Source organism: Shewanella sp. BJSY2023SW007, from assembly GCF_047314525.1.
Lineage (GTDB): Bacteria > Pseudomonadota > Gammaproteobacteria > Enterobacterales > Shewanellaceae > Shewanella > Shewanella chilikensis.
The window spans coordinates 1-57052 of record NZ_JBKORL010000066.1; the positions used below are offsets into that span (position 1 = coordinate 1).

Consider the following 57052-nt stretch of genomic DNA (forward strand, 5'->3'; position numbering starts at 1 on the left):
AATAGACATAAAAAATCGGAAACCTACAAACAGGTTTCCGATTGTCTCTCATCAGAAGGATCGGTCAACCGATCCTTATCTGATCTACATTGCGGCAACTGCCGGCGTTTTTATTGGGCTACAATCAGCTCTGCAGCCTTAAAGCGTGAAGGAAATCTTTGACCACGTCTTGGCGCTAACGGGCTTACCATCGACAAACTTGGGTGCATAGCGCCACTTTGACACGGCTTTGACGGTTTCAGTTTCAAACTGCTTGCCCCCCTTGGAATCCAGCACTTCCACATGGCTGACAAAGCCCTGTTCGTTTACAGTCACTTCCACGTTGACCCAACCTTCTCGACTCATCCTGGCATACTGAATTGGATAACCGGGCACGGCACGAAACAAGGGCCGCTGCTCCTGATCCACACTCCAGGGGCGCATATTGCCTATCGCCTGACAGTGTTGAGTCGCTTTGTCTTCTTCTCCATTGCGGGAATAGAGTTCGACCAGATAGGCATGAGCCGACAGCGCGACAGGCGCATCAAAGGGTAATACCTTGAGCTGCTCTATCACTTCCAGCAACAGAGGTTCGGCCTTGGCGTACTTTTGCTCCGCCAGATAGATGGCGGCTACAGCTGTATCGGCATTGACCCTCTGCAATGAATCCTTTGGTGCAAGTTCGTGGTAAATCTTCTGGGCATCGAGGGCATAGGCCCGAGCCTCGCGGTCATAAACCTCAGTCACAACGAGATCGTTAAAAGCTTCGAGACGCACTGCGGCGGACAGCAGCCGGTCATTTTTGCCATCAGCCAAGGCTATGGCCTGCTGGTAAAGCTTAGCCGCCTCTTTGGGATTGCTGCTGTGCGCAAGCCCCATCATAGGGTCGAGCACTTCCAAAGCCTGTTCGCCATACAGCGCTTGATAGCTTTGCAACGCTTGCTGATATAAGACTTTGCTCCTTTGCTGATTGGCAATTCCCTGCTCATCCAACATCAGATTACGCGGCTGTTGCAGCGCCTTGGCCAGATTCATCGACAACGCCAAAGTCGTCCTATCGGTTGCACCCAATTTGGCTTTACCGTCGGCATAGGCCTGCTCGGCAGCACTAATTATCTGAGCCTTGTCACCCTTTTCCAACGCTTGTTGATAGGCCTGATAACTTTCATCTAACCCGGCTTGGGCAGTACCGAATATAAGAGGCAGGAGCAACAGCGACAGCTTGGATACTGAAACAGGGATAGATTTAGTAGATTGCGAGAAGTTGAACATGGCGCGTCTTCCTTAACACTGAGTTTCTAGCACTTTTATGGATAATCGGCGCTTGGTGACTTCAAGTCACTGACTCGGCGGGCCTACTGCCGAGCAAATCACAAAGGCCAATAACGGCTCAAAGTAACAATATATAAACCTATTGTAAATAGCTGGTATTTTAAACAGCTCTCGGGCTAGTTTTTTGATTTTTCGGTTAAATCTTTAAATGCACCATTTAATTTGCTCAGTAACTCAAGCGGCAGCGGAAACAGGATGGTCGAATTGTTTTCTGCCGCCACTTCCGTCAGGGTATGCAGATAGCGCAGCATGATGGCATTGGGTTCTTTCCCCAGCGTCTGCGCCGCTTCCACCAGTTTTTCCGAGGCTTCCATCTCCCCCAGAGCATGGATCACCTTGGCCCGCCGCTCCCGCTCGGCCTCGGCCTGACGGGCAATAGCGCGGATCATACTTTCATTGAGATCCACGTGCTTGATTTCCACATTGGCCACCTTGATGCCCCAGGCATCTGTGTGGGAGTCGAGGATCCTTTGAATGTCGGCATTGAGCATCTCTCTGTTGGCCAACATCTCGTCCAGCTCATGCTGACCGAGCACGGATCTCAGGGTGGTCTGTGCCAACTGACTGGTGGCGGCGAGGAAGTTCTCCACATTGATAATCGCCTTTTGCGGATCGACTACCCGAAAATAGAGCACGGCATTAACCCGCACCGAGACATTATCACGGCTGATCACATCCTGGGAGGGCACATCCATCACTATGGTTCGAAGATCCACCCGCACCATCTGCTGCACCACAGGGATCAGTATGATAAGCCCAGGCCCCTTGACCCGGTAAAAACGCCCGAGAAAGAAAATCACCCCACGTTCATACTCCCTGAGGATGCGGAACATGCTGATAAGCAAGGCTGCAAACAGCACCAATAACACCCCAAAGGAAATATTTAAACTACCGCTGATAGCTTCGCCCATGTCAGTCTCCTCTGCGTTGATTTTCAGTCGGCTCGATATCACCGCTTTTCACCTCGGCCAGCTTGAGTACCAGCCCCTTAAGGCCCAAAACCCGCACCCGTTGCCCTGGGCTCAAGGCCTGTTCGCTGTCACCTTGCCAATCTTCCCCCATAAAATGCACCCGGCCGCGCCCGGGAAAACCCTCTATCACTCTGGCATATTCTCCTACCATCCCCTCGGCGCCGGCCACTCCGGACAATTTGCGGGTCTTGAACACAAAGCTGATTAACAGCAGGAAAAACAGCAGGCTCACGACACTAACCAGAGCTATCACAGGCCAGGCGATACGAAAGGCTTCCACTTCACTGTCCACCAAAAATACCGACCCCAGCACGAAGGCTGCCAGGCCGCCGAATCCCAAAATCCCAAAGCTTGGCAACATGGCCTCGGCGAGCAGCAAAATAATTCCCAAGAGCAATAAACCGCCACCGGCATAGCTGATGGGGAGCAACTGGAAGGCATACAAGGCCAACAGCAGACAGATCCCCCCTATTACCCCGGGCAACATGGCGCCAGGACTGTAAAATTCCAGCAGCAAACCGTAGATCCCCAATAACATCAGGATGTAAGCGATATTAGGGTTGGTGAGCAGATTAATAAATCGGGCACGCCAATCCGGGCTGCGATCCAGCACTACGGCGTTTTCGGTATTGAGTATCCGAGCACCACCAGGCATGGCTACCGACTTGCCATCAAGTATGGCCAGGAGTTGCTGCGGCGTATCGGCGATATAGTCGATAACATTAGCCTCCAGCGCTTCCGAGGCCGTCAGGGTTGCCGCGTCACGTACCGCCTTCTCGGCCCACTCGACATTACGCTGACGCAGCTCCGCCAGTGCCCGAATATAAGCAATGGCATCATTAAGCTGCTTGCGCTCAAGTTTTTGACTGTTGCTGTCGCCCACTGGTTTTTCGGCTTCATTCTCTGACGGCTTGGGCTCCGGAGGTTCATTTCCCATGGGTCCCAGTTGCACAGGAGTCGCCGCCCCAAGACTGGTGGCACTCGCCATGGCGGCGATATGACAGGCATATAAGATGTAAGTCCCGGCGCTGGCTGCACGAGCTCCGGATGGATAGACTAGGCAGGCAACCGGCACCCTGGAACCGAGAATCGCTTGATTGATATCCCGTAGGCTGGATACCAGGCCTCCCGGGGTATCCAGAGTGATCAACACCAACTGACTGTCTGGGGTTGCAGCAGCACTCTCTATCCCCCGGATCAAATAGTCGCTGACCCCAGGGCCTATAGCCCCTTTGACACTGAGCAGGGTAATGGTCGGCGCTACGGCCGGTGAGTAAGATTCTGGCCGGACGTGGTCTGCACCTAAGCCAGGCAAGATCCACAACAGAGCCAAGAGTCCTACACAGCCGCAGCGCCGGAACAAGGCGTTGGCCAGCCAACCTATCATACTGCCCCCATGAGGGTTCCCTTAGCTTAAGGATAGTCGGCTTTGGGGATTAGGCATAAAGCACTCAAATAACGGGCTTAACCCAAGCCGGTAAATATGAGTAGAAGGGGATAACAGGGGGAAAGGCACCGAATCGATGGCGTCAGTTATTTTCTGGAGTAACGGGCTAGCTTGCTTCAAAGCTAGAGAGCAAGCGCTGGGAACCCACTCTCAAGGCTTATACATTTCGGCTCAAGGCTTATACATTTGGGCTCAAGGCTTATACATTTCGGCTCAAGGCTGTTTCAGCCTATCGCCCAGACAATCGCCTGCAGTGACAACATTGAGAAGATACCGGCCAGGATATCATCGGCCATGATGCCAAGGCCGCCATGCACCTTGGCATCCAGCACCCGAATGGGCCAGGGCTTGAAGATGTCGAAAATGCGGAACAACACAAAGCCCAGCAGCAACCAGAGCCCTCCGGCCGGTGCGGCAATCATGGTGATCAGTAACCCCGCCACTTCGTCCCAAACGATAGCGCCGTGGTCATGCACCCCCATATCTTTGGAAGTCTTGTCGCATAGATAGATGCCGCCGATACAGGCCAGCAGTGTCACGGCAAGATACACACCCAAACTAAACTGAGACAGCAATAGATACACTGGCACAGCTGCCAAGGTTCCAAAAGTCCCCGGCGCCTTGGCCGCGAGGCCGGAGCCAAAACCAAGTGCCAGAAAGTGCACCGGATTCTTGAGGCTGACCCTTGCGAGCGCCTCGTCATGAGCAAACCACTTCATTTAAAAATGCTCAAATCCTGTCTGTTGCGGCTCGAATACTTCACCATGATATTGCAGCCTGAGTTGATTGCCGGCGAGTATCTGGCCGACTTGATAAAACTTGACTCCGGCATGGCCCAAGGCGGTTTCCAGCGCGCCGCGCTGCGCTTCCGGCACAGTGAACAGCAGCTCATAGTCTTCGCCGCCACAGAGGGCATAGTCGAGTGCCGCATCCGCTGTGACTGTATCTTTCATCGCCTGGGACAGCGGCAGCTTATCCACTTCGATAACCGCACCGACGGCCGATGCCTTGAGGATATGCTTGATATCCGACAACAAGCCATCAGAGAGATCTATGGCGCTCGACGCCAAGCCTCTCAGCGACTGACCGGCCAGTACTCTGGGGCTGGGATGATAGTGACGGTTGACCAGGTATTCCTTGTGTTCCGCCCTCGCCTTCAATTCACCGCGGATGATATCCAGCCCAAGGGCAGAATCACCCAGGGAACCTGTGACATAAATCCAATCACCGGCGCGGGCGCCGCTACGAATGAGTGCTTTGCCTTCCGGCACCTGGCCATGAACCGTGATATTGATGGCCTTAGGACCGCGAGTGGTATCGCCTCCAACCAGAGAAATACCATAGTAATCAGCCGCTTCAAATAAACCTGCACTAAATTGCTCCAGCCAGGTTTCATCGACACTAGGCATGGTCAACGCCAAGGTCATCCATGCGGGCTCGGCCCCCATGGCGGCAAGATCGGACAGGTTGACCGCCAAGGCTTTGTAACCCAGCGCCTGAGCCGGCATATCCGGCAAAAAGTGGACATTTTCCACCAGGGTATCGCAGGAGATGGCAATGGATTTGTGTTCGGCGGGTTGCACCAGGGCACAATCATCACCTATGCCCAGGCGGACATCTTTGCGCGCTTGGCCGCGGCCGTGAAAATAGCGCTCGATAAGTTGAAATTCTTTCACTGTTGACTTGGCCACAGGTTCGCAGCCTCCCGGTTTTCCAATGAAAAAACGGTATCTGACGATACCGTTTGTCTAATTTCTTTCTGGTTCAGCGACGAGCTACCAGCTTGTCCAATATGCCATTGACAAACTTGTGGCTGTCCTCAGCGCCGAACGCCTTGGCCAACTCGATAGCCTCGTTGATCACCACTTTGTATGGCGTATCCTTGCGGAAAGTCAGCTCGTAAGCCGCCAAACGCAAAATGGCCTTCTCCACGGGATCCACCTCCTCTATGGGACGTTGATCCAGATGGGGGGCAATTAACTCGTCCAGTTGAGCCTTTTTGGTTGTCGCTCCGGTGAACAGTTCACGGAAGTAGGCGACATCCACGCCGTCTATGTTTTGCTCGGTCAGAAACTCGTGCTCCACATCGGCAATATTGTTCCCGCTCAGTTGCCATGAATAGATGGCTTGAACCGCTAAACGGCGGGCTCTGCGGCGCTCTGAAGGCTTCATGCTTTTTCCTGTATTACAGCTGTTGCTCAAGTTGTTGCAGCACGTTCACCATTTCCAGCAGACCCAGGGCAGCTTCGCCGCCTTTGTTGCCAGCCTTGGTGCCGGAACGCTCAATGGCCTGTTCGATAGTGTCTGTAGTCAATACCCCGAAAGATACCGGGATGTCGAATTCCAGACCCACTTGAGCCAGACCCTTGTTGCATTCACCTGCAACGAAATCAAAGTGTGGTGTACCACCACGGATCACTGCCCCCAGGGCGATGATACCGTCGAACTTGCCACTGGCGGCAACACGACGGGCGGCCAAAGGCAGCTCGAAAGCACCAGGTACGCGTACCACAGTGATGTTGTCTTCACTTACCTGACCGAAACGCTTAAGAGTGTCTACGGCACCCTCCAGCAGACTTTCAACCACAAAGCTGTTGAAACGGGATACAACGATCGCGACTTTGGCGTTTTTTGCTTCGATATTACCTTGAACTATGTTCATTATCTTACCTAACTTGGCTAAAGCACCCGGCCGGGGGCAAAAAGTGGCGCTATGATAGCACGCAATTTACCCCTCCGCCCTATGCAATTATTCGGAAATGGTTAATTAATTCTGTCGGCTCATTCGCCGGGAATATACTCAGTGACTTCCAGACCAAAGCCCCCCAAAGAGTGATAACGCTTGGGCGAGCTGAGCAGGCGCATTTTGTTGACACCAAGCGTCGCCAGAATCTGTGAGCCTACCCCAACCCTTTGGGAGGTTCCCTGCCATTTGGCGGTCACCGGCACTTCGCCCTTGTCTTCGGCTTCAAATGCCTTGACCTTGGCGATAATGCTCTCGTTAGGCTCCTGGTTACCCAGCAGCAACAGCACGCCACCATCGGCGGCAATCCTCGCCATGGCTTGCTCAAGCGGCCAGCTGCGCACTTCATCACGCTCAGAGAACAGCAGGTCATTAATGGTGTTTTGCAGGTGTACCCGCACCAGAATATTGTCGACAATCTCGCCCTTGACCATGGCAAAGTGCAGCTGATTGTCTATGGTGTCGCGGAAGGTGTGCAGCTCAAACTCGCCGAAACGGGTAGGCAGCTTGCACTTGGCCTCACGTACCACTGTGGTTTCTGTGTTATTACGGTAGTTGATCAGATCGGCAATGGTGCCCATCTTAACGCCGTGCTCCTTGGCGAACACTTCCAGATCCGGACGGCGCGCCATGGTGCCATCCTCATTGAGGATCTCCACGATCACAGCCGAAGGTTCCAAACCGGCCAAACGCGCCAGATCGCAACCGGCTTCGGTATGACCGGCGCGCACCAGCACCCCGCCATCCTGTGCCATCAAAGGGAAAATATGCCCGGGCTGAACTATGTCGGACGGCTTGGCATTTTTAGCCACAGCCGCCTGCACTGTCACGGCGCGGTCATGGGCGCTAATACCTGTGGTAACCCCTTCAGCGGCCTCAATGGAGACGGTGAAGTTGGTCGAAAACTGGGCGTTGTTATTGCTGACCATCAGCGGCAGATTCAGCTGCTGGCAGCGAGCCTTGGTCATGGTTTGGCAGATAAGACCACGGCCGAAGCGAGCCATGAAGTTGATCGCTTCCGGGGTAACTTTCTCCGCCGCCATGATGAGGTCGCCCTCATTTTCCCTGTCCTCATCGTCCATCAGGATAACCATTTTGCCCTGACGAATATCCTCGATGATCTCTTCGATACTGTGTAGCGCCATTGTAAGACCTTTATCTCTTGTTCTGTGTAATCAATGAATTCTAACCTGTTAGCGCGCGATAACCAGTGTGCTTGCGCACATCTAGCGCATGAAACCGGCCTTGGCGAGCATGGCAAGAGTCACGCCTTCGCTGGGCTGCCCTTCCTCTTCGTGCTGCATCAGACGTTCAAGATAGCGGGCTATCTGATCCACCTCCAGATTCACCTGAACTCCGGGACGTAGATCAAGCAAAGTAGTTTCGCTGGCGGTGTGCGGCACTATGGTGAGACGGAAATTGCGGCCATCCACTTCGTTGACCGTAAGGCTGACGCCATCGACGGTAATGGAGCCTTTATGGGCAATGTAACGGGCAAGCTCAGCAGGCGCCTCAAGCCAAAACTCCAGCGCCTTGCCCCTTGGGGTCACGCTGATGACCCGCGCCATACCATCCACATGGCCACTGACCAGATGCCCGCCCAAGCGGGTGTTTGGCGTGACCGCCTTTTCCAGGTTGACTTTGGTGCCGACACTGTAGCGGTCAAAGCCGGTGAGGCTAACGGTTTCAGCCGAAATATCGGCCACATAACCATCCGCCAGGCGTTCAACCACGGTCAGACACACGCCGTTGGTGGCAATGCTGTCACCCAATTGGACATCGCCAAGATCCAGCTTGCCGCTGGCCACAGTCAGACGAATATCATCACCACGGCGCTCCAGGGCTCGTATTGTACCGACAGCTTCAATTATTCCGGTAAACATTCAATCACCTATCTTGAGAGTAAGCCGGGTATCATTGCCAAGCTTACGTTGATCTGTTACCCGTATCGCCGGGGTATCGGCTATCTGCTGATAGTTTGGCAAGGCCAGCAGGTTTCGGCCAGCGGCGCCAAGCAGTTTCGGGGCTTGGTAGAGCAACAGCTCATCGGCCAACCCGGCACTAATAAAGGCGCCGCAAAGCGTTGCCCCGGCCTCGACCAACACCGCATTGCAGCTCTGGTTCAGGTGTTGCAGCAGCGCCGCGATATCGACTCTGTTGTCTTCACCGGCCAACACCAAAGTGGTGACATAAGGCGGCAAAGCGGCCAGGAACTCATCCTCATAGGGGCGGCAGCTGACCAAGAGCACTGGGCTGACAATCTTCAATAACCTGGCATCGAGCGGCATACGGCAGTTACTGTCGAGTATCACTCGCAGCGGTTGAATGAGTTCCTGCTCACTCAAGGTTTCACCCAGGCTGCCAAGCTCAGCGTGCCGGACATTCAAGGAAGGGTCATCGGCCAATACGGTTTCAATGCCGGTGAGCAGAGCGCAGCTGCGGGCCCTGAGCCTTTGCACGTCGCGGCGCGCCTCGGGGCCGGTTATCCACTTGGACTCGCCGTTGGCCAACGCCGTCTTGCCATCGAGACTCGCCGCCAGCTTGAGAGTGACCCAGGGGCGATTTCGCTCCATCCGCGATAAAAAGCCTGGATTCAACGCTCTGGCCTGCTCGGCCAAGAGACCGCTCTGCACCTGGATCCCGGCTGCCTGCAGCATGCCGATACCTCGGCCGGCCACCTGAGGGTTGGGATCTGTCATTGCCACCACCACCCGCTTGAGGCCATGTTTAATTAAGGCTTCGGCACAGGGCGGCGTGCGACCATAGTGACTGCAGGGTTCGAGGGTGACATAGGCAGTAGCGCCGCGGGCCTTGTCAGCGGCCATTTTCAGGGCATGTACTTCGGCATGGGGCTCACCGGCACGCTGATGCCAGCCTTCGCCGACAATCTTGCCATCGGCATCTATGATAACGCAGCCGACATTGGGGTTGGGACGGGTTGTATAACGGCCACGGCGAGCCAGCATTATGGCGCGGCTCATCATGGCGATATCAGTATTGGACCACATGGGGGTTTCCGTTACTTAACAGTTGGCTGTGACTGACAGCCTATTTTTTCTCCAGCTTGGCAATCGCTTCACCAAACTCTGACACATCTTCAAAGGCACGATACACGGAGGCAAAGCGAATATAGGCCACCTTATCCAGCTCGATAAGATGATCCATCATCAGGTTGCCGATCATTTCCGAAGTCACTTCCCGCTCGCCTGTGGCTCTGAGGGTGGACTTGATCTTGCTGATCGCCTCTTCAATCTTATCCATGGAAACCGGACGTTTCTCGGCGGCGCGCAGCATACCGCCGCGCAGCTTGTCCTCATCGAACGGTTGCCTGCTGCCATCGCGCTTGATCACTCTGGGCATGACGAGCTCGGCACCTTCAAAGGTGGTAAAGCGTTCATGACACAGAGTACATTCCCGGCGACGGCGCACCTGATGACCGTCTGCCACCAGCCTGGAATCTATCACCTTGGTATCCGTCGCACTGCAAAATGGACAATGCATTATGCCTCCTGGTGCTCAGTTGCCGGCAGCGGCTGCTGCTAAATGGCAGAAACAAAAATGGCCGCTGAATTCAGCGGCCATCGAAGTTTATCCTATTCCCTTGAAAAGGTTAACCGTAAACAGGGAAGCGAGCGCACAGTTCCAGCACCTGGCCCTTCACGCGCTCGATAACGGCGTCATCGTGAGCATTGTCGAGCACATCACAGATCCAGCCGGTCAGTTCACGGGCTTCAGCTTCCTTGAAACCGCGGCGAGTGATGGCCGGAGTACCGATACGCACCCCGGAGGTCACAAAGGGTGAGCGGGGGTCGTTAGGCACTGAGTTCTTGTTGACTGTGATGTTGGCACGGCCCAGAGCGGCGTCGGCTTCTTTACCGGTCAGCTCACGGCCAATCAGGTCCACCAGCATCAGATGGTTGCTGGTACCGCCGGAAACTATCTTGTAACCGCGCTCGAGGAACACCTCAACCATGGCCTTGGCGTTATTGACCACCTGCTGCTGATAGGTTTTGAATTCCGGCTCCAGTGCTTCTTTGAAGGCCACGGCTTTACCGGCGATAACGTGCATCAGAGGACCACCCTGACCGCCCGGGAATACCGCGGAATTCAGCTTCTTGTACAGATCTTCATCGTCAGCAGCCGACAGAATCACACCACCGCGGGGACCGGCCAGTGTCTTGTGAGTGGTCGAAGTCACCACGTGGGCGTGCGGCACAGGGTTAGGATAAACACCGGCAGCGATAAGACCGGCCACGTGTGCCATATCGACAAACAGGTAAGCGCCAATCTTGTCGGCGATTTCACGCAGCTTGGCCCAGTCAACTATGCCTGAGTAGGCCGAGAAGCCGCCGATGATCATCTTGGGCTTGTGTTCCAGCGCCAGCGCTTCGAGTTCGCTGTAGTCAATCTTGCCAGACTCATCGATACCGTAAGGGATGATGTTGTACAGCTTGCCGGAAAAGTTAACCGGAGAGCCGTGGGTCAGGTGACCACCGTGAGCCAGGTTCATCCCCAGTACGGTATCGCCGGGTTGCAGCAACGCCATATAAACCGCGCTGTTGGCCTGTGAACCTGAGTGTGGCTGAACGTTGGCGTAAGTAGCGCCAAACAGCTGCTTGGCACGCTCAATTGCCAGAGTCTCCACCACATCGACATACTCACAACCACCGTAGTAACGCTTGCCGGGATAACCTTCGGCATACTTGTTGGTCAGTTGTGAGCCCTGGGCTTCCATGACTCTGGGACTGGTGTAGTTTTCGGAGGCGATCAGCTCAATGTGCTCTTCCTGACGACGGGTTTCATCCTCAATCGCCTTGAACAGCTCAGGATCATAGTCGGCAATGTTCATACTTTTCTTCAGCATCTGTCACTCCAGCTGGCAAATCTTATTGGTAGGGTTGCGCGGTATTCTACTCTGAGTGTGACAAATATCCCAGTCGCAGGATGATGAAAATCCTTGTGTCAGCAGATGACTATGTTTCATTTGCTGAACAATGGTGCCGCTATCCGGCCGCATCTGGCAGGAGCCCTGGCAAATTGGTAAACTGCCGCCAGTTTAGGAAAACTCAGTTCAGGACAACAGAGAAACAATATGGCTCAGTTTGTATACAGCATGCTGAGGGTCGGCAAAATAGTGCCGCCCAAAAAGCAGATCCTCAAAGATATTTCATTGAGTTTCTTCCCCGGCGCCAAAATTGGTGTCCTGGGTCTCAACGGCTCGGGTAAATCCACCCTGTTGAAAATCATGGCAGGTCTGGACACCGAAATTGAAGGTGAAGCCCGTCCCATGCCGGGACTCAAGATAGGTTACCTGCCCCAGGAGCCCCAGCTTGATCCCAACAAGACAGTACGGGAAACCATAGAAGAAGCCGTCAGCGAAGCCAAAAACGCCCTCAAGCGTCTGGATGAAGTCTATGCGGCCTATGCCGAGCCGGATGCCGACTTCGACGCCCTGGCCAAGGAGCAAGGCGAGCTGGAAGCCATCATTCAAGCGCAGGATGCCCATAATCTGGACAACATTCTCGAGCGCGCCGCCAACGCCCTGCGTCTGCCGGAATGGGACGCCAAGGTGGAGGTGCTCTCCGGGGGTGAACGTCGCCGGGTGGCCATCTGTCGTCTGCTGCTGGAAAAGCCGGAGATGCTGCTGCTGGACGAACCGACCAACCACCTGGATGCCGAATCCGTTGCCTGGCTGGAGCACTTCCTGCAGGAATACTCAGGCACTGTAGTCGCCATTACCCACGACCGTTACTTCCTCGACAATGCCGCCGGCTGGATCCTGGAACTGGACCGGGGTGAAGGTATCCCATGGCAGGGCAACTACTCCTCCTGGCTGGAGCAGAAAGATGCCCGTCTGAAGCAGGAAGCCGCCAGCGAAAGCGCCCGCCAGAAGACGATCGCCAAGGAATTGGAGTGGGTGCGTCAGGGTGCCAAGGGACGTCAGTCCAAGGGCAAGGCCCGTATGGCCCGCTTCGAAGAGCTGAACAGCTCAGATTATCAGCGCCGCAACGAGACCAATGAGCTGTTTATTCCGCCCGGTCCTCGTCTGGGTGACAAGGTGATTGAGGTGCGTAATCTCACCAAGAGCTATGGTGACCGCATTCTGATAGACAACTTAAGCTTCAGTGTTCCCAAGGGCGCCATCGTCGGTATTATCGGTGCCAACGGTGCCGGTAAGTCGACCCTGTTCAGAATGCTCAGTGGCGCCGAACAACCGGACAGCGGTGAAATCGAGATAGGTGATACGGTACAAATCGCCTCTGTGGAACAGTTCCGTGACTCGATGAACGACAAGAACACGGTTTGGGAAGAGATTTCCGGCGGTCAGGACATAATGCGGATCAACAATCTGGAGATCCCGAGCCGCGCCTATGTCGGTCGCTTCAACTTCCGTGGTGGCGATCAGCAGAAGATCATCGGCTCACTTTCCGGTGGTGAACGTAACCGGGTGCATCTGGCCAAGCTGCTGCAAGCCGGCGGCAACGTGTTGCTGCTCGACGAACCGACCAACGATCTGGACGTGGAAACTCTGCGGGCACTGGAAGAAGCGCTGTTGGAATTCCCGGGCTGCGCCATGGTGATCTCGCACGACCGTTGGTTCCTCGACCGTATCTGTACTCACATCCTCGACTACCGTGACGAGGGTCAGGTTAACTTCTACGAAGGTAACTACACAGAATACTCGGCCTGGCTGAAAAACCAATTCGGTGCCGATGTGATTGAGCCGCACAGACTCAAGTACAAGCGGATGACCAAGTAGGGCCTCAAGGGCAATACCCACAGTCATACATAAAAAAACGGAGGTAGCTGCCTCCGTTTTTTATTCCCTGAACATCACGTCATTCAAATAGCATAGGCCAGAGGCGGTTACGTAAATCGATTTTCCAGTCACATTTTCGTACTGGAATTTGCGCTTTTTTACACTCATTTACCAGCTTTATGCATAAGGCTAACGTAAAATAGGTGCCCTCAAGATCCGCAATGGACCTCTACCGGAATCAGATAAGACACCATGAAGAAAAGCTACATAGGACTAGTGGTCCTTGGCCTTTGTGTGGCCACCTATCTCCTATTGACGCCAACGGCAGAAAATACCGTCAAAAAGCCCGGCTCAGGCATGGGGATGGGGATGGGCAAAGCCGCCGTTCCCGTAATTACCGCCACAGTCACAGAGCAATCCCTGGCGCAATCCCTGACTCTGATAGGCAAGCTGGAAGCAGAACGCTCGGTCACCATAGCGCCTCAAGTCGCCGGCAAGATAGACGCTATCGCAGTGCGCTCCAATCAAGAGGTGAAGGCAGGTGAACTCTTGCTGGTTTTGGAAGAATCCAAGGCCAAGGCGGCAGTGATGGAAGCCGAATCTTATCTGGCCGATGAGCGGCGTAAGTTGGGCGAATATGAAAAACTGATCGGCCGCAACGCCATTACCCAGACAGAAATTGATGCCCAACGCGCCAGCGTCAGTATCGCCGAAGCCAGGCTGGCCTCGGCCAGGGCCGAACTATCCTACCATCATCTGCGGGCTCCCTTTTCCGGTACAGTGGGCCTGGTGGATTTCAGCAAGGGTAAGCTGGTGAGCCAAGGAACCGAACTCTTGAGTCTCGATGATCTGAGCTTGTTGCGGCTCGATCTGCAGGTGCCCGAGTCTTATCTGTCGCAACTGAGTGTCGGCATGCAGGTACAAGGCAGCAGCAGTGCCTGGAACGGCCAACTATTTCAGGGCAAGGTGGTTGCCATAGATCCCAGAGTCAACCCGGATACACTCAATGTCAGGGTAAGGGTAGAGTTCAACAACCCAAACAAACACTTGAGGCCTGGCATGATGTTGTCGGCCACCCTGACCTTCCCACCACTGCATCAGGCGGTAGTGCCGGTGCAGGCGTTGGAGTATTCCGGCACCAAGCGTTATGTCTATCGCATCGATGAAAGCAGCATAGCCCACCGCACCGAAGTGCATCTGGGCGCCCGGGTCGACAATCTGGTGCTGATCACAGATGGCGTCAGCCAAGGGGATCGCATTGTTGTTCAGGGGCTGGTGAATATTCGTGATGGCGCCAGTGTCAAGCCCTTGACCGCCGAAGCAGTACAGCAGACCGGGGAGCTTCACTGATGTTGTTATCCGATGTATCGGTCAAACGGCCAATCAGTGCCATAGTGCTGAGCCTGCTTTTGTGTGTCTTTGGTCTGGTGTCTTTCAGCAAGCTGTCGGTGCGGGAAATGCCGGATGTGGAGAGCCCGGTCGTCACTGTGATGACCACCTATGAAGGGGCCAGCGCCTCTATCATGGAGAGTCAGGTCACCAAAAACCTTGAGGATGAGCTGACAGGCATCAGCGGTATCGATGAAATCACCTCGGTGAGCCGCAACGGCATGTCGCGGATCACTGTGACCTTCAAATTGGGCTGGAATCTCACCGAAGGGGTGAGCGATGTCCGTGATGCGGTGGCCAGGGCGCAGCGCAGGCTGCCGGAAGAGGCCAACGACCCGGTAGTCTCCAAAGACAACGGCTCGGGCGAGCCCTCCATCTATGTCAACTTGAGCTCCAGCGAGATGGATCGTACCCAGCTCACTGACTATTCCCGCCGGGTACTGGAAGATAAGTTCAACCTGATCACAGGGGTCAGCTCGGTGGATATCTCAGGTGGTCTCTACAAGGTGATGTATGTGCGCCTCAAGCCTGAGCAGATGGCCGGTCGCAATGTCACTGTGCAGGATATCCTTACAGCCCTCAAGGCGGAGAATATGGAATCCCCCGGCGGCGAGCTGCGTAACGACACCACTGTGATGACAGTGCGCACCGCCCGCCTCTATCTGAGCCCTGAGCAATTCGACTATCTGCAGGTCAGCAGCGCAAACGGCTCGCCGGTTTATCTCAAGGATGTGGCCGAGGTGTTTGTCGGCGCCGAGAATGAAAACTCCACTTTCAAGAGCAATGGCATAGTCAACCTCAGCCTGGGGATAGTGCCGCAATCGGATGCCAATCCGCTGGATGTCGCCAAAGATGTTTACAAGCAGGTGGACGCACTGCAAAAGTTTCTGCCGGCCGGTACCCAGCTATATGTGGACTACGACTCGACCGTGTTTATCGATCAGGCCATAGACGAGGTGTATTACACCCTCTATATCACGGCGGCGCTGGTACTGCTGGTACTGTATATTTTTATCGGCCAGCTGCGGGCAACGCTTATTCCTGCTGTGACTGTGCCGGTATCGCTGATCTCGGCCTTTATGGCCGCCTACTTCTTGGGCTTTTCCATCAACCTGCTGACCCTGATGGCACTGATCCTGGCCATAGGCCTGGTGGTGGATGACGCCATTGTGGTGGTAGAGAATATCTTTCACCACATAGAGCGCGGGGAAGATCCGCTGCTGGCCGCCTACAAGGGCACCCGCGAAGTGGGCTTTGCCGTTATTGCCACCACGGCGGTATTGGTGATGGTATTTCTGCCCATCTCCTTTATGGAAGGCATGGTCGGCTTGCTGTTCACCGAGTTTTCCGTGCTGCTGGCGGTGTCTGTACTGTTCTCATCCCTGGTCGCGCTAACACTGACACCTGTGCTCAGCAGCCAGTTGCTCAAGGCCAATGTCAAACCCAACGCCTTCAACCGCGCCTTGAATCGATTCTTTGCCGCGCTCGAGCTTAAGTATCGCGCCATGGTGGCCATTGCCATACGTCACAAGGTTGCGGCGCCCCTGGTGATCCTCGCCTGTATCGGCGGCAGCGCCTTGCTGGTAAACCATATTCCTGCACAGCTGGCGCCGCAGGAAGACCGCGGAGTGATCTTCGCCTTTATCAAGGGCGCCGAAGGCACCAGCTATAACCGCATGACAGCCAACATGGATATAGTACAGGATAGGCTGATGCCGCTGCTGGGCCAGGGCGTGCTCAAGTCCTTCAGTGTGCAGGCGCCGGCCTTTGGTGGCCGCGCCGGTGATCAAACAGGTTTTGTGATCATGCAGCTCGAGGATTGGGAGGACAGGGATATCAACGCCGATCAGGCGCTGGTGATGATAGCCCAAGTATTGAAAGATATTCCCGATGTGATGGTGCGTCCCATGTTACCCGGCTTCCGTGGCCGCTCCAGTGAGCCGGTGCAGTTTGTTATCGGCGGATCCGACTATAAAGAGCTGTTCAAATGGGCACAGCTGCTGCAACAGGAGGCCAACAGCAGTGGCCTGATGCGCGGCGCCGATCTGGATTATGCCGAAACCACCCCTGAGCTTCTGGTCACGGTTGACCGACAAAGGGCGGCAGAGCTTGGTGTCAGTGTTGCCGATGTTTCGGAAACCCTGGAGGTGATGCTCGGCGGCCGCAAGCAAACCACTTATGTGGACAGGGGTGAAGAGTATGATGTCTACGTGCGCGGGGATGAAAAACAGTTCAGCAGCATGAGCGACCTCAGCCAGATCTATATGCGGACCACCAAGGGCGAGCTGGTTACCCTCGACAGCCTGACGCATATCGAAGAAGTGGCCTCGCCGCAGCGACTGAGCCATACCAATAAACAAAAATCCATCACCATCAAGGCTAACCTCATGGATGGCGCCACTCTGGGGGAAGCACTGGATTTCCTCGACGCCAAGGCGATTGAATCCCTGCCCGGTGATATCAGTATCAGCTACACAGGTGAGTCGAAAGACTTCAAGGAAAACCAGAGCAGCATGCTGCTGGTATTCGGTTTGGCCCTCTTGGTGGTTTATCTGGTGCTGGCGGCTCAGTTCGAAAGCTTTATCAACCCACTGGTGGTGATGTTGACCGTCCCTATGGGGGTTTTCGGCGGCTTCCTTGGTCTGTGGCTGACACAACAAGGACTCAACCTCTACAGCCAGATAGGGATGATCATGTTGATAGGCATGGTAACCAAGAACGGGATTCTGATCGTCGAATTTGCCAACCAACTGCGAGACAAGGGGCTGGCCTTCGAACAGGCGGTTATCGATGCCTCAGCGCGGCGTTTGCGGCCTATCCTGATGACCTCCTTCACCGCGATTGTCGGCGCGATTCCGCTTATCTTCTCCACTGGTGCCGGCTCTGAGAGCCGTATTGCCGTGGGTACTGTGGTGTTCTTCGGTATGGCGTTTGCGACCTTTGTCACCCTGTTGGTGATCCCGGCCATGTATCGACTCTTGTCCTATAACACCAAGTCGCCCGGCCATGTCAAAGACAGGCTCAATGCCGCTATCGCCCGGCAGCAGGCGCAGATAAACATAGGCTCAGGTTCAGATTGATTCTGTCTGGGTCAATAAGGAGCCTCAATAAAACAAGGGATGCCAAGCGGCATCCCTTGTTTTATTGAGGAGTCAAAGAAAAGCTATTCCTTGAACAGCATCTCAAAGCCGCCCCAGATCATTCTCTTGCCATCGAACGGCATATCGCCGAGAGTCTCGGGAACGGAAGGATCTGTCATGATAAACTGCATGCCTTTATCACGCGTGGCCTTGTCCGGCCAAAGGATCCAGGAAACCACCACAGTCTCGTCGTCTTGGCGCTTTACCGCCATAGGCATGGAAGTAAGCTTACCTTCCGGGACATCATCCCCCCAGCATTCTACCAGCTCCAAAGCGCCCTGAGACTTGAACAGACCCGCCGCCCGGCGTGCATGCTCAAGATATTGCTGTTTCTTGGCGCTGGGAACCGGAGCGACCACCACATCGATATAACTCATTTTCGCCTCCTTTGCTCTGTTATCCCTGAACTTGCATCTTCCCTTGCAAGTGTAGGAGGCGAAACGGCATTTTGCCGTCTGAGTCAGTGGTTATCTGTCAGCCTGCCAGTATTCACAGCAGCAAGCCTGGATCAGCGCTTTATTTTATTTAGCCCGGGTTTGGCCAGGATTGGCTGTGCTCAAGCCAAGCGCATTTGAAGCTTCAGGCCTCAGATACTTTGATGCTCTACTCTTGAGGCACTCAGCAGGTTGTCATGCACGGGACAACGATGGCAGACAGTATCGAGAAACTGCTGCTTCTGCTCTGCCGTCAAGTCGGCATCGATATCGGCATCCAAGGTGATACGGCGAAATCCGACAGGATCCTCGCTGACTTTCCCCAGCAAACCGTCGGAATTCATCTCGCCACGCACCTTGATATTCATCCCCCGGAGATCGATTTTCTGCTCTCTGGCCACCATTCTGGCAATGGCAGAAATACAGCCCCCCAGAGAAAACAGGAAAGTCTCCAGCGGATTGGCCCCTTCGTTACCGGCCGTCGGTTGGTCAATGACCAAGGTATGCTCACGCACCTGTGCTGTCACTTTCCAGCCTTTACCCATTTTGGTTTCAAGTTCAATAATCTTTTCTGGCATGGTACTACCTCATCCATTAGAAAAATTTTAATGAGATTAATCTAATGATTATTGTAATGCAAACCCGTATAACGTAACTGTCGCCAAGCTCACAACTCAAAAACTTGTCTCGCTGAGACTATCGAAAAGACTAAGACTCAGGTACTATTTTTAGTCTTTATAACCGGGCCGCTCAACCAAAGGACGAGAATGAGATCTGGAATAATAGCTGTATTAATTTGTTTTCTTTGCATATTACCTACCAAGTCAACCAGGGCAACCCCTCAGAATAAAGTCTTACTCGCCGCCGAAGACAGTTGGCCCCCTTTCGCCGACAGAACCGGGCAAGGCTTATCTCACCAACTGATCGCCGCGGCTTTTTCTATTGAACATATCCAAGTGGAAAGCTTGGTAGTACCCTACTCCAGAGCCTTGATGATGGCCCGAAAGGGCCAGGTTCAAGGAGTGTTCAATGTCACTCGTGAGCGCAGTACTGAGGCGGGTTTTCTGTTTGGTGAAGAGCCACTGTTTATTGCCAATGCCTCCTTCTACTACAACAAAAACCGGCCACTGAGTGCCCAAAACAAATGGCAACTTCCGAGGGGGAGTGTCGTAGGGGTTATCAAAGGTTATGAATATGGCGATGAATTCGCCAAACTAAGCAAACAGTTGCAGCTGGTTCAGGTCGCCAGTCAGGAACAACTGCTCAATCTCCTGCTGCTCAACCGTATAGATGCCGCCATTATGTTCGACAAGGTGGCCGAAGGCGTTATCAAACGTATGGGAGTGAAGGAGGAGATTCTGCCGGCATTTCCCAACCATCAGAGCCGAATATTCCTGGCATTCTCACTGCAGGACGCCGACTCACCGGCTTTGGCCAAGGCATTGGATAAAGGGTTGCGACAGATGAAACAAAGCGGTCAATATCAGCAAATAATCAACAATGGTCGCTTCTGAGTGCTCATCTTTCGCTATCACAGTGTTAAACTGCCGGGCACGAATCTACCACAGGTATCCGCATGCAACTCAGCTTCAGCCCTTGGTTCCATTTTCAATTGCAGATCTACTACGAAGACACAGATTTTTCCGGCGTGGTGTATCACCCCAATTTTCTGAAGTACTTCGAGCGCGCCCGTGAACAGGTCATAGGGGCCAACGAACTCAAACGCCTGTGGCATTCGGATGGAATAGGTTTTGCGGTCTACCGCTCCGAGCTTACCTGTCAGGAAGGGGTCGAATTTGCCGATATCCTGGATGTCCGTACCCGCTTTGCCTTCGAAAGCAAATACCGCACCGTGTGGGAACAGGAGATCTGGCGTGAAAACGCTGTCAGGGCTGCGGTCAACGGCAGGGTGGAAATGGTATGCATGAATAGTCAGCGTCAGCTTTGTCCCATGCCTGCGACACTACTCGAACAGTTGGCTGCTCAACTACAGCAGATTGAGTTCCCTTGAGTTCAGCCTGCTGTCTTGGCATGTATGCAGTGTTTAGCGTACCAGTACTCCAGTTCCGGCGCCGTTTTGGGTTTGGCAACAATATCTCCCTGCAGTTGGTCAGCCCCCATGGAAATTAGCACCTGTTTCAGCGCCATCGACTCTACCCCCTCGACAGTGACCTCAAACCCCAGCGACTTGGCCATCTGAATACTGGCACGCATGATATGCTTGGCATTACTGTTGCTGAGCAGCTCTTCGTTAAAGGCCTTGTCGATTTTGACTTCATCTACCGGCAGATTTTTCAAATAGGCCAGCGACGAGTGCCCGGTACCAAAATCATCTATCGCCAGGCGAATATCCAGTTGCCGCAGCCGCTCCAGGATTTTTATCGCCTGCTCGAGGTCGGCCATCAGGCTGCTCTCGGTGATCTCTATCGCCAGCACATCACCCGGCAACTGGTATTCTTGCAATTGACGTTCAATCTCCTGCAGCATGCAGCCGTTGTTGAGGTCCTGCGCCGAGAGGTTAAGTGCAATTCGCACTTTAAAGCCACCACTGCGCCACTTACGCTGCTGTAGCATCACCTGCTCCAGCGCCCAATGACTCACCAGGCCTATCATGCCGGAATACTCAGCCAACGGAATAAACTCGGCCGGAGAAATGGCGCCGAATTTCGGATGTTCCCAGCGAATAAGCGCTTCGACCTGGCGACAAAGGCCGCTGTTCACCTCTTCTTTGGCCTGGTAAACCAGATACAACTGACCTGTCTTCAACGCCTTGGGCAGACTGTTGATGATCTCCAGCTCGCGCATTTGGATACTGTCTTCACCCGTCTGATAACCGGCCAGCAGATCACGGCTATTGCGGGCCTTTTTCAGCGCCAGATCCAGGCGGCGCAACATCAAGCTGAGATTGGTATGATGAGCATGTAAATCCAGATAACCCATCTGAATGCGAATACTTACAGGCGTACCGTCAATATCAAAAGGCACCTGCAACCTGCCCCGCAGCCGATGAAGATCTTCTTCTGTCTGTTGCTGCTCAAAGTACAGCAGAAACTCATCTTCATTCATTCGCGCCAATAACCTGGGCCCATGTTGCAACCCCAGCAGGCGGTCTGCCATCTGCTTGAGCAGCTGATCACCAAAGGCAAAGCCAAACAGGTCATTGACGTAACGGAAACGGTAGATGTCCAGCAGCACCATGGTGCCCTGTTGCAACGGCATCAAGGCGGTAACGCTGCGCTTGAGCCCTACCCGATTGGCAAGGCCTGTGAGTTTATCTTTCCCCACGGGAGGCGGAAGCGCCTGCAGCAACTTCTCCAGACTATTAACCAAATCATAAAATGCGACCGGCACCCAAGGCAGTTCGAGTGGTGCGCGGGCTTTTATCTGATTATCGAGTTGCATGCCAAGCCGCTTGATAAAGCGACGTTCTTTTTGGCGCTGGCGGCGCCACAAAAGGAGAATAAACACAGTAATTAACGCGATAGAAAGCAACCATGGGCCTATCATCAAAGTGGTATTCTCCCGTGAACAACAAAGATGGGTTAATTCAATACTTACTCATAGCTTTGCTTGATTGAATGATATTTATCCAGAAACTCATCACAGCCAAGTAGTTCGGCACTGACGGGTAGACCTCTGTCAACAAAGACTTCCAAACGCTGCTCAAGCTCGGCGCCGGCTCGTAACTCACCGGTATAGAAGGCCGCCGAACGAATAAAATCCAAGTAAGTCACATGATCCGGCAGATAGGGCAGATCGGCCCAGCGTTCGACCACTTCCATCACATCCGGGGCAAAGTCCCAGCTCTTGAGTACCGCCCGCCCTATGGGCCCTTGCATCTTGCGCACCAAGGCTCTTAGCTGATCTATGCTGCCAAAAAGCTCGGGGTGTGCCTCGGCCTCGGTCAGTACCGGCAAGGCACCTATATTGTGCACCAGGCCCGCCAGGGTCAAAGTATCATAATTCAGGCCGCTGCCCGGATGGGTCTTGTTATAGATAAGTAACATGGCGCCGGCCGCAGCGGTAACATCTATTGATGTGCGCCACACTTCGTCCATGACTTCCCACACCATTTCGTTGGTGGAAATAAACAGCTGCTCCATGGCGATAGAGGTAGCGATGGATTTTATCTGCGCCAAGCCTATACGGGTCACCGCGCTGTTGATGTTTTCCGCCGGGATCCCCCGGCTGTAGAAAGCACTATTGGCTACCTTGATCATACGCGCCGATATGGCGGCATCCTGACCTATGATATCGGCAACCTCCCTCAGGCTTGAATCGGGACGACTGACGACTTCCTGCACCCGCATGGCCACTTCCGGCAAAGTGGGTAGCACCAGGGTATCGTTCTTGAGTTTCCGCAACAAACCAACCAAGAGTTGATGTTCGGTAGACATGCACTCTCCAATGTAAAAAAACTGTTCAAATACTGTGACTCAGTATATCAGCAACCCCGGCGGCCGCGAGCGTAAAAAAGCGTCAAGTGATGTTGACTGCCACTAAAATTCAACCAAGTAACAACTTGCCGGGATTGAAGACCTCGTAATGGCTTGCCAAGTTGAGCCATTCAGGCAATTTTAAATGGCCAAAGTTTACTGATTGGTAACCCGGGGCGGGGATATTTGATAGCCCGGCCCTAATTGAGTAAAATGCCGCCCCTGCTGCCAAGTCGCGCAACCGCCGGACTGCCGTTAATTGAGAGTAAATTATGTTTAAACCAGAGCTTCTGTCTCCCGCCGGGACCCTGAAAAATATGCGTTATGCCTTTGCCTATGGTGCAGATGCCGTATATGCAGGCCAACCCAGATACAGCTTAAGGGTACGTAACAACGACTTTAAGATGGAAAATCTGGCTACGGGTATTCAGGAAGCCCATGCTCTGGGCAAGAAACTCTATGTGGTCAGCAATATCGCTCCCCACAATGCCAAGCTCAAGACCTATATCAAGGACATGGAGCCTGTGGTCGCCATGCAGCCGGATGCCCTTATCATGTCAGATCCCGGTCTCATCATGATGGTTCGTGAAGCCTTTCCCGAGCAGGTGGTACACCTTTCGGTACAGGCCAACGCCATCAACTGGGCCTCGGTCAAATTCTGGCAGTCCCAGGGGATTAAACGCGTGATCCTCTCCCGCGAGCTGTCACTGGATGAAATCGAAGAGATCCGTCAGCGTTGCCCGGACATAGAGCTGGAAGTGTTTGTTCACGGCGCACTGTGCATGGCCTATTCCGGCCGTTGCCTGTTGTCCGGCTATATCAATAAGCGCGACCCTAACCAAGGCACCTGCACCAACGCCTGCCGCTGGAAGTATGATGCCCACGAGGCCAAGGAAAATGAAACCGGCGACATAGTCGCAGTCAATCCGGTGCAGATAGAGCAGCCGACTTTAGGCCAGGGCCCAAGCAGCGATCAGATTTTCCTGCTGCAGGAGGCCAACCGCCCCGGCGAATATATGCCGGCCTTCGAAGACGAGCACGGCACCTACATAATGAACTCCAAAGATCTGCGCGCCATTCAGCATGTAGAGCGCCTGAGCCGTATCGGCGTGGATTCATTGAAGATTGAAGGCCGCACCAAGTCCTTCTACTACGTGGCGCGCACGGCGCAGCTTTACCGTCAGGCCATAGACGATGCCGCAGCCGGAAAAGACTTCGACCGCAGCCTGATGAACCGCCTGGAAGGCTTGGCTCACAGGGGCTACACCGAGGGCTTCTTGCGCCGTCATGTTCACGATGAGTACCAGAACTACGAATACGGCCACTCTATCAGTGACAACCAGCAGTTTGTCGGTGAGTTTACCGGTAAGCGTAACGCCGAAGGCCTGGCCGAAATCGAAGTGAAGAACAAGTTTTTGCTGGGTGACAGCCTGGAGATGATGACACCGCAAGGCAACATCAACCTGACATTGGAAAGTTTGCAAAACCGTAAGGGCGAAGCCGTTGAGGCAGGTTTAGGATCGGGCCATACTGTCTATATGCCGGTACCGGCCGATTTGGAACTGGACTCGGCCATCTTGCTGCGTAACTTGCCGGAAGGAACTGATACCCGCAATCCACACGCCGCAACCAAGTGAATCCTGTCTTCCTGAGTATGTTCTCAACCTTTACACGAAAGGCTGCCTTCAGGCAGTCTTTCGTTTTACGCAAGCCATAGTGCTCTATAACAATCCCTTTGTAGCCATGCACACTGGTTATCAATAATAGTGCTGCCGACAGGTGCTCCCCCTATGATAAAATCTGTGTTATGACTTAGCTTGAGCGCCACTTGCCACTATTTTTGTGCGCCAAGCATTGAACGAAAACCTGCAAGACAGGATAAGTAATTTCGAGGAAAGACAAGGCAATGGCCTTAATCATTGATGACAGCTGCATTAACTGCGATATGTGTGAGCCCGAGTGTCCCAACCAAGCCATCACTATGGGTGAAGAGATCTATGAAATAGATCCGGCGCGCTGCACCGAATGTGTTGGCCACTATGACAACCCAACCTGTGTTTCTGTCTGCCCTATAGACTGTATCGACAAGGATCCCGAACATCAGGAAACCCAAGACGAATTGCTGGTAAAATACGCTCAATTGACCGGCAAGCTATAAGGATAAAATGATGAAAACATTACTGCTTCTTGTTGCATTACTTAGTCTTGGCGCCTGTGCCGAGCTCAAGGAAACCGGCCGTACCATAGGCCACACCACCAGAGACGTGACCAAGGAGATAGGCCACACCACCCGGGATGTGACCCGTGAAATCGGCCACGCCTCCCGTGATGCCGCCAAATCGGTCAAGGAAGAATTGAAAAACTGAGCCATCACGCCCAAGAAATTCAAGCCCTTTCTCGCCAGCCAACCGGGCAAAGCTCAGCCTGGTTGGCAAGCGCATTCAAACATTAGAGTTATCAAGCGGCATTGGCCCGCATACCGTGAGGCACGGGCAAGCCGGCTTCATTCACATTGACGAAGACCATCTTGTCAATGCTGACAATAGGCGCCAGATTCAGTTTATTGCGCACTTCGCAGCGAATGGTGATGGAAGTATGCCCCAGGCTGATAAGCTCAAGGCCAAATTCAATCACATCCCCAAGCTTTGCCGGGGTCATAAAGTTGATTTCCGAGATAAGCTTGGTCACATGGCTGACACTCTTCATCTGGCATGCGGCGAAGATGGCCGCTTCCTCATCAATCCAGCTCATCAACTGTCCACCGAACAAGGCTCCCGCCGGGTTGAGATGTTCGTGTTTAACCAAACGCCGACTGTAGTATTTCATGTTTGCGTCCTCGCATTCGCCTATGATTGAAATTCGCACTTGAACTAAAGCAAATTGGACGCCAAACATTCAATCAATATAATTCAATAAGTTACACCAAACTTATGCTCATAAATACCATTGCGATGCACCAGGATAACTCCTGCTGCACCCTAATGGACCGTGCTCAAACCTGGCTGAGCACCCGTTTGAAGGCCTGCAGAGTCTTGTCGATATCAGCAGCGCTGATATCTTTGTGAGTCACCAGGCGTAGTTGCCGAGCGCCGCTGATACGCACTCCTTCCTGCAACAAGCCTTTGACCAGAGCTTCAATATCCACTTCATCGGCCAAAGTGGCAAACACCATATTGGTTTGTACCTGGCTCATATCCAATGCCAACTCTTCCAACTGACTCAAACCTTCGGCCAAAGCCTTGGCATTGGCGTGATCTTCCGCCAAACGCGCCACCTGCTCAGTCAAGGCCAGCTCGGCTGCCGCAGCCAGAATACCGGCCTGGCGCATTCCGCCACCCAGCATCTTCCGCCAGCGACGCGCCTTATTAATAAGCCGCTCATCTCCGAGTAATAAAGAGCCAACCGGTGCCGCTAACCCCTTGGATAGACAGATAGATACCGAGTCGAAATATTGGGTTATATCGGCTATCTCCAACCCCTGCGCCACAGCAGCATTGGCCACCCGTGCGCCATCAAGATGGATTTTCAAACCGTGATTGAAGGCCAACTGCTGCGCCTTGGCCAGGTATTCCTGTGGCAATACCTTTCCACCTATGGTGTTTTCCAGGCTTAATAGACGGGTGCGGGCAAAGTGAAAATCATCGGGTTTGATGGCAGCGCGAATATCTTCAAGCGCTACACTGCCGTCGGCCTGATTATTCAGTGGTTGAGGCTGAATACTGCCAAGCACGGCCGCACCACCTCCTTCAAACTTATAATTATGGGCTTGTTGGCCACACAGGTATTCATCGCCCCGCTCGCAGTGGGACATGAGTGCCAACAGGTTGGCCTGAGTGCCCGAGCTGGTAAACAAGGCACTGTCAAAACCGAACATCTCGGCGGCCATGGCTTCGAGGCGATTGACCGTAGGGTCATCGCCGTAAACATCATCGCCCACCTGCGCGGCCGCCATGGCCTGGCGCATCGCCGCAGTAGGTTGGGTCACGGTATCACTTCTGAAATCTATCATCTATCCCCCATATCACATCCAGTTGCCCACATTAAGATACATGGGACAAAACACTCTAGCGCCGCTCGGCTTGACTGTACAGCGCCAGGAGGGCAAAGCTATATAACTGGACTTTTTACCAAATTGACACAGCCAAATAGTCCAAACAAAACGAGAGAAAGACAATCACACACATCAATCAGTAATCCTCATGCAAAGTAAAAAATAAAACCATTTAAAATCATAAAACTAAAAATTTATAACCTAAACAAACCAAATAATACATAAATAAAACTAATCCAAATATTTAAATAAAATCACTGTTAAACTGCGGTATTTTCCGGCAGAATTCTGATCCTCTGTCATTTTGATGCGAATATTATGCAAGAAGCTCAGTTTATCGCCATACTTTGGCTGATTGGTGTACTGGCCGAAGCAATGACCGGCGCCTTGGCGGCGGGTAAAAAACAGATGGATCTCTTTGGCGTGGTAATTATAGGTTGTGCTACCGCCATAGGCGGCGGCACGCTCAGAGACATGCTATTGGGTAACTACCCGCTGATCTGGGTAGAAAACTGGCATTATCTGGTGGCTATCGGCTTTGCTTCACTGCTAACTGTGATAATCGCCCCTGTGATGCGTTACCTGTCAAAGCTGTTTCTGGCAATCGATGCCCTTGGACTGGCTGTGTTTTCCATTGTCGGAGCCCAAAAGACCCTGCTGCTGGGTTTCAGTCCCGTAGTGGCTGTGGTAATGGGTGTGGTTACCGGGGTTTTCGGCGGTATTATTCGCGACATTCTCTGTAATCAGATGCCGCTGATCTTTCGCAAGGAGCTGTACGCAGTGATCTCCATCATCACTGCCGGGCTCTATGTATTTTTGTCGCAATGGCAACTGGCAGAATGGCTAAATCTCAGCCTGTGTCTCACTCTGGGGTTCAGTTTGAGGATGCTGGCTATTAAGTATCACTGGGCCATGCCAACTTTCGACTACCAAACCGGCTCAGATCCACACCTGGATTGATCATACACTTGGCAGATACTGCCAAGCCAAACACAGATCCAACGTATTGTTTTATCTATTGGATCTGTATTGATTCGCCTACAGCTGTAGATGTTTCACCTAACCCTTGATTTTGGAAGCCTATTTGACCTCCAAAACCAAGCTCTAATCCCTAATCCAATACCGAAAACATATGCTGTTTAAGGCTATCAAAATCGGCCGGCAGAACAGCCGAAAGCAGCGGCTTATCAGCCACCCTTTGCAATGCCTCTGGCAGTGGCAGACAGGTGTTCAACTCGCGGTCGACCACATCCTTGAATTTGGCCGGATGTGCGGTTGCCAGAAAAATCCCCTGCTCTTCATCCTGCAGTGACAAACGCAGTGCCTCGGCGGCCACCGCTGCATGGGGCTCTGCCAGATAACCTGTCTGCTCAAGCGCTAACATGGCCTGACGGGTTTGCCCCTCGGAAAGCGCCAAGCCGGACAAGTCAGACAGCGGCCATTTCATCTCGGCAAAAATCGCTTCCACTCTGGGCCAGTTGCTCGGCTCGGACACATCCATGGCGTTGGACATGGTCGCAACAGTTTGCCGCGGCGCCCAATCACCAAAACTCAAATAGCGCGGTACAGTATCATTGCTGTTGGTGGCCGCCACAAAGCGCTTGATGGGCAATCCCATGGCTTTGGCCAGCAGACCCGCGGTCAGGTTACCGAAGTTACCACTGGGGACACTGACAACCGGCGCCGATTGATGCAGCTTTCTATGCTGGGCGACCGCTTCAAAGTAATAACAGATCTGCGCCAGCAAACGGCTGATATTGATGGAGTTGGCCGAGTTCAGGTGCAAACCGTCACGAATATCACTGTCTTCAAAGGCCTGCTTGACCAAATGCTGACAGGCATCGAAGTCGGCTTCGACCGCGACTGTGTGAATATTGCCGCCCAGAGTGGCAAACATCTTCTCCTGCAACTCACTGATCTTGCCTTTGGGATAGAGCACCATCACCCGCACCTTATCCAGGCCAAAGAAGGCATCGGCCACCGCCGCGCCTGTATCCCCGGAGGTCGCGGTCAAAATGGTCAGCGGCTCTGAGCCGCCAAGCTGGTTGAGACACTGAGCCATAAAACGGGCACCGAAGTCTTTGAAAGCCAAGGTTGGCCCATGAAACAGCTCCAGACAACTGCGCTGCGCATCCACCTGCACCAGCGGCAGAGGGAAATTAAACGCTTGCTCCACCAGTTTGTCGACACAGTCCTGCCCCAGTTCATCGGCGAGCCAGGCGCCGAGTATCTGCTTGCTGCGCTCGACAAAAGGCAGAGCCAACAAGGCATCGACATCTGCCAGTTTCGGGATCCGGGTTGGGAAAAAGAGCCCTCGGTCCATGCCAAGACCCAGCTTGAGCGCTTCAGTAAAACTTACCCGCTGTGCCGGGTGCTTGAGGTTATAGAGTTCCATATTGATGCCTTAAATTCTTTTTTGGATGAAAATGCGTTTCAGGACAATACCCGGGTGCCTTGCATATCCAGGCGGCAGATGTGAGCAAAGCCGCCCGCTTCGGTTAAATAGTGTTGTTCCAGGTAGCGCTTGGCCTGCTCGGCGCGGGCCAGATCGCCGCTGATAGAAAACAGGGTTGGGCCGCTGCCGGAAATCCCGGTGGCCAACATACCCAGCTCAGACAATCCGCGCCGCGCCGCCAGATACCCTGGGATAGCCTCGGCCCGATAGGGTTCGGCCAACACGTCTTTCAACACAGTCAGCGCCAGCGCCTCATCCTGGCGGTAACAAGCATGAACAAAGGCGCTGAGATTGCGACCAAATTCTATGCAGGTTCCCTTGTCATATTGGTTCGGCATCAAGGCGCGCATGGACGCTGTCGATAATGAAATCCCGGGATAGGCCACCAGCCAGTACCAGGAATCAAAGGCCGGCAAGGGCTCGCAGATACGCCCGGGTAAATCCAGCATCAGTTGCAATCCACCCAAGTAGCAAGGCGCCACGTTGTCATAATGCACCGAGCCACTGATCTCCCCTTCAAAACGCCCCATCAACCCCAGCAAGGCCTGCTCATCATAGGGACGACCAAAATATTCATTGAGACCATAGAGCGCCGCCACCACTGAGCTGGCACTGGAGCCAAGGCCGCTGCCTACCGGCAGGTTCTTGGACAGGGTCAAAGAAACGCCTTGATTGATCCCGGCTTCACCTAGGAAAAACTCGGCGCAGCGATAGACAATATTCTGTTGCGGCTCCTGTGGCAGCTTATGAGCCCAGGGGCCAAGTTGAGTCAGAGAAACGCCGCAAGACGCGGCGCCCACTGTAACTGTATCCCCCAGTAAACTGCCATCAATGGGGGCCAGTGCGGCGCCCAGCAAATCGAAGCCGACACCGACATTTCCCATAGAGGCGGGCGCATAGACAGTCACAGGTGCATTGGCAGGAATAAACTGACTCATGCGCTGACCTCCCGAGTCCAGTTGAGGGTTCTGAGCAAGTCGGCGAACACCCCGGCGGCCGTCACCTCAGTACCGGCACCATAGCCTCTGAGTACAAAGGGGATCGGCTGGTAGTAGCGGCTGTAGAAAGCCAGTGCATTCTCACCACCTTTGACGCTGAACAGGGGATCATCGGCCGCCACTTCGGCGATACGCACCCTGCAACCTGACTCATCTATCTGGCCGACATAACGCAGGCGTTTACCCTTGGCATGGGCGGCAGCGACTCGCTCGGCAACGGCCGCATCCAGCTGTTGCAGAGCCTTCATAAACTGGGCTACATCGCCTGATGCATCGAAGTCATCCGGCAAGACAGACTCCACCTGAATATCATCCAGCTCCAGCGGCAAGCCCACTTCCCGTGCCAAAATCAACACCTTGCGCGCTACATCCATACCATTGAGATCGTCCCTGGGGTCCGGCTCGGTGAAGCACTTTTCCCGGGCAATGGCCGTGGCCTGTGACAGACTCATCCCCTCATCCAGCATACCGAAGATAAACGACAGCGACCCCGAGAGTATCCCCTGGAAACGCAGCAGCTTATCACCGGCAAACAGCAACTTTTTCAGGTTATCGATAACCGGCAAACCGGCGCCGACATTGGTTTCATAAAGGAACTGGCGCCGCTGGGCCAGCGCGGTTTGCCGCAGCGCGCGGTAAAAAGCCAACTCACGGGTATTGGCCTTCTTGTTGGGTGTCACCACGTGCAAACCGGCATTCATCACATCCAGATAACGGCCGGCAATGACATCCGAAGAGGTGCAATCCAGCAATACGGGATTGAGTAACTGCTGCTCCTTGGCCCAGGCCAACATCTGTGTCAGATCAAAGGCGACGGGCGAATCGTTGAGCCTTGACTGCCAATCGGCAAGGGAGATACCGGCGGCGTCGAGCAACATCTTGCCTGAGTTGGCGATGGCGCAAACCCGAATACTAATATGTTGCCCTTTGAGCATGGCTTCCTGCTGTTTTATCTGCTCCAGCAAGCCTGTGCCAATGTTACCGGCGCCAACTAGGAAGACATCGAGATACTGCTGCACATCGAAAAAGCCCTGATGGCAGGCTGCTACCGCATGACGCGTCTTGCGCTGCTCGACCACGGCAGAAATGGAGCGCTCGGACGAGCCCTGGGCAATGGCGATGATATTGACACTGGCCTGGGCCAGGGCCTGAAAGAAGCGCGCAGCCACACCCTTATGGGTACGCATACCGTCACCTATCAGGGACACTATCGCCAGTTGATCCCGCATCTCCAGCGGCTCCAACAGTTCACTCTTGAGCTCTAGTTCAAACTCCTGCTCCAGCGCCCACTTGACTCTGGGGGCATCCAAAGTGGCCACACAGAAACTGATGCTGTACTCACTGGAGCTTTGAGTGATCAGCGATACCGAAACCTTGGCTCTGGCGATGGACTCCAAAATACGCGACGCCATCCCCACCATGCCTTTCATTCCCGGGCCTGAGACGTTGAACATGGTTTGGTTATCCAGATTGGAAATCGCCTTGACCTGCAACCCGGTCTGATCCGGCTGATTGGATACCAGAGTGCCCGGCGCTTTGGGGTTAAAGCTGTTTTTGATGTAGCACGGGATTTGGAACTGGGCTATGGGCGAAATGGTCTTGGGGTGCAGCACCTTGGCGCCAAAATAGGAGAGCTCCATTGCCTCTTGGTAACTGAGCTGGGAGAGCAGCTTGGCATCGGCAACCACCCGGGGGTCGGTATTGTATACCCCATCGACATCTGTCCAGATTTCGCAGCTGTCGGCATCCAGACAAGCAGCCAAAACTGCGGCCGAATAATCCGAACCATTGCGTCCCAGAGTCACCACCTTGCCATCGGCACCGGCAGCGGTAAACCCCGGCATGACCCACACTCTCTGCTCATCGAGTTTAAGCAACGCAAATCTGGGCTTACTGACAGCGATATCCACCACAGACTCCAATGGTGTGCCGACGCCGAGGAATAATTCTCTCGGGTCGAGTAAACCGGCACTGACTCCCTTGGCCTTGAGCACTTCAACCATCAAGGCTGCGGAGAGTCGCTCACCTGCCACCAGGATCTCGGCCCGCACACTGTCAGGACACTCCCCCAGAAGCTGAACCCCAGCCAATTTTGCCCGCCAACTCGCCAACTGTTGTGCCAATACCTTCTTCAGCTGTTGTCTGGCTTCCTCTGCAAAAGATACAGATGCATCGGCATACAAAGCTTCAAATACCTCAGCCACCTTGGCAAGAGCCTCGTCGACATCCCCCTTTGCCAATACCATATCAACCATGGCCAACAGATTGTTGGTTACGGTTGCCGGAGCCGACAGCACTGTGGCCACTTGCTCTTCTCTGGCACTGGTCAGAACAATTTCTGCTGCCATTTCAAACCTTTGCCAGTTTGCCAGCGAGGTACCGCCGAACTTCATCACTTTCATCTGTCTCTCCTTTAAATACCGCGCCCGCCCAGGAAACAAAAAAGCCCGCTCCTTGGTGGGAGCGGGCTTCTTGTTTGCAATTCTTCAGGGTATAGTCAGCCCGCCCCCACACTGGTAATGGTGGTGGTTGTAATGGTGGTAATTACAACTGAGCTTAGCTGATACATTGGGTTTCTATACTCGTTTTATTCTCTTGTGTTCAGGCCGGTTCATTCAGGAGTTTAGCTCCTTGGAATGACAGCAATGCAAACAGGATTGCTTTTTTCTGTAGCATTTGTCAAGGGGCGCTTTCATGAAAATTCTAATAAAATGCCAATCTCATTGAATAAGTCTCACCAAAGTCTGTTTTTAACTGGATAAGTATCAACAAAACTCCCTCATTATAATTAACCTTAACGTAAAGTGTATTTGGCTAAAAAGCTGAGTCTCAGCCAAGCAAGTGCAATCAAAGACACCCAAATAGAATTTTTAGAAAAGACGTTTAAAAAATAATGGCTTTTTTAGTTCCAGCCTGCCCCAAAATGTCATCTTGGCGGCAAAACTCTGTGCAACAGTTGGCATAAGCAACGCTCGGATATCGCCAGCGCGGAAAAAGCACGTTATCATGCGGCCACATTCTGAACGGGAGGCGATATGCAAATCACCCAACACAGCGCGGTTACCATTCACTACCGCCTGACTGACGCCAAGGGTCAGTTGATAGAAAGTTCTTTTGAGGCAGATCCTATGGTCTACCTCCACGGTATGGAAAACCTGATCCCGGGACTTGAAAAAGCACTGGAAGGCAAGAGCAAAGGCGATACGCTGGAAGTGACCATAGAATCTGAAGAAGCCTATGGCCCATACCATGATGGTCTGCGTCAGGAAGTTCCTCTGGAAGCCTTTGGCGATATCCAGGACATAGTACCTGGTATGCGCTTCATCGCCGAAACTGAAATGGGCCAGCGCCCGGTACAAGTGACCGAAGTACTGGACAACAGTGTTATCGTTGATGGCAACCACCCTCTGGCAGGCCAATCACTGACCTTTAATGTCGAAGTGATGGACGTGCGTGAAGCGACAGCCGAAGAGATTGCTCACGGCCATATCCACGCCCATGGCGGTTGTGGTGGTCACGGCCAGGATCACGGCGGTTGCTGTGGCGGTCATGATCACGAGCACGGCGGCTGCTGTAATTCAGATGCAGAGGAAGACGCCAAGAAAGAAGGCTGTGACGGTAACGGTGGTTGCGGCTGCCGCGGTTAATAACCAAGCAGACAGACCACCTAGCAAATTATTGCTATCAATCGAGAGTCCGGCCAATGCCGGACTCTTTGTTTATGGCACTTTAGAAAACAAGGTTGGACGTAATTCTTTGGACTAAAATCAATAGATACCCCGGATGCGAAGAAATGCCCCGTGATCTTGTCCAGATTGGTCTACGAGAGCCTGCCCTATCTGTATTTTTTGACCGGTAGCCTGGCGCTCTATTTACTCGAATCCTTGCTTGGGATCCTGGGTTCCGTTTTGCTTATATTGGCCGCGGCCCGGATTTACAACCTGCGTTCGAGTCACAGACGCAGCGATCCCAAACGCCTGCGGCGGGGAGGAGTTTGGCCCGAACCCCTGTATGCAGGATTGCCTTTCCTCTGGCTGCTGTCGGGCATGCTACTGTTAAGGTTTTCCGACCAAGAAGTTTACCAGCTACTGGGGCTGCTCTTCTGTGCCTGGAGCGGCTATATTCTGAATCAGCGCCACCTCTACCGCCGCCACAAATTGCCGCGACAACCCCTGATGTAACTCAAAGGATCAAGGCTCGGATTTTTTCCTTCAGCGCTGCGGGCATATGCTTCAAATAGTTGGAACAACGGGTAATGGTTGCTATGCTCACCTCATACTCGGCCGCAATCTGCCGCTGACTCATCTCCCCTTCAAGCAATACCTGAAACACCTTCAAACGGCCGGCGATGGCATGTCTTTCATCATCGGTCAACAACAATTCAAACAGGCAGTTTAGGTCTTCGGGATTATTGTGAGCCAGTACTTTCTCCAGTACTGATATCCAATCAGGGCGCATAGTAACTCTTTCGTGTTCACGTAATGGTACGTGAACACAGTATAGCGTTGTTTTCCTGCGAAAAAAAGTCGTGTTTTAGCAGCCAGTTACTGACAAAACTTTACATGTAAACTGAAAAAGTCTACTCCCTAGGTCAAACAAAATGTGTACAATAGCCAAGCAATGTCACATTAACGCACAAACTTGTGAGAATGATAATGAAAAAATACTTACTGATGTTAGCCGCCACCGCGGCGCTTAGCGCTACAGCTGTTCAGGCCCACAACTTTGAAAGCAGCGATGATGCCATCCAGTACCGTCAGTCTGGTTTCAGCCTGATGGCCTATAACTTCGGTGATATCGGTGCCATGCTCAAAGGCAAGAAAGACTTTAACGCCGATGTTGCAGCTATGCGTGCAGCCAATGTGGCCGCCCTGGCGAAACTGCCACTGGAAGGCTTTATCGATGGTTCCGACAAAGGTGATACTGAAGCTCTGGCCAAGATTTGGGCCGACAAGGCTGACTTTGAAGCCAAGTTCAAAGAACTGCAAACCAATGCCGACGCCCTGGCTATTGCAGCCAAAGACGGCGACAAGAATGAGCTGAAAAAAGCCTTCGGTGCCGTTGGCAAGAGTTGCAAAGGCTGCCACGACGTATACAAAAAAGACTAATCCCTTTTAGTCATCACAATAAAAAGCCTGCATCTAGCAGGCTTTTTATTGTTTGGAAACTTACAACATGCCTATCACTGGCATCATCAAAAAGTGCACCACAGGCACGGCGACTACCAATAAAAGCACCAATGCCAGTATCAAAGAGGCAAACCTGGGTTGCTGCGCTTCTGCAGCCGGTAAGCGCTTATAGCCACTGAACATTGCCCCCACCAGCTTTTCACCTTTGAAGCGGTGCAGCAAGACGGCGGCCACATGAATACCGGCAAGGATCAATAAAAGATCGAAATTCTTCTTGTGTAACCAGGTAAACCAACTAGCGGTTTCACCGCTGACATAAGAAACCAAGGGCCCTTCGGTAAATATCTCATCTGTGGCAAACAAACCCGACACCAATTGCAAGCTGATTATGACCAGTAAAAGTACCACCATATAACCCCCAAGAGGGTTATGCCCTAAAGAATGAGGAGCCTGCTTGGCCCGCATCTTGGCAAGATAATCCAATGCCTGACGGGGATGACGGACAAAATGACTGAAACGGGCAGTGTCGCTACCGATAAAGCCCCAAATAAGCCGTACCACCAACAAGATCATCAGACTATAGGCGAACAACTGGTGATAGCTCATCTCGCCCTGATCGGCACTCCACCACAGCCCGCCCAAGAGCAGCAACATGCCCCAATGAAACACCCGCACAGGTATATCCCAGACCTTCACTTTAACTTCGTTGTTATTCATAAAGTACTTCCTGTTATCACCCGTTTTGGCCCGAACGGCATAAGGGTAAAGAGTTGTAGATAATACACATGATGATATTTAAAGCGACGGGAGGAGGCAATCGGAAAGGACTGATACTCAGTGATCTCATTAAATATGGCCCTTTATCAACCAGGGTTCAAGACTTTTCAGGGCAAAATAATCCAAACTTGTCTAAGTGATCAAATAAGTGACAAACGCTCTCTGACTCGCCACAAATATTGATTTAGATCACATTTTTAAGTCTGGGGATTGTTAATCTGAAACCAAGGAAGCAACAGAGGGTTTGACAATATGCTAAAGATCACCAGCAAGCAATTTGAAGTCACAGCTGCCATCCGTGAACGTGTTGAGAGCCGCCTTACCAAACTGGACCGTTACGATACTCAGCTGATTAATCCCCATGTCATCATCCTCAAAGAAGGGCCACTCTTTAAAATAGAAGCATCAATAAAACTGGCCAACGGACAACTTTTTGCCCAGGCGAAACATGAAAATCTCTACGCAGCCATAAATGCAATGGGACAAAAGCTGGAAAAACAGCTCAATCGCCTGACCCACAAACCCGCAGCTCAGCGTGGTGCCTTTGAACCCGAAGCCACCGAACCTGAGTTCGAATACGATTACAAGGAGGACTACGCAGCTTGATATTTCAATCTCCCACTAACCAGCGCACCTTCGGGTGCGCTTTTCATTGTTTAACCCAAAGATTTTTTGATTGACAGCTCTAAGGGATAGATTTAGCTTAAATGTCATGAAAAACCTCAATCGCTCATTTTTTATTTTCTTTTTTACACCTCATTCCCGGAGGCGGCCCTGACGTGTAAAAACGAAAATGAAAATTGCCAAGCCTCCCACCCGGGAGGCTTTTTTGTCTGTATCATGCACTGAGTATTACTGGTTTAGAGGTCTGAATGAATAAAGTACCGTCGCTGGAGCGAATAAGGGATGACATCACTACCCTGGACAGGGATCTGTTGGCGCTATTGGCCAAACGTCGGCAACTCAGCCTGGAAGTCGCCCGCAGCAAAGAGGTGGACATTCGCCCAATCCGTGATACCCAGAGAGAGAAAGAACTCTTGGCAAGGCTGGTTCGCCAAGGGCGGGAACAGGGATTGGATGCCCATTATGTCATCAGTCTCTACCAGGCCATTATTGAAGACTCAGTGCTGAACCAACAGGCCTACCTCCAGGGCAGAGCCAATCCCGAAACCCAGAAACAGCAATACTGCATCGCCTATTTGGGCGCCAGAGGTTCATATTCCTACCTGGCCGCCAGTCGCTACTGCCAACGTCGTCAGGTAGAGATGCAGGATCTGGGTTGCCAGAACTTCGATGATATAGTGCAGGCCGTCGAATCCGGCCATGCCGACTATGGTTTTCTGCCGATAGAAAACACCTCATCCGGCTCAATCAACGAAGTCTACGATGTGTTGCAGCACACCAGCCTGGCCATAGTGGGTGAAACCACTATAGAAGTGGGCCACTGTCTGCTGGCCAAAGCGGGAAGCAAGCTTGCCGATATCAAAACCGTCTATGCCCACCCCCAACCCATCAGTCAATGCAGTCGCTACCTGAGTCGCCATCCCGACTTTCGTCTGGAATATTGCGCCAGCAGCGCCGAGGCAATGGAAAAAGTTCTCCAGGGCGATAACACTGTGGCTGCTATCGGCTCCAGTGAAGGCGGCGCCCTCTACCAGTTGGAAGCTCTGGAGCAGGAACTGGCCAATCAAAAAATCAACCAGAGCCGTTTTATCGTAGTGGCCCGCAAGGCGATAGAAGTGCCGGAGCAACTGCCGGCCAAAACCACACTGATTATGGCAACCGGTCAAAAGCCAGGCGCCTTGGTGGAAGCTTTGCTGATCCTCAAAGATCACAACCTCAATATGAGTAAGCTGGAGTCACGCCCTATCCCGGGCACGCCTTGGGAAGAGATGTTTTATCTGGATGTCGATGCCAATCTGGCATCCATAGCTATGCAGCAAGCACTTGCCGAGCTTGAACGGCTCACCCGCTTTATCAAAGTACTTGGCTGTTACCCTTGTGAGACGGTCGAGCCAACCCAGCTGAGTCACAGCCAACTGCTGATTGAACCTGAAAGTTCCAGGCAGGACAGCGCCAAACTGTCACCCCAGAGACATTCCCGTCACTATAAACCGGTCAGCACAGAAATTAGTTGCGGCCAGCTCAAACTGGGGCAAGGCCAGTTCGCCGCCTTGGCGCAACTGAACCTCCCCATAGATGCAGACAGCTTTGCCCCAAGCGCCAAGGCCCTCAGGGAAGCGGGATTTCAGGGCGTGGTTCTCAGCACGCTGACGCGCCAACCCGATGCCAAACAGCAACTGCCCAAGTTGCAGAGCCTGTTAAACCAAGCCGGGCTGCAGAGCATTGTTGCCTTGGAGCATGCAGAAGATCTGGCTCTGGCCCAGACCGCGGCCGACATGCTGCTGCTCAGCGGTAAACAGATGTACAACACAGAGCTGCTCAATGTGCTTGGCGGACAGAACCTGCCGGTGATATTGGAGCGTAATCCCATGGCCAGCCAACAGGATTGGCTGACCAGCGCAGATACCCTGCTCGCCGGCGGGAATCAGCAGTTAATCCTCTGTGATGCGGGGGTCAGTGGATTGAATCAACCCGAACAGCTTATGTTGGATCTCGCCGCCCTGGTGGAACTAAAAACCCAGAGCCACTTACCGCTGTTGGTAAATCCAAGTCTGTGCCTCAACCCAAGCAGCAGTGAGCAAACACTGACTGCTCAGGTCTTGGCTATCAAGGCGTTGGGCGTAGATGGTTTAATCATCGCAACCGATGTCCGTCATCCACAGCAACATGCAGGCTTAATCGCCAAGCTGTATCAGACAGCCTGAGTCGATTCGGCAGCGGCTTTACCGGCCTCTGCCGCCTCGCGGCTGCGGCGGATCAAACGGGAAACCGTTGAGCCCTGCACCATGATAGAAAAGACCACCACGGCATAGGTCATTACCAGCAAGAGATCCCTGAGCTCCAGCTCGGGGGTCAGCACTATCCCCGCCGGAAGACTCATGGCCATAGCCAGCGCCAGGCCGCCCTTGAGCCCGCCCCAGATAAGGATCCCCTCCGCGCCTTGGCTGTATTGCCGCATACGCCGGAACCCCAGATAAGGTAAGTACACGCTGACACATCTTGCCAACAACACCACAGGGATACTCAGCAGCACAAACCACCAGAGTTGCATATCCAGATGGGTCAACAGCAGCAGGAGTCCCAATAGCAGGAACAAGAGCGAATTGAAGAAGTGCTCAAGCAGGCCCCAGAACCTTTGCAACAATATTCTCCCCGTGACCCCAAAGCATTTTGGCACTGTGAAATTCCCCAGCACGATTCCTGCGGCCACCATGGCCAGAGGGCCGGACACCGAGAGTTTTTCTGCCATCACATAACCTGCGGTAGGCACCACCAAGGTAATCAAGAGTCTCTGGGTTTCTTCATCCGTGAGTTTCATCAGTTGATGCAGCGCAAAAGCCAACGCCAGGCCATAGGCAATGCCACCAACGGCCTCATGGAAAAACAGCGCGCCGACATCGGCCAGGCTCAGAGCCTCGGCGGAAAAAGCCAGCTGCGAGACAGCAACAAACAGCACCAGGCCAATACCATCATTGAACAGCGACTCACCCTCAACCTGAATGGCAATATCCTCAGGCGCGCCGAGTTTTTTCAAGATGGCCAAAACCGCTATCGGATCGGTTGGTGATATCAAGGCCCCGAACAACAAACAATAACTCCAGGGTAGCGCCAGCCCCAGCAGCGGCATCAAATAGAAGCAAAGCGCCGCCACTGTCAGAGTGGAAATCACAGTACCAAGCAGAGCCAGACAGAGAATTTCCCATTTCTGGCTGGCCAGCACCTTGAGCCTTATCTGCAGCGCACCGGCGAAGAGCAGAAAACCCAACATACCGTTCAGCAGCAGCGCCTGAAAGTCGAGCCGCTGCAATACTGAAATGGTTTTGATATGGATATCCAGCTCAAACCACTTACCCACCACCAGGATAATCAGGCTAAGGAGCATGGCCAGGCCTGTGATGGCTATGGTTTCTTGCAGTGAGTGAAAACGGCTGGATAACAGCGAGATAATCAGTGCCAGCGCCGCCAGCACACAGAAGAGTTGATAGTCCGTCATATTTCCTTGCGATCAGGCTGACCGCTTCCCTGGTAGCAGACAAGAGCTACATGGCTTGTCCATCTGTGAGGCTGAGCCAACCCTTGAAGATTCGGTAACTGAACCAGATAACCCCCAGGGCGCACAAGCTGAGGCTGAGCCACAGCGGATTGACCCAGTAGCCCATAGCCAGTAGCAGTGCCAAACCCATAATACTGCGCCTTTGCCAGCGCAAGTGAGAGCCCAGCAGCGACAGAGGTGCAACCTGCCTTTGGCTTAAGTTAATCAACAGGCTCAGGATCACAGGCAGGAAAAACAACGGAAAGGCACACATAAGCGCATATAAAAAATGGCCCATGCTGCGATCTTCACTGGCAAATGCTTCTGAGGGTAAGCTGGTCATAGTCTGTCTCCGGCCAACATCTGGAATGCAGGGCCCAAAGCTCTTGCCCTGCTTTAACCATACTGTGAGATCGCCACTTCTGCAATGCCGGAAACAGAATTAGAAGGGGCCGGTTTCCAGTTGAATATCACTCTTCACCCGGCTGGAGCACGCCAACACCATACCTGAGTCAATCTCATCCTGGCTGAGTGTCTGCTGGCTGCTGCTTTCAACCTCACCGGAGACAACCCGGCACTTACAGGAGCCACAAACGCCGCTGCGACAGGCGGCAATAATGGGCAAACCTTCAGACTCCAGCGCTTCAAGCAGGGTCTGCTCACCATTGATGCTGAGCTCAAGGCCGGCAACACTCAAGCGGTAATTAGCCGAACCGTCACCCGCAGGCGCCGAGGTATTTTCAGCAAAGCTTTCCTTGTGAAAACGCGTCATATCGAAATCTGCTTGCGCCAGCATCTGCTCTGTGGCCGCCATGTAAGCCTCGGGGCCACAGACATACACGGTGCGCTGACGATAATCCGGCACCAGTTGTTCCAGTGCCGCCAAGCTCAAGCGTCCCGGTAACATAGGGCACTCGGCAAGCTCCCCGGAGACTGAGGCAGTCTCACCTCCCTGCTCCAGCAGATAGCCCAGCTTAAAGTTATCGTGACGGCTGTTCATAGCCCGCAAACTGTCTCGGAAGATGAGATCCTGCTCGCTTCTGGCACTGTGAATAAAAGCGATATCGCTGTCAAGATAGCTGTCGGTCAGAAAACGACTCATGGAAAACATCGGCGTAATGCCACAACCGGCGCTTAAAAACAGATAGCGCTCGGCCGGTATATCGATAAGGTTGAACTGGCCGTAAGGCCCGGAAGCCATTAGGCTGTGGCCCGGCTTAAGATTATCGATAAGGTAGTTGGAAATTTTGCCGCCCTCAACCCTCTTAATGGTCAGCATCAAAGAATTGGGCCGAGATGGCGAAGAGGAGATGGTATAACAGCGGCGATACTCCTCACCGGCAATCTCCAATTGCAATGCTACAAACTGCCCGGGCTTGAAATGAAAAGACAGCGGCTGAGCCGCTTTAAAACGAAAACTCACCACATCCGGGGTTTCCTGCCAGCGGGCGACACAAATGAGCCGCAGCTCTCCGGGAACCCATTGACCAGCCTGATATTGACTGATTGCCGGCGAAACTTGTAATGGATTGAGTGTCATCGAAACTCCCTCTACAGAGAAAGGAATGGCCGGAATGCCGCAGGCATTCCGGCCTCAAGAGATACGCATCAAGCGGCGCCGAGAATCGCCTCCAGGTCTTCCTCAACCGTGCCAACATTGCGCAGGCCGAACTTATCTTCCAGTACCTTCAGCAAATTGGCGGTCAGGAAAGCCGGCGGAGTTGGGCCGGTACGTATGTTCTTCACTCCCAGTGACAGCAAGGTCAACAGGACCACTATCGCCTTCTGCTCAAACCAGGACAGCACCAGACTCAGCGGCAATTCGTTGATATCACACTCAAATATCTCAGACAGTGCCAGCGCCAGCTGAATCGCCGAGTAGGCGTCGTTACACTGGCCGATATCCAGCAGTCTGGGGATACCGTTGATATCACCGAATTCGAGCTTGTTGAACTTGTACTTGCCACAGCCCAGGGTCAGGATCAGGCTGTCTTTGGGGGCCGCCTTGGCAAGGTCGGTGAAGTAGCTGCGCTCGGCCTTGTCACCATCACAGCCGCCAATCAGGAAGAAGTGGCGGATATTGCCGTTCTTGACGTTTTCAACCACGGCAGGCGCCGCATTCATCAAAGCGTTGCGGGCAAAACCTATGGTGATCATATGGGGGATCTCATCATAGGCAAAGCCTTCAAGCGCCAGTGCCTTGTCGATAACGGCACTGAAATCGTCGCCGGTCAGGTGAGTCACGCCCGGCCAACCAACGATACTGCGGGTAAAGATGCGGTCGGCATACTGACCGACATTGGGATCGATAATGCAGTTGGAGGTCATCACCACGGCGCCGGGGAAGTTGGCAAATTCCTTCTGTTGATTTTGCCAGGCGCTGCCGTAGTTCCCCACCAGATGCGGGTATTTCTTCAGTTCAGGATAGGCCAGCGCCGGCAACATCTCACCATGGGTATAGACATTGATGCCCTTGCCTTCTGTCTGTTGCAGGATGAGCTCGAGATCTTTCATATCGTGGCCCGAGACCAAGATTGCCTTGCCCTTCACCGGCTTGGTGTTGACCTGAGTCGGCTCTGGATGACCAAAGGCCGCGGTTTCACCGGCATCTAGCATAGCCATCACAGAATAGTTGAGCTGACCTATCTCCATCGCAGTGGCAAACAGCTTGTCAGCATCTGTGCTGTCGGTCGCCAGAAAAGCCATGATCTCGTGGAAACGACCGGCCACTTCGCTGCTGGTCTGATCCAGAACCCGGGCGTGTTCCATATAGGCAGCCGCCCCTTTCAGGCCGTAGAGGCACAGGAGTCGCAGACCGAGAATATCTTCATTGAGGTCATCACCTCGGTTGGGCGCAGCCACTTTGGCCTGTTGTAACAGCTCGGCCTTGGACGCCCCCAGCAGCAGAGTCGCCGCGGCGGACATAGGCTCGGGTGTCACGCCCCTTTGTTCACAAAGCTCCAGATAGCGCTGCTTTAGCTGGTCTCGCAAGCGAGCGGCCTCCTTTGCATATTCGGTAATCCGCTCATCGTCGAAGTTGACATTGGTCAGAGTGGCGAAAAATGCCTTGGGCACAAAGGTATCGACTTGCGGATCGATAACCTCAAACTCCCGGAGTTTGACGGCATAGGCGGACAGCCCCTGCAACATGTAAATCAACAGATCCTGCAGATCCGAGGTCGCGGCCAATTTACCGCACATCCCCTGGGCATAGCTGCAGCCATTACCGGCCGGGGTTCGAATGGTTTGCTCACACTGAATACAAAACACGGCATATCTCCTTTAATCATGCTTTATTTTTGCATGTTTAAAATCAGTGTACTCTTTCATCGCTCAGACGAAAGAACGTGAGTCATAAAGCTTGAAGGAGATCACCTTAAGCAATTGCTGAATAAATGGCTTTTTGACTTCTATCTTACTGATACAAATGAAAAAGGAGCCTAAAAGGCTCCCTTGGATAAATCGCGTTGCACTGCCAGCGGAGTTGACCGCCTTGAGATCAGTGACTCTTCATATCATTGACCGACTGCAGCATGCTGCGGCTCTCGCTGCGAAACTGTGGTGCAAAGTCACCGAACCATTCGGCCACCTCACGGAACTGGCGCACAAAGCCGTCTCTGTCACCGGCCTTGAGCATGGCTAAAGCGCCGGCATAGTTGTTCAGATAGTCGGAAATAGCCCCCAGGCTCTCTTGCTGGGCGAAGATGATATCGGCGTAAAGCTCTGGGCTTTGAGCAAACAAGCGACCCACCATGGCCAACTCCAGCCGGTAAATCGGCGAGCTGAACTGCAGCAGACTATCAAGATCGGCCTGCTCCCGGCACAAGTTGAGGCCATAGACAAAGCTGGAGAAGTGGCGCATCGCCTGCACCAGTTGCATCGCCTTATCATGCTTGCCGGCATCCGCTTCCACCAGCCGTGCTCCCCAAATAGCTATCTGCTCCAGCAGCCAGGCATAGGCCTCACTCTGCCGACCATGGCACACCACGACAACCTGCTTGGCGAGGCTGCCCACATCCGGGCCAAACATGGGATGAAGCCCCACCACAGGCCCGCTGTGGGTCTCGAGCATGGCTTGTAGCGGCTGCGACTTTATCGAGGTCAGATCCGCAAGAATGCAATCCTTGGGCAAGCCTTGTAAACGGGAGCGAATAAGCTCACAGGTAATGGCAATCGGCACAGTGACCAATACCAGACCGGCTCCGGCAAGGATAGCATCGGCATTATCCCAATCATCTTTATCGAGCAGATGTACTGGATAGCCGGAGAGCGTCAGCATCTGGGCAAACAGGGTGCCCAACTGGCCACGACCACCAATGATCACCACCTTGTTGATATCCGGGTTCACCTGCTTGAAACCCACATCCTTCTCGTTGAGATAGGATTCCCGCATCAGGCGCCTGAGCACATCTTCTATCAACTGCGGCGATACCCCCAGACTTTCGGCTTCTACGCGGCGCTTGGCCAACATGGCGGCCTCCCGCTGCGGTGCATAGATGGGCAGGCCGGCGTTGTGTTTGACCGCGCCGACCTGGGCCACCAGATCCAGCCGCTGACGCAGCAACTTGAGTAACTCTTGGTCGACGCCGTCAATCAGTCCGCGTAACTTTTCCAGCTCTGCCGTGGTTTTCTCACTCATCTCAAATCTTCCGTCAGCCATTTGCCACCCTGAGCATATCAAAGCGAGTGGGTAAAATAGAACTCAGTTGCGCCGCCCCTTGCCTGAGCAGTTGCTCCGTATCCTGCCAACCTATGCAGGCATCAGTGACCGAAACCCCATAGTCAAGCTCGGCAAGCGGCTTGTCACAGGCCTGACTACCGGCAAATAGATGGCTTTCCAACATCAAACCTATGATGGAGCGATTGCCCGCCGCTATCTGGTCAAATACATCCCGGCACACAGGCAGTTGCCGTCGATGATCTTTGTTGGAGTTGCCATGACTACAGTCGATAATCAGTCTGGCATTGAGCCCGGCATCATGCAGCTGCCGTTCACACTCGGCCACCGAATCGGCATCATAGTTGGGGCCCGCCCCACCTCGCAGGATCACATGCCCATCCGGGTTACCGGCGGTTTGCAGCAAAGCCACCTGCCCTTGTTGATTGATCCCCATGAATCTGTGACTGCTGGCCGCCGACTTGAGGGCGTTAATGGCCACCCCCAGATTGCCATCCGTGCCATTCTTGAACCCTACCGGCATGGAAAGCCCGGAGGCCATCTCCCTGTGGGTTTGTGATTCTGTGGTTCTGGCGCCTATGGCTGACCAGGTCACCAGTTCGGAAATATATTGCGGACTGATGGGATCCAGCGCTTCGGTGGCAACCGGCAACTCGAGTTCGGCCAGAAACAACATCAACTCCCGCGCCATCCGCAACCCTTTTTCAATATTGAAGGACTCATCCATATCGGGATCATTGATCATCCCTTTCCAGCCCACTGTGGTTCGAGGTTTTTCAAAGTAGACCCGCATCAGGATAAAAAACTGATCCTTGAGCTCGTCATGGAGCTTTTTCAGTTTGAGGGCATATTCCTTGGCCGACTCAATATCGTGAATAGAGCAAGGGCCGGTGACGACCAACACCCGGTTGTCACGCTTGTGAACTATGTCGGAAACCGTCTTGCGGGCACTAAGAATATAGCGATAGCCGTGATCAGAAAGTGGCAACTGCTGCTTGAGTTCTTCGGGGGTTATGAGGACTTGTTCGGCACTGATGTGCACATTCTCTATGTTACTGGACTGCATTCTGATCACCTGAAATTATTTTGTGCGGCATACCTGAACGCACCACTGTAGCGGTACACCATTACGGCATTACACTATGCCGAGACTGAAGCGGGAGATCAAGGGCGAAACCGGAAAAATTTTCATCTTTATTGCCAAGGAAACAGCAAACGGTTTCCATGTGTGCTTTGTCTAAGTTTGAATGCCAAGCTTGGCTCACTTGTCGTAAACAGCAAAATCGCCAAATCATCAAATAGTTAGGATGACAAAAAGTAACAATCCACCATGCTTGAAGGTTTCTTTATCCAATGTTTGTTGTACCTTCTCGTCAAGGGAAAACAGATGAAAAAATGCTGTTATCTCACGAAGCGTGAGAATTCATCCCTTCATCCGGATTTCAAACAGTACAAAAGATGGTGTAAATGCCATTTCATTCCACTGAAAGAGCGGCTGAAGTGACTGGGTGATTGGTGACGATTCAATGCAGAACTTTAATCCACTTATTTCAACCATTGCAGGTAGATCTATTCAATTCCTGTTCGTCAGTTCTATGAGCTATTTTCCACATTATTCCGTTCCCACCTCAAGATGCGCGCCCTCACTGTGCAGCAAATGACGCCCCTGACCGGGCTTACAGCGAGCTTACAATGGCATCCTACCAGCATCAACTTAACAGGCTGCGCGCCATGCCCGGCACACAAAGAAAAGGCGCGTCCTAAGACGCGCCCTATTTACTGCTGTCAGCCATCCCGCTGAGTTGTGCTCCCTGCACCTTCCATGCGTATGAATTTCTTCCTGTGGACACCTTGTCTCAGTGATGACAGCTTCCAAGCTATCTTTTCATCCCTGCTGACAACCATCCTGGTATCTGCTCAATTCCCTTGAGCCTCCTTGTGGCCTCCTGGCACTCATCTTCCATGTTTGCCCATCCACGAGCTTGTTGTCGTCCATGAGTTGGGTTTTCCCTTAACCCAAAGGCTGGCATCCCTGAGCCTGTCCTCTACTTCGTCCTGAACGCTTTCCTTAGCAGACCTTTCTGTCTCAAATGGCCTTTCCTGGCGCGGCAATTTCCTTATTACCGGAAAAAATCTTCTGTGTATCCATCCTGGATACTGCTTCCCTGCGAGCCGTTTCCTTGGCTTGAACTTCCCTAAAATGGTTTCAAGACGTCCTGTCTTGATTGTCATCCATGACTGAAATCCATTTAGCAGGTTTCCTTGCAGCTCGTCCTTGCATAGGCCTTTCCAAAACGCGTCATCCTGACACTTGCCCTGGCTGCCTCCTTAAACTCCTTGGCGTTGCTTTCCTTGCAACTCCCTCTTCCTTGAGGCTCCCTCTTCCTTGAAGCTTGTAACTTCAGCTCCTTTCCTTGGAAGCTCTGTCAAAGCATCCTGCCCTGACCACAACTTAAGTGTACCCAAGGCCCCCTCTTTGAAATGGTCGATTTTAGAACAGGCTAGGAATGACAAATATTCAGCAGTCGCTAATAAAATTCTAATCACTTGTTTATTAACAACATTTAATTATTCGCCAGTAAGAACAGCTAATAAGTCTTATGTTTATCGCACAGCTTTGTGAGACATATCTCACATTGGTACTGGTAAATAACCAAAAACACTCAGAAACGATGTTTGCCACTGACAAATTGGGCCAACATGACCCAGTCAGCCATCAAGCTATAGACTGGGTATTGAAAGGTCGCCGGCTTATTGTGTTCAAAACCAAAGTGACCAATCCAGGCAAAGCCATAACCCACCACAGGCAGAGCCAAGAGCCATACAAATTGTCCACTAAGCAGGCTGAATAACAGAAGAAGCAATACCAGTATCGAACCTAGATAATGCAAACCTCGGCATACGGGATCGGAATGCTGTGACAGGTAGAAAGGATAAAACTCAGCAAAACTCTTGTACTTTTGCTCCATGCTTAACTCCTGTTATTGGTAGACGTCATCATCAGTATGACTGTGGTAAAAGAGCAACTCTCCGGTTAACTGCCCGATATTCAGCTCAACCACGGGTACAAAGCCTTGCTCTCGGAACAGATGAGAATGGCCATCCTCAGTCACAAAGACTCCAACCCCTTCCAGCTCCGGCTGCTCATCACACCAACCCAATACCGCCTGGACGAGCAACTTGCCATAACCCTTGCGCTGCTCGGTTAAAGCTACTGCAATGAACTGTATAATGCCGTATTCAGTAGCCGGCAGGTGCTCCAGAATTGAATTCTCCTTCTGCATCAACTTCTGCGTCGATTGCCAACCTGTCCCCAGCAGCATTTTCAAACGCCAATGCCAATAGCGCCCCTCCCCCTGGGGAAGTGATGAGGTCACCACGCAGGCAACCCCAATCAAGCGCTCATCATCGAACAACCCAATAAGGGGCTGCTCCTGTTGCCAAAGCTCATTGAGCTCTTCACGAATTGCGGCTCTGAGCTTTTGTTCATATTCGGCGGCATTGGCGGCCGGCAAGGTCTGCTGAAAAAACGCATCATAGTGATAGGCGTTATAGAGAATTGATGCGGCCAGGCGCAAATCTTCCGCCGTCAGGTAAACAGCACGCAGGGAATCGGGAGTCTGGGTTTCCATTTGTTGTTGTCCTTGTCAGCCAAAAGGGTAATTTCCAATTTAACAATTTTGGATCAAAGTACAATCTTTTGCTTGTCAAGCCGTTCGACTACTGCCGTGGGCACCATTCCCATAGAGATAATAAGCTCTGCCGATTTAAAGCAATGGATCTGCGGTTCGATTGGTATAAGCTAAAGGGAAGGAATAAAGCTTACTATCTGTTTTATGAAGGCTTGTTCACACATCACCTTGGCAAGATATGCCAGGACTTCTGGAGGTCAGAATATGGATACCACCCACACAGACTTGGCCCATTTATTTGAGCAATTGGGACTCCCCAGCAGCAGCGAGGCGATAGAAGGTTTTATCGGCACACATTCTATCCCCGAGGGAGTCAAACTGGTGGATGCACCATTCTGGAATGAAGCTCAGCGCACTTTTTTAACAGAGGCTCTGGCCGAGGACGCCCAATGGTCAGACACCATAGACCATTTGGACGCCCAGCTCAGGAGTTGATTGAAATTGGGATGAGTGTGAATTACAGCTGCGCGTAGGCCTTATCGCCCCAGCCAATCAGTTGTTGATCGCGAAACACCAAGGGGGTGCATTCATCCTTGGTGGTCTTGCCATCACTGTGTCTGTGGCGGGTACGGTAAAATAGTACATGTACTTGCTGCTCATTGGAGAGAAAGGCTTCATTGAAGTCGGCCTGCCCCATGAGATGCTGCACCTGTTGCTGATCCATCCCCAGAGTCAACTTGGCCAGTTGTTGCTGATTTTGCTGTTGCTGCAGCTGCCAGGACTCCTTTTCATCCCAGTTGGCTTCGTGATCGCCGACATTGACCACACAGGCACTAAGCCCTAAGCTTGCTATCCCCATCAGTGGCAGTAATAACTTGTTCATTGTCACTCCTTGTTATATTTATCAAATGTTAATTTTTGTTAAGTAAATACAGCAAGCGCTATGCAACATGCAGGCCAACAAATAAACTGATAAATATCAAAAAGATAAAAACAAATAACTGCTGCACTATGTAGCTATTGGCGAAAAAGTGAGGTTTTTTACCAAGATGTCCACTCCACTGGAACAGGTCATGGCCGCTGCGGCGGCAGTAGCCCAAAGCGGCCATACTCCCTCTCTGGCACTGATTAAGGCAAGACTCAGCAACAAGTTACCAATGCCACTGCTGGTTGAAGGTCTGCAGCGCTTCAAATCCCTTCCGGAGAGTGAACGGGAAAAACTAACTCAAAGCGAACCTCGGCAGGATGAAGCTGCACCACAGAAACCTGTCCCCACAGTAGAAGTCCTCCAGCAGGAGATCAGCCAGCTACGCCAGGAACAGCAGCAACTGAAACAAGAATTCGCGGCCTTACAACAAAGGCTCGCCAAGCTTGAGGGCCAGCAATAATGTTTGTCTGCGAACTCAGGTTTGAATGCTTTGCCAACACCACGATCAGCGCCGCAGAAAAAGCCATCAATACTCTGCTTGAAGCCTGGCGGGCCAACGGTCAGGTATTGGGACGGGAATTTGCGGTGGCCTTTAGGGACGGAGAGTTCAGAGTCAGGCTACTGCTACCTGAAGAAACCAGTCTGGCCAACAGGCACAACAGTCCCTGGGCCAAACAGGCGTTGCAGCAGTTAACCGAGGCCAAACTGCTGGCCCCCAAGGAAAAGCTCATAGGTCAGGATATCAATTCCGAAGTCAGCACCCTGGAGCCCCCAAGTTGGCAGCTGCTTTATACCAGCTATGTGCATATGTGCTCACCACTGCGCAGCGGCGATAACTTGCTACCCATTCCACTCTACCGCATTCCCGCGACCTTCAACGGCGATCACAAGCGGGTGATCCGTTGGCAAACCGAGTGGCAAGCCTGTGATGAACTGCAGATGGCCGCAGCAACCAAGGCCGAGTTTGCCGCACTTGAGGAGCTTTCCAGCCCGGATAGCGATCTGTTTCGCCGCGGCTGGGATTTGCGTGGCCGCATCGAATATCTGACCCAAATTCCTACCTATTACTACCTTTACCGGGTCGGGGGAGAGAGTAAGCAAGCCGAATTGGCCCGTCCCTGTCCCCGCTGCGGCAACCCGGACTGGCGCCAGCCCAGCCCGTTGCTGGATCTGTTTCATTTCCGCTGTGACAACTGCCGGATAGTCTCCAACCTCTCCTGGGATCATCAATAGCCTAGGCTCATCAATAGCAGTGATCATCAATCAATAGTGATTGTGGCAACCCCGGCTATCAGCGGCGGGAAAACAGGTGTTGCCACATAAGCTTCATCCGCGCCCAGAGACCGGGATGGTCAACATCCGCCATGGTCGGCTCCACAGGCTCAACTGCCGGCGCCACTCTGGGGCGCAGCATAACAAGAAACTCTTCCAGGCTATCTGCCAGCTTCTTTGAGGGGAGCTCACCCGGGGTCTCACGCCAGACAGCACCGGTTTCGTTATCCACGCAGATCATCTCATCTCCTTGCCCCAATAGGCCGATAAACCAGGTCGGTGGCTGCTTGAGCTTGCGTTTCATCATCAGGTGCCCAATCAGATTCTGCTGCAGGAACTCAAAATCATCCTGACTCCAGGGCTGCAATAGTTCCCCTTCGCCGAAATCGGCTTCAAACAACAGATGCGCGGCAAAAAACTGCCCATAAAACTCGTCGATATCGGCATGCAGCGGCAACTCCAGCGCATGACTGACATTGGCAAAACTGCCTGGCTGCTCACGACGAATAGTCTGCCACAGTTGCGGATCTTCACCATCCTCCTGCAGCACACAGGGCGAGGCTTCTCCCCTGGCATAACATCTGGGGCCTTCCCCCAGACTCGACTGGTAACTTTGATGATAACGGCTGAGAAATTGCTCCAACGCCTGGGCACAAGACACTTATCGCACTTCCAAATTCAGGTATAATGGTGGCCTATTTTGACACGGAAACCCGCTTGATGACACAGAATCACGACCCTTACCGGAACGCCGAAGCCTTATCTGGCCTGACACTGGGTCAGCAGACAGATTATCAAGAGCATTACGCCCCAGAGCTGTTGCAGGGTGTGCCCCGCAAACTCAACCGTGATGCAATCAACCTGAGTACGCCTCTGCCGTTTCAGGGCGCCGATATCTGGACCGGCTATGAACTCTCCTGGCTCAATGCCAAGGGCAAGCCCATGGTGGCCATCGCCGAGTTCCAGCTGGATCTCAACAGCGAGCATTTAATTGAGTCCAAATCCTTCAAGCTCTATCTGAACAGTTTCAATCAAACTCGCTTTGACAGTACTGAAGCCGTCGAGCAGACCCTTACCCAAGATCTGAGCCGCTGTGCCAATGGCGAGGTAAAAGTCAGAGTGATTGAGCCCAAGCACTTCAACAGCCAGAGAGTTGTTGAGCTGCCAGGGCACTGCATTGACGATCTGGATATTGAAGTCAGCGACTATGAGTTCAACCCCAAATGGCTCGAGGACAGTACAGACGACAAGCAGATAGTTGCCGAGACCTTGAACTCCAACCTGCTTAAGTCCAACTGTTTGATCACCTCACAGCCTGATTGGGGCAGCGTGATGATCCGCTACCAGGGCCCCAAGATAGACAGGGAAAAACTGCTGCGTTATCTGATCTCTTTCCGCCAGCATAACGAGTTCCATGAGCAGTGTGTGGAGCGGATATTCACCGATCTGAAGCGTTTCTGCCATTGCAGTAAATTGACCGTCTACGCCCGCTACACCCGCAGAGGCGGATTGGACATCAACCCGTTCCGCAGTGACTTTGAGCACGTGCCGGAAAGCCAACGCCTGGCAAGACAGTAATCGAACATAAAGCGGCTTTAAAGCCGCTTTTTCATTCTTGCCGATAACCTATTTCAGAGTGCTACTGACCAAGGTGCCAGTGCAGTTGCCAGTTGATGGCTGCAGGGGCCCACAGCGTCAGGGCCAATCGATAACCCGGCTCCATATGGCCAAGCCAACTCTGCCATTGGGTGTTTTCCTTAGGCTTTAGCAAAAGCCCACGGCGCATCGAAACAATCTCGGCAGGCCGCTCGGCCGAGCATGCCTCCCCTGAGCTCAAGTCAAACGCAAACCCATCGAGCGGCTGCGCCAACCCTTTGCCTGTCGCCTTGATATAAGACTCTTTCAAGGCCCAGAGGTCGAAAAACGCCTCTCGCCGCGTGGCATCATCCAGATCTCGTAATTGCTGCAGCTCAAAAGGCGCAAAATAGTGGCGCATCACAGTATCGATAGATGTGCGCATCCGTAAACGCTCTATATCGACGCCAAGTTGCAACTCAGGAGAAGGATGTTTCAGCAATGCCAACAGCAGCCAATCACCGCTGTGACTGAGGTTAAAATGCAGCTGAGTCTGTTGAAACTGCTCATCACAAAGGCGCGGCTTACCCTGGGGACCATAATCGAAACACCACTCCCGGGCTGCAAGCGGCGCTTGACTACTCAGGGTTTTTCTCAGCAAGGCGCGGCTTGTTATCGCTCGTTGCTTAACCTCTTTATGGCTTATTCGGGCAAACTTTTCCCGCTCGGCCGGTGTCAGGCACAGCGCCAGATCTTTGAGTTTTAAAGGCTCACTCTGGCGTAAGGGATACAAAAAGAGTTGCACGGCGTTGATGGGAGGCTCCAAAAAACCAAGGGGGAGTAGGCTATTTTGCCTTGGGCTCCCCCTCGGTCTCAAGTGCTAATCGTTCATGTTTTGCTGATTCATTTTATCGACATAGGCTCTCGCCTCTTCCCGCTCTCTTTCCCGTTGCTGGGCGGTTGTACAGCGGCGGTTGGGAATATTGCTGCCGGTAACCCTAACCCGGTCGCAGCGGTATCCCTGTTCATCGAGTCTTTGTTGGCGGGCCGCGTCCTCAGGCGACAACTCGGCGGTCGTTGCACTGGTACCACTGCAACCGGCGCCGAGTACAGTAAACAAGGTCGCACTCGCCATTCCCAGTAGATTATTTTTTGTTAAATACACCTGACACTCTCCATTTCTGTTGCTGATGCCAGTTCATCCAGTTGCCCTAAAGGCAGATACCCAGGTTGTAACATAAGCTGCAATATAAGCTGCAACAGACCACTGGGGATTAGGGATAAATAGGTATCAGATATCCATTTTTACAGCACAAAAAACCAAAACAACCAATTTATATCAATTTAAAAACAAATCAACAACAAGCCATTCCGGACTCATTTGCAAGTAAGTGCTTTAAAACAAAAGCAGGATTTTCAGTCCCAGATGATTGTATCGAGCAACAGGCACTGGTAATCTGCTTCACCTGTTACTGAAATAACAGCCTGACGCTCAGTATTGTGGAAGTTTGCAACCATGGCAGACAGGCGAGAAAGGAAGCCCAAGGGCCCAGTCCCAGCTGATTATGAAGCAAACTCAAACCGGAAAACGGCGTCATCGTAATGCCACCACCACCCCGGAAATGCGCCGCTTTATCCAGGAGTCGGAGCTCAATGTCAGCCAACTGGCACGGTTACTGAATATCAGTGAAGCAACCGTTCGCAAGTGGCGTAAACGCGAGTCGACCCAGGATCAATCCCACACCCCGCATCATCTGAATACCACTCTGAGCGATATTCAGGAGTATGTGGTTGTCGGACTGCGCTGGCAGCTCAAGCTGCCGCTGGACAGGCTGTTGCAAGTCACCCAGGAATTTATCAATCCCCATGTTTCGCGCTCCGGGCTGGCCCGCTGTCTGAAACGCCACGGCGCATCCCGGCTCGACAATATCGATGCTGCGCACTCGCTGCCGCCGAAACACTTCAATAAACTGCCGGTCTACAGCGGCAGCAAGATGCAAACCTACACCCTCAACAGCCAAACGCTTGCCGATGCGTTGATGCTGCCCAGTACCGATGAACACACTGTGGTTCAGGTCGAAGCCATGAGTATTCCCATTGGCCAACAGACCCATTCGGTACTCATAGGGATGGATCCCGTCAGCGGCTGGGTCTATGTCGACATCTATCAGGATGACGACACCCTCGCCGCCGACCGCTACATAGCCTACGTCCTCAAGCGCGCCCCGTTTGCCCTGCGCCGCTTGCTGGTACGCAACTATCATATTTTCCAGTCCAGGTTTCCCGCTGCCGCCAAGGCAGGGCGCAAACCCAGGCCGCAACTTGCAGCCACCAATGGAGATGCTCAATGAGCCAAGAACAAGCCTCTCAGATAGACAAACGCCTCAACAAAAGGCTGAAAGACACACCGATTGCCATAGTCGGCATGGCGAGCCTGTTTGCCGGCAGCCGTTATCTGAACCAGTTTTGGGATCTGATCTGCGACAAGATAGATGCCATCACCCAAGTGCCCGCCGACCGCTGGCAAGTGGCAGACTATTTTGACCCCGACAAGAAAGCCGCCGACAAGAGTTACTGCAAGCGCGGCGGCTTTATCCCGGAAGTGGATTTCAACCCGATGGAGTTTGGTCTGCCGCCCAATATCCTCGAACTGACCGACACCTCGCAGCTGCTGTCGCTGGTGGTAGCCAAAGAGGTGTTGGAGGATGCAGGTATCGATGAAGGCTCGGACTATGATCGCGACCGCATCGGCATCACCTTGGGGATTGGCGGTGGCCAGAAAATCAGCCAAAGCCTCAATGCCAGGCTGCAATACCCTGTGCTGAAAAAGGTGTTCCGCGAGAGTGGCGTCAGTGAGCAGGACAGCGAAATGCTGATCCGCAAGTTCCAGGATCAATATATACATTGGGAGGAAAACTCCTTCCCTGGGTCACTCGGCAATGTTATCGCCGGTCGGATTGCCAACCGTTTCGATCTCGGCGGCATGAACTGTGTGGTCGATGCCGCCTGTGCCGGCTCGCTGGCGGCAATGCGGATGGCGCTCACCGAGCTGACCGAAGGCCGCAGCGATATGATGCTCACCGGAGGCGTCTGCACCGACAACTCCGCCTATATGTACATGAGCTTCTCCAAGACCCCGGCCTTTACCAGCGACGAGCAGATAAAGCCGTTCGACGCCGACTCCCGCGGCATGATGATAGGCGAAGGCATAGGCATGGTGGCGCTAAAACGCCTGGATGATGCCGAGCGCGACGGTGACCGCATCTATGCGGTGATCAAAGGGGTTGGCGCCTCCAGCGACGGCAAGTTCAAGAGCATTTACGCGCCGCGCCCCGAAGGCCAGGCCAAGGCGCTGCAGCGGGCCTACGATGATGCCGGGTTCCCGCCCCATACTCTGGGCCTGATGGAAGCCCACGGCACAGGTACGGCCGCCGGTGATGTGGCCGAATTCAGCGGCCTCAACGCCGTAATGAGTCAGGATAATCCTGAGCTGCAACATATCGCCCTGGGTTCAATCAAGTCCCAGGTGGGCCATACCAAGTCGACCGCCGGCACCGCCGGGGTGATCAAGGCGGCTTTGGCGCTGCATCACAAGGTGTTGCCGCCCACCATCAATGTAAAGCAGCCCAACCCCAAGATGGCAGTGGAGCAATCGCCCTTCTATCTCAACACTCAAACCCGCCCCTGGATGCCAAGAACCGACGGTACGCCGAGGCGCGCCGCCGTCAGCTCCTTTGGCTTTGGTGGCACCAACTTCCACCTGGTATTGGAAGAGCACAGCCCCGAATTACCCAAGCAACCCTCTCGCCTGAGACGCACGCCTTTGCCGCTGCTGTTTTGCGCGCCGGACAAACCGGCGCTGGAGCAAGAGATAACCGCTCTGCTCAAGACTCTGGAGTCAGATGCCCATGGCGACCTTGAAACCCTATGTGCGCCCTATCGCCTCGGCAGCCAGACACAGGTACAAGGCCCCAGGCTGGGACTGCTTGCCTGCGACACCATAGAGCTGCAGCAAAAACTGCAACAGGCCTTGAACAAGCTGCAAAGCACGGCGGAAGAACAGCCGCAAACCCGTTGGCAACAGCAGGGAGTCGAGTACCGCAGCGCGCCTTTGACTGAGGCCAAGACCGCCGCCCTGTTTGCCGGTCAAGGCAGTCAGTATCTACAGATGGGCTCTGGGCTAACCCAGCTCTATCCCGAGCTTCGCGCCGAATTTGCCGCCGCCGACCGTGAGTTTTCCCGCCAGGGCATAGCCGACAAGTACGGCATGGGCCCCTTGTCGGCGCGGGTGTTCCCGATAGCCAAATTCACGCCCCAGGCCAGCAAAGAGGATGAACTGGCACTGGCCAATACCCGCTTTGCCCAAAGCGCCATCGGCGCCCTCGGCATGGGGCAGTTTACTCTGCTTTGTCAGGCCGGATTCCAGGCAGATATGCTGGCCGGTCACAGCTTTGGTGAGCTGTCGGCGCTGCGCGCCGCTGGTGCCTTGAGCCGTGAGAGCTATTACGCGCTGGCCTTCGCCCGAGGCGATGCCATGGCCAGCGTCCCCGAGGATAAAGACCCGGGCGCCATGAGCGCCGTTATCCTGCCTTCAGCCGCTGAGCGCAATACTCTCGAGCAGCTGCTGCAGACTGAACCCGAGGTGCAGATAGCCAATATCAACAGCCCGGTTCAGCTTGTGATTGCCGGCGCGAGTGAAGCTGTGGCCAGGCTCAACCTCAAGCTGAACGAGGCAGGTTTACGCGCCATAGCGCTGCCGGTATCCGGTGC

At 53.2% G+C, this 57052-nt stretch carries 56 protein-coding genes and 2 other annotated features (1 of these 58 cut by a window edge); of the genes, 20 read left to right on the forward strand and 36 right to left on the reverse strand.

What is annotated here, in order from left to right:
* Positions 1-138: 138 nt before the first annotated feature.
* The 12 genes from ACMHXE_RS09755 to glyA form a co-directional block, all read right to left on the reverse strand.
* Complete coding sequence (locus ACMHXE_RS09755) at positions 139-1251, reverse strand: energy transducer TonB (protein ID WP_051472571.1); 1113 nt, start codon at positions 1249-1251, stop codon at positions 139-141.
* 176 nt (positions 1252-1427) lie between these two features.
* Positions 1428-2222 (reverse strand): slipin family protein, encoded by a 795-nt coding sequence (locus tag ACMHXE_RS09760; RefSeq protein ID WP_025009427.1) that lies wholly within the window; start codon positions 2220-2222, stop codon positions 1428-1430.
* Position 2223: 1 nt separating this feature from the next.
* On the reverse strand, positions 2224-3669 hold the full coding sequence (locus ACMHXE_RS09765; RefSeq protein ID WP_165564742.1) for an NfeD family protein: 1446 nt from the start codon (positions 3667-3669) through the stop codon (positions 2224-2226).
* Between the two features lie 284 nt (positions 3670-3953).
* Positions 3954-4448, reverse strand: a complete 495-nt coding sequence (locus ACMHXE_RS09770; protein WP_234555907.1) for a phosphatidylglycerophosphatase A — start codon at positions 4446-4448, stop codon at positions 3954-3956.
* Positions 4449-5405: a thiamine-phosphate kinase gene (gene thiL, locus ACMHXE_RS09775; protein ID WP_165565993.1), complete on the reverse strand. Its 957-nt coding sequence runs from the start codon at positions 5403-5405 to the stop codon at positions 4449-4451.
* Positions 5406-5493: 88 nt separating this feature from the next.
* Positions 5494-5901, reverse strand: coding sequence for a transcription antitermination factor NusB (gene nusB, locus ACMHXE_RS09780; protein WP_101053583.1), 408 nt, complete (start codon positions 5899-5901; stop codon positions 5494-5496).
* A gap of 13 nt (positions 5902-5914) precedes the next feature.
* Positions 5915-6391: a 6,7-dimethyl-8-ribityllumazine synthase gene (gene ribE / locus ACMHXE_RS09785; protein WP_025009431.1), complete on the reverse strand. Its 477-nt coding sequence runs from the start codon at positions 6389-6391 to the stop codon at positions 5915-5917.
* Between the two features lie 119 nt (positions 6392-6510).
* Complete coding sequence (gene ribBA / locus ACMHXE_RS09790; RefSeq protein ID WP_028779054.1) at positions 6511-7617, reverse strand: bifunctional 3,4-dihydroxy-2-butanone-4-phosphate synthase/GTP cyclohydrolase II; 1107 nt, start codon at positions 7615-7617, stop codon at positions 6511-6513.
* An 81-nt stretch (positions 7618-7698) separates the two neighbouring features.
* Complete coding sequence (locus ACMHXE_RS09795; protein WP_101053581.1) at positions 7699-8355, reverse strand: riboflavin synthase; 657 nt, start codon at positions 8353-8355, stop codon at positions 7699-7701.
* Positions 8356-9480 (reverse strand): bifunctional diaminohydroxyphosphoribosylaminopyrimidine deaminase/5-amino-6-(5-phosphoribosylamino)uracil reductase RibD, encoded by a 1125-nt coding sequence (gene ribD, locus ACMHXE_RS09800; RefSeq protein WP_224867403.1) that lies wholly within the window; start codon positions 9478-9480, stop codon positions 8356-8358.
* Positions 9481-9520: 40 nt separating this feature from the next.
* Positions 9521-9973 (reverse strand): transcriptional regulator NrdR, encoded by a 453-nt coding sequence (gene nrdR / locus ACMHXE_RS09805; protein WP_025009434.1) that lies wholly within the window; start codon positions 9971-9973, stop codon positions 9521-9523.
* Between the two features lie 109 nt (positions 9974-10082).
* Positions 10083-11336 (reverse strand): serine hydroxymethyltransferase, encoded by a 1254-nt coding sequence (gene glyA / locus ACMHXE_RS09810; protein WP_208149145.1) that lies wholly within the window; start codon positions 11334-11336, stop codon positions 10083-10085.
* Between the two features lie 228 nt (positions 11337-11564).
* Here glyA and ettA point away from each other — a divergent pair, with 228 nt between their 5' ends.
* The 3 genes from ettA to ACMHXE_RS09825 all read left to right on the forward strand — a co-directional run bounded on the left by ettA (position 11565) and on the right by ACMHXE_RS09825 (position 17701).
* Entirely contained in the window at positions 11565-13232 is a 1668-nt protein-coding gene (gene ettA, locus ACMHXE_RS09815) for an energy-dependent translational throttle protein EttA (RefSeq protein WP_025887609.1), read from the forward strand.
* A 252-nt stretch (positions 13233-13484) separates the two neighbouring features.
* The gene (locus ACMHXE_RS09820) at positions 13485-14582 is read left to right on the forward strand and encodes an efflux RND transporter periplasmic adaptor subunit (RefSeq protein ID WP_101053575.1); all 1098 of its coding nucleotides are present in this window, start codon (positions 13485-13487) and stop codon (positions 14580-14582) included.
* The gene (locus tag ACMHXE_RS09825) at positions 14582-17701 is read left to right on the forward strand and encodes a multidrug efflux RND transporter permease subunit (RefSeq protein WP_413732121.1); all 3120 of its coding nucleotides are present in this window, start codon (positions 14582-14584) and stop codon (positions 17699-17701) included. Before ACMHXE_RS09820 ends, ACMHXE_RS09825 begins: the two co-directional genes overlap by 1 nt.
* 83 nt (positions 17702-17784) lie before the next feature.
* On the opposite strand, the gene ACMHXE_RS09830 is transcribed toward ACMHXE_RS09825, so the two are convergent.
* The gene (locus ACMHXE_RS09830; RefSeq protein WP_101053572.1) at positions 17785-18138 is read right to left on the reverse strand and encodes a DUF1428 domain-containing protein; all 354 of its coding nucleotides are present in this window, start codon (positions 18136-18138) and stop codon (positions 17785-17787) included.
* A gap of 209 nt (positions 18139-18347) precedes the next feature.
* Positions 18348-18773 (reverse strand): OsmC family protein, encoded by a 426-nt coding sequence (locus ACMHXE_RS09835; protein ID WP_101053570.1) that lies wholly within the window; start codon positions 18771-18773, stop codon positions 18348-18350.
* A 189-nt stretch (positions 18774-18962) separates the two neighbouring features.
* Here ACMHXE_RS09835 and ACMHXE_RS09840 point away from each other — a divergent pair, with 189 nt between their 5' ends.
* Positions 18963-19709: a substrate-binding periplasmic protein gene (locus ACMHXE_RS09840; protein ID WP_101053568.1), complete on the forward strand. Its 747-nt coding sequence runs from the start codon at positions 18963-18965 to the stop codon at positions 19707-19709.
* Between the two features lie 62 nt (positions 19710-19771).
* Positions 19772-20206: a thioesterase family protein gene (locus tag ACMHXE_RS09845; RefSeq protein ID WP_101053566.1), complete on the forward strand. Its 435-nt coding sequence runs from the start codon at positions 19772-19774 to the stop codon at positions 20204-20206.
* Between the two features lie 2 nt (positions 20207-20208).
* Here ACMHXE_RS09845 and ACMHXE_RS09850 read toward each other — a convergent pair whose 3' ends face one another.
* Complete coding sequence (locus ACMHXE_RS09850) at positions 20209-21702, reverse strand: putative bifunctional diguanylate cyclase/phosphodiesterase (protein WP_101053564.1); 1494 nt, start codon at positions 21700-21702, stop codon at positions 20209-20211.
* A gap of 47 nt (positions 21703-21749) precedes the next feature.
* Positions 21750-22592, reverse strand: coding sequence for an HDOD domain-containing protein (locus tag ACMHXE_RS09855; RefSeq protein ID WP_039034241.1), 843 nt, complete (start codon positions 22590-22592; stop codon positions 21750-21752).
* A 311-nt stretch (positions 22593-22903) separates the two neighbouring features.
* On the opposite strand from ACMHXE_RS09855, the gene yegQ reads away from it, so the two are divergent.
* The 3 genes from yegQ to ACMHXE_RS09870 all read left to right on the forward strand — a co-directional run bounded on the left by yegQ (position 22904) and on the right by ACMHXE_RS09870 (position 24997).
* A complete protein-coding gene (gene yegQ, locus ACMHXE_RS09860; protein WP_101053562.1) occupies positions 22904-24268 on the forward strand; it encodes a tRNA 5-hydroxyuridine modification protein YegQ in 1365 nt (454 codons plus the stop codon).
* Between the two features lie 269 nt (positions 24269-24537).
* Complete coding sequence (locus ACMHXE_RS09865) at positions 24538-24789, forward strand: YfhL family 4Fe-4S dicluster ferredoxin (protein WP_028779037.1); 252 nt, start codon at positions 24538-24540, stop codon at positions 24787-24789.
* A 7-nt stretch (positions 24790-24796) separates the two neighbouring features.
* Positions 24797-24997, forward strand: a complete 201-nt coding sequence (locus ACMHXE_RS09870; RefSeq protein WP_224867401.1) for a hypothetical protein — start codon at positions 24797-24799, stop codon at positions 24995-24997.
* Positions 24998-25088: 91 nt separating this feature from the next.
* On the opposite strand, the gene ACMHXE_RS09875 is transcribed toward ACMHXE_RS09870, so the two are convergent.
* Together ACMHXE_RS09875 and ltaE are read right to left on the reverse strand one after the other, a co-directional pair.
* Positions 25089-25457: an acyl-CoA thioesterase gene (locus ACMHXE_RS09875; RefSeq protein ID WP_025009448.1), complete on the reverse strand. Its 369-nt coding sequence runs from the start codon at positions 25455-25457 to the stop codon at positions 25089-25091.
* Positions 25458-25623: 166 nt separating this feature from the next.
* Positions 25624-26640 (reverse strand): low-specificity L-threonine aldolase, encoded by a 1017-nt coding sequence (gene ltaE / locus ACMHXE_RS09880; RefSeq protein ID WP_165564736.1) that lies wholly within the window; start codon positions 26638-26640, stop codon positions 25624-25626.
* Between the two features lie 360 nt (positions 26641-27000).
* On the opposite strand from ltaE, the gene ACMHXE_RS09885 reads away from it, so the two are divergent.
* Positions 27001-27642 carry a trimeric intracellular cation channel family protein gene (locus ACMHXE_RS09885; RefSeq protein ID WP_101053556.1) on the forward strand — a complete coding sequence of 214 codons (642 nt, stop codon included), beginning with the start codon at positions 27001-27003 and terminating at the stop codon, positions 27640-27642.
* Between the two features lie 151 nt (positions 27643-27793).
* On the opposite strand, the gene thrC is transcribed toward ACMHXE_RS09885, so the two are convergent.
* From thrC to thrA, 3 genes are read right to left on the reverse strand one after another with little or no spacing between them, the layout of a single operon-like run.
* On the reverse strand, positions 27794-29077 hold the full coding sequence (gene thrC / locus ACMHXE_RS09890; protein WP_101053554.1) for a threonine synthase: 1284 nt from the start codon (positions 29075-29077) through the stop codon (positions 27794-27796).
* 38 nt (positions 29078-29115) lie between these two features.
* A complete protein-coding gene (gene thrB / locus ACMHXE_RS09895) occupies positions 29116-30075 on the reverse strand; it encodes a homoserine kinase (RefSeq protein WP_208191977.1) in 960 nt (319 codons plus the stop codon).
* The gene (thrA, locus tag ACMHXE_RS09900) at positions 30072-32537 is read right to left on the reverse strand and encodes a bifunctional aspartate kinase/homoserine dehydrogenase I (RefSeq protein WP_165564734.1); all 2466 of its coding nucleotides are present in this window, start codon (positions 32535-32537) and stop codon (positions 30072-30074) included. The genes thrB and thrA overlap by 4 nt, the downstream gene beginning before the upstream one ends.
* Positions 32538-32571: 34 nt before the next feature.
* Positions 32572-32692 (reverse strand) — a sequence feature (Thr leader region).
* A gap of 478 nt (positions 32693-33170) precedes the next feature.
* Here thrA and slyD point away from each other — a divergent pair.
* Entirely contained in the window at positions 33171-33782 is a 612-nt protein-coding gene (slyD, locus tag ACMHXE_RS09905; RefSeq protein ID WP_101053548.1) for a peptidylprolyl isomerase, read from the forward strand.
* Between the two features lie 153 nt (positions 33783-33935).
* Positions 33936-34316, forward strand: coding sequence for a hypothetical protein (locus ACMHXE_RS09910; protein ID WP_101053546.1), 381 nt, complete (start codon positions 33936-33938; stop codon positions 34314-34316).
* 1 nt (position 34317) lies between these two features.
* On the opposite strand, the gene trpR is transcribed toward ACMHXE_RS09910, so the two are convergent.
* Positions 34318-34593, reverse strand: coding sequence for a trp operon repressor (trpR, locus tag ACMHXE_RS09915; protein ID WP_101053544.1), 276 nt, complete (start codon positions 34591-34593; stop codon positions 34318-34320).
* Positions 34594-34790: 197 nt separating this feature from the next.
* On the opposite strand from trpR, the gene ACMHXE_RS09920 reads away from it, so the two are divergent.
* Positions 34791-35243: a c-type cytochrome gene (locus tag ACMHXE_RS09920; RefSeq protein WP_215774106.1), complete on the forward strand. Its 453-nt coding sequence runs from the start codon at positions 34791-34793 to the stop codon at positions 35241-35243.
* Positions 35244-35303: 60 nt separating this feature from the next.
* Here the strand turns inward: ACMHXE_RS09920 and ACMHXE_RS09925 are convergent, their stop codons facing one another.
* Positions 35304-35981 (reverse strand): cytochrome b/b6 domain-containing protein, encoded by a 678-nt coding sequence (locus tag ACMHXE_RS09925; protein WP_101053542.1) that lies wholly within the window; start codon positions 35979-35981, stop codon positions 35304-35306.
* 312 nt (positions 35982-36293) lie between these two features.
* Here ACMHXE_RS09925 and hpf point away from each other — a divergent pair, with 312 nt between their 5' ends.
* Positions 36294-36647 carry a ribosome hibernation-promoting factor, HPF/YfiA family gene (gene hpf / locus ACMHXE_RS09930; RefSeq protein ID WP_039034229.1) on the forward strand — a complete coding sequence of 118 codons (354 nt, stop codon included), beginning with the start codon at positions 36294-36296 and terminating at the stop codon, positions 36645-36647.
* Positions 36648-36755: 108 nt separating this feature from the next.
* Positions 36756-36875 (forward strand) — a sequence feature (Phe leader region).
* A gap of 38 nt (positions 36876-36913) precedes the next feature.
* Positions 36914-38869, forward strand: coding sequence for a chorismate mutase (locus ACMHXE_RS09935; RefSeq protein ID WP_287590312.1), 1956 nt, complete (start codon positions 36914-36916; stop codon positions 38867-38869).
* On the opposite strand, the gene ACMHXE_RS09940 is transcribed toward ACMHXE_RS09935, so the two are convergent.
* The 9 genes from ACMHXE_RS09940 to ACMHXE_RS09980 all read right to left on the reverse strand — a co-directional run bounded on the left by ACMHXE_RS09940 (position 38857) and on the right by ACMHXE_RS09980 (position 48507).
* Complete coding sequence (locus ACMHXE_RS09940; protein WP_413732129.1) at positions 38857-40158, reverse strand: cation:proton antiporter; 1302 nt, start codon at positions 40156-40158, stop codon at positions 38857-38859. The genes ACMHXE_RS09935 and ACMHXE_RS09940 overlap by 13 nt on opposite strands.
* 46 nt (positions 40159-40204) lie before the next feature.
* The gene (locus ACMHXE_RS09945; RefSeq protein WP_028779791.1) at positions 40205-40540 is read right to left on the reverse strand and encodes a hypothetical protein; all 336 of its coding nucleotides are present in this window, start codon (positions 40538-40540) and stop codon (positions 40205-40207) included.
* Positions 40541-40639: 99 nt separating this feature from the next.
* A complete protein-coding gene (locus ACMHXE_RS09950; RefSeq protein WP_226564286.1) occupies positions 40640-41737 on the reverse strand; it encodes a hybrid-cluster NAD(P)-dependent oxidoreductase in 1098 nt (365 codons plus the stop codon).
* A gap of 68 nt (positions 41738-41805) precedes the next feature.
* Positions 41806-43467, reverse strand: a complete 1662-nt coding sequence (gene hcp / locus ACMHXE_RS09955; protein WP_224867395.1) for a hydroxylamine reductase — start codon at positions 43465-43467, stop codon at positions 41806-41808.
* Positions 43468-43696: 229 nt separating this feature from the next.
* Positions 43697-44836: a bifunctional chorismate mutase/prephenate dehydrogenase gene (gene tyrA, locus ACMHXE_RS09960; protein WP_165564729.1), complete on the reverse strand. Its 1140-nt coding sequence runs from the start codon at positions 44834-44836 to the stop codon at positions 43697-43699.
* A 13-nt stretch (positions 44837-44849) separates the two neighbouring features.
* A complete protein-coding gene (locus ACMHXE_RS09965) occupies positions 44850-45941 on the reverse strand; it encodes a 3-deoxy-7-phosphoheptulonate synthase (protein WP_165564728.1) in 1092 nt (363 codons plus the stop codon).
* Between the two features lie 887 nt (positions 45942-46828).
* A complete protein-coding gene (locus tag ACMHXE_RS09970; RefSeq protein WP_413732133.1) occupies positions 46829-47107 on the reverse strand; it encodes a hypothetical protein in 279 nt (92 codons plus the stop codon).
* 431 nt (positions 47108-47538) lie between these two features.
* Entirely contained in the window at positions 47539-47844 is a 306-nt protein-coding gene (locus tag ACMHXE_RS09975; RefSeq protein ID WP_286995459.1) for a DUF962 domain-containing protein, read from the reverse strand.
* Positions 47845-47856: 12 nt separating this feature from the next.
* Positions 47857-48507: a GNAT family N-acetyltransferase gene (locus ACMHXE_RS09980; protein ID WP_101053524.1), complete on the reverse strand. Its 651-nt coding sequence runs from the start codon at positions 48505-48507 to the stop codon at positions 47857-47859.
* Between the two features lie 264 nt (positions 48508-48771).
* Here ACMHXE_RS09980 and ACMHXE_RS09985 point away from each other — a divergent pair, with 264 nt between their 5' ends.
* Positions 48772-49002 carry a DUF2789 domain-containing protein gene (locus tag ACMHXE_RS09985; RefSeq protein ID WP_101053521.1) on the forward strand — a complete coding sequence of 77 codons (231 nt, stop codon included), beginning with the start codon at positions 48772-48774 and terminating at the stop codon, positions 49000-49002.
* Between the two features lie 22 nt (positions 49003-49024).
* Here the strand turns inward: ACMHXE_RS09985 and ACMHXE_RS09990 are convergent, their stop codons facing one another.
* Positions 49025-49390, reverse strand: coding sequence for a DUF3192 domain-containing protein (locus tag ACMHXE_RS09990; RefSeq protein ID WP_413732135.1), 366 nt, complete (start codon positions 49388-49390; stop codon positions 49025-49027).
* Positions 49391-49556: 166 nt separating this feature from the next.
* On the opposite strand from ACMHXE_RS09990, the gene ACMHXE_RS09995 reads away from it, so the two are divergent.
* A complete protein-coding gene (locus tag ACMHXE_RS09995) occupies positions 49557-49895 on the forward strand; it encodes a hypothetical protein (RefSeq protein WP_101053517.1) in 339 nt (112 codons plus the stop codon).
* Positions 49895-50668, forward strand: a complete 774-nt coding sequence (locus ACMHXE_RS10000; protein WP_028779837.1) for a Zn-ribbon-containing protein — start codon at positions 49895-49897, stop codon at positions 50666-50668. The genes ACMHXE_RS09995 and ACMHXE_RS10000 overlap by 1 nt, the downstream gene beginning before the upstream one ends.
* 58 nt (positions 50669-50726) lie before the next feature.
* Here the strand turns inward: ACMHXE_RS10000 and syd are convergent, their stop codons facing one another.
* Complete coding sequence (syd, locus tag ACMHXE_RS10005) at positions 50727-51368, reverse strand: SecY-interacting protein (RefSeq protein ID WP_101053515.1); 642 nt, start codon at positions 51366-51368, stop codon at positions 50727-50729.
* A 59-nt stretch (positions 51369-51427) separates the two neighbouring features.
* Here syd and queF point away from each other — a divergent pair, with 59 nt between their 5' ends.
* Positions 51428-52285, forward strand: a complete 858-nt coding sequence (queF, locus tag ACMHXE_RS10010) for an NADPH-dependent 7-cyano-7-deazaguanine reductase QueF (RefSeq protein ID WP_165564725.1) — start codon at positions 51428-51430, stop codon at positions 52283-52285.
* 61 nt (positions 52286-52346) lie between these two features.
* Here queF and ACMHXE_RS10015 read toward each other — a convergent pair whose 3' ends face one another.
* On the reverse strand, positions 52347-53087 hold the full coding sequence (locus ACMHXE_RS10015) for a 4'-phosphopantetheinyl transferase family protein (RefSeq protein ID WP_413732138.1): 741 nt from the start codon (positions 53085-53087) through the stop codon (positions 52347-52349).
* A 75-nt stretch (positions 53088-53162) separates the two neighbouring features.
* A complete protein-coding gene (locus ACMHXE_RS10020) occupies positions 53163-53447 on the reverse strand; it encodes a hypothetical protein (protein ID WP_144161927.1) in 285 nt (94 codons plus the stop codon).
* A gap of 400 nt (positions 53448-53847) precedes the next feature.
* Between ACMHXE_RS10020 and ACMHXE_RS10025 the strand changes: the two genes are divergently transcribed.
* Complete coding sequence (locus ACMHXE_RS10025) at positions 53848-54633, forward strand: helix-turn-helix domain-containing protein (protein ID WP_044734910.1); 786 nt, start codon at positions 53848-53850, stop codon at positions 54631-54633.
* Positions 54630-57052 carry the beginning of an SDR family NAD(P)-dependent oxidoreductase gene (locus ACMHXE_RS10030; RefSeq protein ID WP_413732140.1) on the forward strand. The gene runs 5194 nt beyond the window's last position, so only the first 2423 of its 7617 coding nucleotides appear in the window; the start codon lies at positions 54630-54632; the stop codon falls past the right edge of the window. Before ACMHXE_RS10025 ends, ACMHXE_RS10030 begins: the two co-directional genes overlap by 4 nt.

Coding starts and splice junctions, on each gene's coding strand:
- ACMHXE_RS09755 (WP_051472571.1), bottom strand. CDS start 1,251: ATGTTCAACTTCTCGCAATCTACTAAATCTATCCCTGTTTCAGTATCC.
- ACMHXE_RS09760 (WP_025009427.1), bottom strand. CDS start 2,222: ATGGGCGAAGCTATCAGCGGTAGTTTAAATATTTCCTTTGGGGTGTTA.
- ACMHXE_RS09765 (WP_165564742.1), bottom strand. CDS start 3,669: ATGATAGGTTGGCTGGCCAACGCCTTGTTCCGGCGCTGCGGCTGTGTA.
- ACMHXE_RS09770 (WP_234555907.1), bottom strand. CDS start 4,448: ATGAAGTGGTTTGCTCATGACGAGGCGCTCGCAAGGGTCAGCCTCAAG.
- nusB (WP_101053583.1), bottom strand. CDS start 5,901: ATGAAGCCTTCAGAGCGCCGCAGAGCCCGCCGTTTAGCGGTTCAAGCC.
- ribE (WP_025009431.1), bottom strand. CDS start 6,391: ATGAACATAGTTCAAGGTAATATCGAAGCAAAAAACGCCAAAGTCGCG.
- ribBA (WP_028779054.1), bottom strand. CDS start 7,617: ATGGCGCTACACAGTATCGAAGAGATCATCGAGGATATTCGTCAGGGC.
- ACMHXE_RS09795 (WP_101053581.1), bottom strand. CDS start 8,355: ATGTTTACCGGAATAATTGAAGCTGTCGGTACAATACGAGCCCTGGAG.
- ribD (WP_224867403.1), bottom strand. CDS start 9,480: ATGTGGTCCAATACTGATATCGCCATGATGAGCCGCGCCATAATGCTG.
- nrdR (WP_025009434.1), bottom strand. CDS start 9,973: ATGCATTGTCCATTTTGCAGTGCGACGGATACCAAGGTGATAGATTCC.
- glyA (WP_208149145.1), bottom strand. CDS start 11,336: ATGCTGAAGAAAAGTATGAACATTGCCGACTATGATCCTGAGCTGTTC.
- ettA (WP_025887609.1), top strand. CDS start 11,565: ATGGCTCAGTTTGTATACAGCATGCTGAGGGTCGGCAAAATAGTGCCG.
- ACMHXE_RS09820 (WP_101053575.1), top strand. CDS start 13,485: ATGAAGAAAAGCTACATAGGACTAGTGGTCCTTGGCCTTTGTGTGGCC.
- ACMHXE_RS09825 (WP_413732121.1), top strand. CDS start 14,582: ATGTTGTTATCCGATGTATCGGTCAAACGGCCAATCAGTGCCATAGTG.
- ACMHXE_RS09830 (WP_101053572.1), bottom strand. CDS start 18,138: ATGAGTTATATCGATGTGGTGGTCGCTCCGGTTCCCAGCGCCAAGAAA.
- ACMHXE_RS09835 (WP_101053570.1), bottom strand. CDS start 18,773: ATGCCAGAAAAGATTATTGAACTTGAAACCAAAATGGGTAAAGGCTGG.
- ACMHXE_RS09840 (WP_101053568.1), top strand. CDS start 18,963: ATGAGATCTGGAATAATAGCTGTATTAATTTGTTTTCTTTGCATATTA.
- ACMHXE_RS09845 (WP_101053566.1), top strand. CDS start 19,772: ATGCAACTCAGCTTCAGCCCTTGGTTCCATTTTCAATTGCAGATCTAC.
- ACMHXE_RS09850 (WP_101053564.1), bottom strand. CDS start 21,702: ATGATAGGCCCATGGTTGCTTTCTATCGCGTTAATTACTGTGTTTATT.
- ACMHXE_RS09855 (WP_039034241.1), bottom strand. CDS start 22,592: ATGTCTACCGAACATCAACTCTTGGTTGGTTTGTTGCGGAAACTCAAG.
- yegQ (WP_101053562.1), top strand. CDS start 22,904: ATGTTTAAACCAGAGCTTCTGTCTCCCGCCGGGACCCTGAAAAATATG.
- ACMHXE_RS09865 (WP_028779037.1), top strand. CDS start 24,538: ATGGCCTTAATCATTGATGACAGCTGCATTAACTGCGATATGTGTGAG.
- ACMHXE_RS09870 (WP_224867401.1), top strand. CDS start 24,797: ATGATGAAAACATTACTGCTTCTTGTTGCATTACTTAGTCTTGGCGCC.
- ACMHXE_RS09875 (WP_025009448.1), bottom strand. CDS start 25,457: ATGAAATACTACAGTCGGCGTTTGGTTAAACACGAACATCTCAACCCG.
- ltaE (WP_165564736.1), bottom strand. CDS start 26,640: ATGATAGATTTCAGAAGTGATACCGTGACCCAACCTACTGCGGCGATG.
- ACMHXE_RS09885 (WP_101053556.1), top strand. CDS start 27,001: ATGCAAGAAGCTCAGTTTATCGCCATACTTTGGCTGATTGGTGTACTG.
- thrC (WP_101053554.1), bottom strand. CDS start 29,077: ATGGAACTCTATAACCTCAAGCACCCGGCACAGCGGGTAAGTTTTACT.
- thrB (WP_208191977.1), bottom strand. CDS start 30,075: ATGAGTCAGTTTATTCCTGCCAATGCACCTGTGACTGTCTATGCGCCC.
- thrA (WP_165564734.1), bottom strand. CDS start 32,537: ATGAAAGTGATGAAGTTCGGCGGTACCTCGCTGGCAAACTGGCAAAGG.
- slyD (WP_101053548.1), top strand. CDS start 33,171: ATGCAAATCACCCAACACAGCGCGGTTACCATTCACTACCGCCTGACT.
- trpR (WP_101053544.1), bottom strand. CDS start 34,593: ATGCGCCCTGATTGGATATCAGTACTGGAGAAAGTACTGGCTCACAAT.
- ACMHXE_RS09920 (WP_215774106.1), top strand. CDS start 34,791: ATGAAAAAATACTTACTGATGTTAGCCGCCACCGCGGCGCTTAGCGCT.
- ACMHXE_RS09925 (WP_101053542.1), bottom strand. CDS start 35,981: ATGAATAACAACGAAGTTAAAGTGAAGGTCTGGGATATACCTGTGCGG.
- hpf (WP_039034229.1), top strand. CDS start 36,294: ATGCTAAAGATCACCAGCAAGCAATTTGAAGTCACAGCTGCCATCCGT.
- ACMHXE_RS09935 (WP_287590312.1), top strand. CDS start 36,914: ATGAATAAAGTACCGTCGCTGGAGCGAATAAGGGATGACATCACTACC.
- ACMHXE_RS09940 (WP_413732129.1), bottom strand. CDS start 40,158: ATGACGGACTATCAACTCTTCTGTGTGCTGGCGGCGCTGGCACTGATT.
- ACMHXE_RS09945 (WP_028779791.1), bottom strand. CDS start 40,540: ATGACCAGCTTACCCTCAGAAGCATTTGCCAGTGAAGATCGCAGCATG.
- ACMHXE_RS09950 (WP_226564286.1), bottom strand. CDS start 41,737: ATGACACTCAATCCATTACAAGTTTCGCCGGCAATCAGTCAATATCAG.
- tyrA (WP_165564729.1), bottom strand. CDS start 44,836: ATGAGTGAGAAAACCACGGCAGAGCTGGAAAAGTTACGCGGACTGATT.
- ACMHXE_RS09965 (WP_165564728.1), bottom strand. CDS start 45,941: ATGCAGTCCAGTAACATAGAGAATGTGCACATCAGTGCCGAACAAGTC.
- ACMHXE_RS09970 (WP_413732133.1), bottom strand. CDS start 47,107: ATGACAATCAAGACAGGACGTCTTGAAACCATTTTAGGGAAGTTCAAG.
- ACMHXE_RS09975 (WP_286995459.1), bottom strand. CDS start 47,844: ATGGAGCAAAAGTACAAGAGTTTTGCTGAGTTTTATCCTTTCTACCTG.
- ACMHXE_RS09980 (WP_101053524.1), bottom strand. CDS start 48,507: ATGGAAACCCAGACTCCCGATTCCCTGCGTGCTGTTTACCTGACGGCG.
- ACMHXE_RS09985 (WP_101053521.1), top strand. CDS start 48,772: ATGGATACCACCCACACAGACTTGGCCCATTTATTTGAGCAATTGGGA.
- ACMHXE_RS09990 (WP_413732135.1), bottom strand. CDS start 49,390: ATGAACAAGTTATTACTGCCACTGATGGGGATAGCAAGCTTAGGGCTT.
- ACMHXE_RS09995 (WP_101053517.1), top strand. CDS start 49,557: ATGTCCACTCCACTGGAACAGGTCATGGCCGCTGCGGCGGCAGTAGCC.
- ACMHXE_RS10000 (WP_028779837.1), top strand. CDS start 49,895: ATGTTTGTCTGCGAACTCAGGTTTGAATGCTTTGCCAACACCACGATC.
- queF (WP_165564725.1), top strand. CDS start 51,428: ATGACACAGAATCACGACCCTTACCGGAACGCCGAAGCCTTATCTGGC.
- ACMHXE_RS10025 (WP_044734910.1), top strand. CDS start 53,848: ATGAAGCAAACTCAAACCGGAAAACGGCGTCATCGTAATGCCACCACC.